Genomic DNA, 57,671 nt, shown 5'->3' on the forward strand with positions numbered 1-57,671 from the left:
ATAAACACAAGGGCCGCCGGAACCACGGCATCGGCGCATTAAAAAAGGCCCGCGTCTGCCGCGGGCCTTCGCACTGCGCATGCCGCTTCAAGCGTGCTTATTTGACCGGATGGATCTGCGTAAAGATCACCTGCCACTGCCCGTTGCGTTTCGCCCACACATCGACGAAGCGTCCGCGGAAAGTGAACTCCTTGCCCTGGCTGCTGCCCTTCGCATCCACCATGCCGGCGAGCACCGCGCCATCGCTCCACACCTTGCTGACCTGATCGTAGAGATTGACCGAGATGGTCTTGTTGCCGGGCGCGGTCTGGTCGGCGATGAACTGCGCCTTGGTCAGGTTCTTTCCGGCGGTGCCGGCCAGCGTGTAATCGTCGGCGAGCACGCGTTCGAGTTCGGCCTTGTCGGCCTTGAACTGCGCGACGTCGTAAGCGGTAGCCGCGGCGGCGAGGTCTTTGGGCAGCTTGCTGTAGTCGCCGATTTCCTTGGCTTGTGCCGCGGTGGCGATCAAGGCGACGCAGATCGATGCGAGTACGAGCGATGTACGCATATCCCCTCCCAAGTGGATGTTCACGAGCACGACGAGCCGGAAAATCGGGAACGGAAATCGGGGGAAGCCAAGGCCGGCATTGGACTACCCGCCCGCCGCCGCTGCCTATGGGCCAGAAGTCAGTGGTGGCAACCGGTTGGCCATATCGCCATCCGGATAAAACGGCGAAGGGCCGGATCCTCCCGCAAGAGAAACCGGCCCTTCCCTGCTTCAGCGTTTATGTCTTTCAGGCAGCGCCGAACAGCGCCATGGCCTGCTCGTTGAAGCCGTTGACGAAGCCATGCTCGTTCGGCCCCACGTTGGCGCGGAACGCCTTGGCGTTCTCCACCAGCACTTCGTCCACATCGGTGCCCAGCACCTCGATGGTCTCGGCGATGAACTCGTCCAGCGGCATCGCCTGCTCCGCCTCCTGGCTGTTGAGCAGCTCGGTGCGCACCCACGGCGGCGCGAGCTCCAGCACGCGCACGCCAGTGTTGCGCAGCATGAAGCGCTGCGACAGCACATAGGAATGCAAGGCCGCCTTGGTCGCCGAATAGACACCCGACACTGCCAGCGGCACGAAGCCCAGCACCGAGCTGGTGTACGCAACCACCGCGTTCTGTTTGGTCTTCAGATGCTCGATCAGTGCGGACGTCATGCGGATCGGACCGAGCACATTGGTGTCGACAGTTGCGGTGAGCATGGCGTCGTCGACCTTGCCGCCCACGCTGTCGATCTGCATCACGCCGGCGTTGTTGATCAGCACGTTCAGATCGGGATGCGTGCGCACCAGCTGCGCGGCGACGCGCTCGATGCTGGCCGGATCGGTGATGTCCAGCTCGACCGCCTCCATGCCAGGGTTGGCCGCGATCACGGCATCGAGATGCCCGCGCCGGCGCCCGGCGATGATTACCTTGTTGCCGCGCCGGTGCAGCGCTTCGGCCAGGCCGCGGCCGATGCCGGAGGCGCCGCCGGTGATGAAGATGGTGTTGCCGCTGAGTTTCATGAGAGGTGTCCTTGCAGGAGGGGATTCACAATGGCGATCACCATTGATGTGGCGTAGAATCCGCTCGCGCCCGGATGATTGTCAATGGCGATCACCATCGTATTTTTTAATCGGTCCGATAGACGGCCACCGGAAAGGAGCGCGCCCATGGGCGTCACCAAGCAGCAAGCCATTGAAAACAAAAAGGCTATTGTCGAAGCTGCGGAGAAGCTTTTCCGCGAACGCGGGGTCGCCGCGGTGGGCCTGGCCGAGCTCACCAAGGCCGCCGGCTTTACCCAGGGCGGCTTCTACAACCACTTCAAATCCAAGGACGCCCTGGTCGCGGCGGTGATCGACAAGGCGATGGAAGACGGCGCCATCCTGTTCAACTGCGGCCTGCAGGCCGCCAAAGCCGCCAAGGCCGCGCCGGTGAAGCGGCACGTGGAGTGGTACCTGTCGAAGGAGCACCTGGCCAATATCGAGCAGGGCTGTCCGCTCACCGCGTATGCCGGCGACGTGCGCCGCCTCGGCGCGGAGGCGCGGCAGTCGTATGCGCACGGCCTGCAATGGAATATCGAGCAGTTGGCAAGCCTGATCGACAACGGCGACCCGCAAGCGAAACGCCAGCTGGCGGTGGCGCTTTTCAGCCAGCTGGTGGGCGCCTTGGTGTTGTCGCGCGCGGTGGCCGAGGCGGACCCGGCGCTGGCCGAGGAGATCCTGGAAGCCGGACGCCAGCAGTTGCTGCTGGCGCTGGAGAAGTAAGCGCGGCGCCCCGCTGCCGTCCGCGCCCCGGCGCTAAGATGCCCCTCTCAAGGGGAGCCGGGGGCAGCGATGTGGAAGCGGGTGGCAGGTTACGGCGCACTGCTGGCGGCGGGAACGCTGGCCCTGCAGTGGCTGGACTACCAGCGCATGGCGCGCCTGCACTCCGGCGACATCTATGTGTTCCTGATCGCCGCGGCCTTCCTGGTGCTCGGCATCGTGCTGGGGGTACGGGTATTCGCCAGGCCCGCCGAAGCCCCCGCCTTCGACGGCAACCCCAAGGCGCAGACGGCGCTGGGCCTCAGCGGCCGTGAGCTGGAAGTGCTGCACGAACTGGCCGCCGGCCACTCCAACAAGGAGATCGCCGCGCACCTGCACGTATCGCCGAACACGGTGAAGACCCACGTGGCGCGGCTGTTCGAAAAACTCGGGGCAAAGCGTCGCACCGACGCCATCCGGCGGGCACGCGAGCTGGGCATCGTGCCCTGAGGCCGCTGCTTTTGAGGTGAAAACACCCGAATCATCCATTCGGGCGATTGCCGCAGGACGCCGGATCGCGGCCAATGGCGCCACCATCCATCGCTGAGGAGCAGCACCGTGTTGCGCACCATCCTGAAGTACGGCCTGATCGCCGGCCTGGTCGTCGGCGGCTTCGAACTCGCCACCTTCGTGCTGTTCTCCGGCATGCCGCCGCTGAAGTACGGCATGGTGGTCGGCTACACCACCATGCTGATCGCCCTGAGCGCGGTGTTCGTCGGCATCAAGCGGCACCGCGACGTGGACCGCGGCGGGGTGATCGGCTTCTGGCCCGCGCTCGGGGTCGGGCTGGGCATCAGCTTCATCGCCGGCATCTTCTACGTGGCCGCGTGGGAAGCGGTGCAGTCGATGATGCATATGGATTTCGCCAGCTCCTACGCGCAGGCCATCATCGCCAGCCAGAAGGCCAAGGGCGCGAGCGCCGAGGCGCTGGCGAAACTGACCACCGAGATGGAGGCGTTCAAGGTCCAGTACGCGAACCCCATGTACCGCCTGCCGATGACCTTCACGGAGATCTTCCCGATCGGGGTGCTGGTGTCGCTGGTCTCGGCGGGGTTGCTGCGCAACAGCCGCTTTCTGGCGGTGCGGCGGGGATAAAGAGCATAAGCTTGAGGTCATGGATCGAAACCTGAAACGGAGAAGAAACGCCATGACCAGGGATGACGCCGAGCGCTTGAACGTGGTGTTCCTGCAGATCGTCGGCCGGCTGGACGAAACCGCGGCTTTTGTGCAGGAAAAAAGCGACAAGACGGAGTGGCACCTTTATCGCCAGGCCGTGGGCAGCGCGATGGCCGGGGTCTTCGAACTCGCGGAGGGGCTATGGGCGCGCTTCCCTGATCTCAGGCCCGAGCAGCTCGGCGGCACTTACCAGGTCGATCTGCTTATCTACGAGCCGCGTTTTTACTGAATTGCGATAAGCAGCGCTTGGAAATGGAACAGGCGCGGTGAAGTATTTTCACCGCGCCCGCTGTTTTCTCCTATTGGAACTCAGAGCCCGATCGCCGAAACCCGCGTCGCCCAATTACCCAGCGCGCCGCGCGTGCCGCCGCACTGGAACAGCGGCGGCGTCAGGTACTGCGCCAGCGTGCAGGTCTGCGCGACGTATTCCGAAGCCAGCCAGATCGTATTGCCGTCGGCCGCGGCCGCGCCGTAATCGCCCCAGCGCGGACGGTTGTCGCCCAGGTAGGGAATGCCGGTAAAGCCATCCCACGGACCCGCGCCCGCCGCGGCGATATGCACGTCGCCGGCGCCGGCCTTCGCATCCAGGCTGGCATAGCCCGCGCTCGGATAATCGTTGGGTCCGACCACGGTGAACGCGATCACGCCCCGCCCGCTCTGTGTCACGGCTGCCGCGCCGTAGGTGAGGTTGGCATCGGGCAAGGCCAGGGTGCCGTTGGCGAAGATGCCGCCGGAATCCGGATTGATCACGAAGTAGTTGATGCCCGAACCATGGCTGCCATCGCCGAGCAGCACGTCGGTATCCAATGTGCCCCACAGCTTGCCGTTGGCATAGCTCACCTGCTGCATGCGCGAGTCGTTCACCGCCAGGTCGCGTGGCGCGGGATAGACGAAGTTCGGATAGCCGAGGTAGGCCGGTGCGCAACCGGTCAGCGCAAAGCAATCGCGCAACGGCGTACTGCCGGGCTTCTGCCTCGCAAGACTGCTCGGCACGGCATACGGTTGCACGGTCAGCGGCGCCACGTTCAGCGACACGGCTGACGGCGTGGTGTCGATCGCCCGCGTATTCGTCACGGTCCACAGCCACAAGGTGTTGGACGTACCCGAGTCGTAGAACACGGCATCGGAACTCAGCAGGTATTCGGTGCCGTTATGGCCGCCGGCGTATTGCCCGCCGGAGGAGATGGCCGGCCATACCGTGAATGCGGGCGCGGGGATATCCGGATCGCCGCCGTTGAACATCGCCACATTCGCCGGCTGGCCCGACGCCAGCGCCTGCTTGGAAAGCACGTAGATCTGCGCGCCATAGAAGCCGTCGGCGAACAGCGCGAACTCATTGGTGGTCAGGAAGATCGCGTTGGCGTCGGCGCCGATATGCGGATAGTCGCCCAGGCAGAAGCCGCCCGCGCAGGCGTGATCGGGCGTGCCCTGCGTGCCGTTGTTCTGCACCGGCAAGCGGTAGATGTTCCAGGCGCCGGTGGGATCGGCGGTCTGGCTGACCGCGATGTCCAGGTGATTGGTGCCGGCGAAGGACGACGTGGTGCCGAAGCGGTCCAGCGTCAGCACGACATGGAACCAGCGCCGCGTGCCCGCATCGTAGTAGCAGCTGGGGTCGGTGATTTCCGGTCCATAGGCCCCCGTGGCGCGATTGATCGCCGCCGGATAGTGATAGAAGGTGTTGAGATCGACCGGCCCGACCAGCTTGTTGCCGGCGCTGCCGTAGATGGCCATCACGTCGTTGACGCTTTCCACGACGAAGCCGTTGCCCGCGCACAGGCCCTGATCCGGCGGCTCGATCGAAAACTGGTTGCCGCCGTTGGCATAGCGCTGGTCGTGGAAATTCAGGCCGTCGAAGCCGCCGAGCAATTCGGGGCTGGATTTGGCCCGCTTCGCATTCGCCTGCCGGTTGCTGCCGGCGTTCCCGTGCGGAAGGCCGCGGTTGATCACCGGTTTCGAGCCGACGTCACCCACGTCGCCCGAATCGGCATCGCCGGCGCTGGTCGCCGGATCCAGTTCCAGGCTGGTGATCGGAGCGCCGCCCAGCGGCGTGGTGACCGGCACCGTGGTACCGCCGCGTTGCAGTTTCAGCGTGGCTGGCGATGCGCCCAGGGCGCACGTGGCGAACGCCATGGAAGCCATGGCGAAAAGCAATCGAGTCTGCATAGCACTGGGTCTCCCGTTCGTATCGATAGGTGACCGCGCCCCCGGTAGAACGCCCAGATCGGCTGCGCCGACCAGCGCTCGCGCAAGTACGCATAGGTTGCATATGCGTGCGGGGACGATAGGCGCATCGGCCGATCGGCGCCATCGTCCATAAGGCCGGGAACAGCGCTTAAAAGACAGCTATGCGTAAGCCTGGCAGCCCTGGCGGATTCGCGCTGGCTTCAGCGCTGCGCTCCGGTCGCCGCCATGTGCACGCGCAGGATCCGCCGCAACTCCAGAATCGCCGCCGGCGTCTCCTGCACGCTATGCCACGAAGGCACTGCCAACTCCGACTCGGCACCTTCCAGGTGCGCGCTCTTGTACGGCACCACGCCGTCGCTGCTGTCAGCCAATGGCCCCGGCGGCGTATAGACACCGACGATGGTGTGGTAGCGCACCGCGGGCGACATCGGCAGATCCGCCGCGGCCATGATGAAAGGATCGGTATCGCTGAGGTTGTCGACGCTGTTGGGAATGCGCACCGGCGTACCGCCCTCGCCGTCCTTCAGCAGGTCGGCCACGCCGGCCACTTCCTTCAGCACATTGGCCGGCAGGCGGATCAGGTTGGCCATCCAGCGCGCCAGCGTGTTCTGCGCATACGGCGTACCGCGCTGCGGCGAGGCCAGGAATACCGCGCGCGTCACCTGCGGCATCGGCGTGAACTGCAGATACGGCGCCAGCCGCTCGCGCAGGCGCGCCTGCTTCGCCTTCGAAAGATTGTCGCGCGCCGGCATCAGGCTCCACAGCTTGTCGCCGCTGGAGGACACCAGCAGGCGCGCGATCACGCCGCCCATGCTGTGGCCGATCAGCACCACGTTATGGGAAGCCCTCGCCTGCCCGCCCGGATCGAAATGCTGGAAGGTGGCGTCGAGCGCCTTGCGGATATTGGCGAGGTTCACCGCGATCGGCGCATTGGTCGGGTAATAGATTTCCCACACCTGGTAATTACTGCGCAGCTCCTCGTCGCCCATCACCTCGTTGGATACGTTGATCCATGCCTCCGGGCTGCTGGCCAGGCCGTGCAGCATGACGACGGTCATGCGGCTGGGATCGTAAGGCTGCATCAGCAGCACGCGCGGCGTCTGGATGCCGCCTTCCCTGCCCAGCAGCGAACGGATCGACTGCGTGGCGAAGCCCGAACGCGCCAGCCACACACCGTAGGCCGCGGTGAAGTTGCCGGCCAGCGGCACCTCGTGCCCGGCCACGGTCATGGTGTCGTCGTGATAGGGATCCTCGACCTGCACCGTCGCCTGCCTGGTGGCGAGCACTTCGTCCAGGTTGGCGCCGTCGAACAGGATGGCGCCGGTCATCGACACATAATCGGGATCGCGCCACGGCACATCCCTGGATGGCGCGTCCGGCGGCGCCACCGCCACGAATTCCGAACCGAAACCGTCGCGCCGGTACACATTGCGCACGCCGTTGAAGCGCAGCGTCGAGGCGGGAATCAGCTCCGCCGGATCGGTAGCCGCACCTGCCCAGCGCACCGCCGGCTCGTTGCCGGTGACATGCCAGCCGGCCAGCTCGGCATGCCTGGCATGCCGCTCCAGCCGTGGCAGCTCCTGGAAGAAGCGCGTCATCGAGCGCTGTACGGCAAAGTTGTAGAAGCCGATCACCCGCACCTGGCGCAATTCGAAGGAGCGCTCGGAGGGTTGGCGCTTCGTATAGAACAGGTAGGCATAGGCGTAGCGCCCCGCCTGCAGGTAGGCATCGAGCGCCTGGTCGCTCATCTGCGTATCGCGCGTGCTGCGGTCGGTGCGGATGGCCAGGCCCAGCCACAGTTCGGACAGCGCGGACAGCCGCTGCTCGTCGTCCAGGCCCGGCGAATGCAGCACGGTGTCCACGCAGGCCGGAAAGGCCCGCTCGCAATCGCGCGCCGCCAGCGCCACCACGTTGAGCGACTGCACGGTCTGGTCGCTCAGGCGCCCGGTGCTGATCACGTCGCCGCGCTGCTCGCTCACCGAATCGTGGGCATTGATGCGGCTGACGCCGACCATGGCGCAGCCATGCAGGCATAGCAGGACCGCCAGCACGACGCAGCGCGCGAGCAAGGCGTGGCTTGGGTGTTTCATGCGTGCACAGGCCCTTGGGTGCTTCGGAATGAAGCACGCGTGGGCGGATTTTGTCACAGGAAGGTTGCCGTTCCGCAGGGCACCCCGTCCCCTGCGTTACGCCTGTTCGGCGCGAATCGCCGCCAGCGAGCGGCGCTGGTTGCCTTGCTCGTCGAAATTGGCAGGCGCCAGCCAGGCGTCGAAAGCCGCCGACAGCGCCGGCCAATCGCGGTCCGTCATGGCGAACCATGCGGTGTCGCGGTTGCGTCCCTTGTAGACGACGGCCTGGCGGAAGGTGCCTTCGTACTGGAAGCCGAGCCGTGCGGCGGCGGCGCGCGAAGGGGCGTTGAGGTCGTCGCATTTCCATTCGTAGCGACGGTAGCCCAGCCCGTCGAATACATAAGTCATCAGCAGGTATTGCGCTTCCGTCGATGCCGGCGTGCGCTTCAGTGCCGGCGAGAACGCCACGAAGCCGACTTCGATCGAGCCGTTGGCCGGGTCGATGCGCAGCAGCGCAAGGGTGCCGACCGCGCGGCCGCTGGCGCGATCGATCACCGCGTAATGCAACGGGTCCGCGCTCGCTTCCACTTTGTGCGCGTGGACCAGGTAACTGGCTTCGTCCTCGAACGGGCCGATGGACATATAGGTCCAGTCGCGTCCGTCGGGGGCCATGGCGTAGGCGGCATACAGCTCGGCCCCGTGGCGTTGCGCATCGAGCGGTTCGAGGCGGCAGTAGCGGCCGTCGAGCGTCACGCGGCCCGGGCGCGGGCGTGGGGCCCAGCCGGGCACGGGCAGTCCGATGGGTTGTCCGTAGGTGTTGGCGGTGTGGGACAAGGCGCGGTCTCGCTGGGTGGAGCCGGCGGCGGGCCGGCGTGTTTGAAGATCGTAGGCAGGCCTAGGTACCATGAAAAGCGCCAGATCACGGCAGTTTTATGGTGCCACACGATGACGCTTCCCCGTGCCCACCGCCCGACCCGGCAGCAGCCATTGGATGCACCGCTATCGCGCGCCCGCAGCGCGCCATCGCTGCAACGCCAATTGCTGCTGCGGCTGCGCGAAGCCGTGCTCGGCGGCACGCTGCCGGCCGGCAGTCCCTTGCCGGGAACACGCGCGCTGGCGGAGGCGCTCGGCATCTCGCGCAACACCGTCATGGCCGTCTACGAGCAACTGCTGGCCGAAGGATTCGTGCAATCCGACCGGCGCGGCACGCGCGTCACCGAGCTGACCCGGCCGGCGCGCACCAGGCAGGCGGCGGCGGCGCCGGTGGTTGCGCGCAGGGTGGCGAACCTGCGTCCACGCGCAGCCACGCCACCCGCGTACGAGGGCGGCCATTTCCGGCCCGGCGTGCCGGCGCTCGCGCAATTCCCCACCGGCACATGGCGGCGCGCACTCGATCGCGCCATGCGCGGCCACGGCCCCGCCGCACTGGGCTATGGCGACCCGGCCGGCGAACCCGCATTGCGCGCGGCGATCGCGCGGCATCTCGCCGTCACCCGCGGCGTGCACTGCGAACCGGCCCAGATCGTGGTGACTGAAGGCGCGCAGGATGCACTGGTCTTGTGCATGCAGTTGCTGACCAATCCGGGCGACGTGGCCTGGACCGAGGAACCCGGCTATCGCGGCGCACGCACGGCCATGCATGCCGGCGACCTGGAGGTGGTGCCGGTGCGCGTCGACGCGCAAGGCATGTGCGTGGAGGCTGCCGCTGCGGGCGCGCCGGCGCCGCGGATCATCTATACGACGCCGTCCAATCAATATCCCACCGGCGCGGTGCTCTCGGTCGCCCGTCGCCTCACGCTGATTGAAACGGCGCGCCGCCATGGCGCCTGGGTGATCGAGGACGATTACGACAGCGAGTTTCGCCACACCGGCGAACCGGTGGGCGCGATGCAAGGCCTCGTGGCCGATGCGCCGGTGCTGTACCTGGGCTCCTTCAGCAAGACCATGTTTCCCGCGCTGCGGATCGGCTTCCTCGTACTGCCACATGGCCTGATGCCCGTAGTCGCCGACGCGCTGCGCGAGCTGCAGCGCGGTGCGCAACGCCATGCGCAACTGGCGCTGGCCGACTTCATCGACAGCGGCGAATACGCGCGCCATCTCGGGCGGATGCGGCGCTTGTACCGCGACCGGCGGCAGGCGCTGCTGCAAGCCCTGGAAGGCGTTTTCTCCATCGAGCATCAGGTCGAGGGCGGCCCCTGCGGCTTGCATCTGACGGTGCGGCTGCCGGCGCGCTATCCGGATCGCGAACTGGTCGGCGCAGCGCAAGCGCACGGTGTAGGTGCGCTCGCGCTGTCCTCGTTCATGGGGAAGCCAGGCCCGGCCGACAATGGCCTGGTGCTGGGGTACGGCAATACGCCCGAGCATCTGTATCGGCCGTTGCTGCGTACGCTTGCGAAGCTGGCTCGCGGCATCGGCGCGCGTTGAGCCCTGGCCATCAATGGAGGGACCGGCCGAACCATCGAGCCACAGCGTTCCCTGCTTCGCCAGCAGGCAGCTCGCCTTCGCTGGCCCAGGCGACGAAGCCGTCGGGGCGAACCAGGAGGGCGCTCATGCCCAGGCTGTTTTTCGCATGGCTTGAGATATAGGCGACCCGATCGCTCCAATGTTCCGCCAGCGACTGCAGCGGCGCGCTTGCATCGAAATCGACGACCAGGCCCTTGCCCGCTTTCAGCCATTCCCCAAGCCTGGTTCCATCGGCCAGCTCGAAATCCGGCGCGCTGTATCCCGCCAGCGGGTGGCTTTCGCCGAGCTCATAGCGAAGCGCCACGCCCCATACGCGCTCGGCGAAATACGTCGCGCCGTCGCGCGTATCGATCAGGTCGCGGATGATCGCCTCCAGCGCACGCGAGCTGGCACTCGGCCGCATCAGCGCCACCTGCGCACGCGACCAGTCCAGCACCTTGGCGCCTATCGGATGGCGTTCGCTGGTGTAGGTATCGAGCAGACCTTCGGGTGCGTGGCCGTGGATGGTGGCGGCGAGTTTCCATCCAAGGTTCATCGCGTCGCCGATACCGAGGTTGAGGCCCTGACCGCCCAGCGGCGAATGGATGTGCGCGGCGTCGCCGGCGAGCAGCACGCGTCCGTTGCGATATGCCGTCGCCTGTCTGGCGCGATCCGTCCAGGTGGTTGCCAGGCGCAGGGCGGTGACGATGACCTCCACGCCGGAGACGCGGCGCAGCACGGCCTGCACGTGTTCGTGCGCGACCGGCTGGGTGCGGTGATAAGCACCGCCGTCGAAGTCGACCATCGCGATCGTTCCGGGTGCCGTGTAGGTGTACATGCCCGTGGCGGTGTAATGGCGCCCGGAGCGGAGCTGGTCCGGATTAGCGAGTTCGACTTCGACCGAGTAACCGGTGAATTCCGGGTCGGTGCCGGCAAACTCGAAGCCGCCCAGCTTGCGTACCTTGCTGCGTCCACCATCGCAGCCGACCAGCCAGCGTCCGTGAAAAGTTTCGCCTCCCGCGCGAATGGCCACGCCGTCATCCGACTGCTCGAAGCCGTCGACGGCAAAGCCACGCCGCACCTCCGCTCCCAACGCGTTCGCACGCGCGGCCAAAGCGGCTTCGAGGGATTCCAGCTCGATCATCATGCTGGTGCCCGCCGGCGTGGGCAGGCGGTACGGCCACTTCGAAGTGTCGACCTGGTCCTGATAGAACTGGATGCCGGCGAAGTGCCCCGCCGGCTGGCGCGGCTGGCCCAGCCAATGCGCCGCTGCCGTGCCGTTGGCGCCATCCTTTGAAAGTTTCGGCACGGGAATCCCGTCCAGCAGACCGCGGCGATAGAACGCTTCGATGGTAGGCGCGGACAGGCCGCGCATGCCGAACGGCAGGCGCTTCAGCGGCGAACGCGGATCCTCGGCCTGCTCCAGCACCAGCACCGAAACATGGGCCAGGCGCAGTTCGCAGGCGAGGAACAGGCCGACCGGGCCGGCTCCGGCGATAACGACGTCGTAGATCAAGGCGATTTCCTTGGGCGGAGGCCGGATTGAAGGGGGTGTCGGATGCCCGGCCAAAATGTTACACTGAGTGTAAGTTTTGCGGGACGAGCATCGACATGTCAAATCCGCCCGGTCTGCGGGACAGCAAGAAGGCAGCCACGCGCCAGATGATTTCGGACGTGGCGACGCTGCTTTTCGTCGAACGCGGCTTCGAGAACGTCTCCGTGGACGAGATCGCACAGGAAGCCGGCGTCTCCCGCAAAACCGTGTTCAATTACTTCCCGCGCAAGGAAGACATGGTGTTCGACCGCGAGGACGAAAGCCGTGAGCTGGTGCGCCAGGCCATCGCCGCCAACGGAGACCAGCCGCCTGTGCTGGTATTCCAGGCCTTGATGCGTGCATTGCTGGATGAGCAGCACCCGATGTTCCGCATCAACAAGCGCCCCATCCAGTTCTGGAGCACCGTCGCCGACAGCCCCGCACTCACCGTGCGTGCGCGCGAGCTGCAGGGCACGCTGGCCGACGATCTGGCGGCGATGCTCGCCGATGCCGTCGGCCGCCCGCACACTGATCCCGAAGCGCGCCTTGCGGCGACCATGCTGGTCGGCACGCTGGTGGTGGCATATGGCGAAGCGCTGTGCGCCTTCCGCGCGAAGCGGAAGGCGCGCGAGGCATTCGCGAGCGTGATGGAACGCGGCTTCGCCGGCGTGAACGCCGCACTCTCAGCCACCCCCTACATCGAAGCCAGCACCCCAAGGTAGGTTGGAGTGAACGCAGCGAACTCCAACAGGAACGCCACGGCCGGGCGCCCGTTGGGGTTCGCCGCAGGCTCACCCCAACCTACACGTCAGAGCTGCGAAAGCGTCGTCGCATTGAACTTCATGCCCAGGTTGCTCTCGAGATTCCCGATCGCAAACTCCAGCACGCTGAAGAGCTTCGCCCGATCCGCGGCATTGCCGATATCCAGGCTCGCCGTGCCGGCCACACCCGCCTGCCCCAGCGCCGCATTGAACGCCGCCTGCGCCTGCGCCGCCGAGATATAGCTGGACGAAGTGCCGGAAGCGTTCGCGTAAGCCAAGGTCTGGAACACGCTGGAGAACACGCTTCCCAGCGTTCCCGCGCTGACATACACGTGATTGGCCGGCGTCACCAGCGTGGTCGCGCTGGTCGTCGGTATCGGCTTGCCGTACAGCTGGTCCAGGTAATAACGCACCTGGTACGGATACTGCCGATACGTATCCTGCACGCCCCAGATCGAGCTGTACGCATCCACGGATGCCACCGTCGCCGGCGTGGCCGTCGCCCCCAGCCGGCTGTAGCTTCCTACCAGGCCGCCGTAATAGCCCTGGTTATAGGCCACGTTCAACAGCACGTCGAAGAAGTTGTTCGGCAGCGTCTTGAAATTGACCAGCGCATTGTTGAAGGCCGGCTGCCATGGCGTGACCCATCCGCCCTCGCCGGTGCCGGTCACGATCAGCGCGACAAAATCGTTGTAGTGGAAATAGGCCGTCAGCATCGGCCCGTAATACTTGTTGTTGAACGAGGCCGGCGTCGGCTTGCTGTACTGCGTGGCGGCGGTGGCCATGGTGTAGCCGATATGCTTCTGGATCGCGATGTAATTGATCAGCGAATGCCCGGCCGGCGCATAGCTGCCGGACACCATGTCCGCGGCGTAGTTGTTGATCTGGTACGGACCGCCCTGCCCCACGCCCATCACCGCCTGCTGGTCGGGCGAGGGATCGATCAGCGGACCGCTGCCGACATAATCCTGCGTGGCGATATTTTCCTGCAGCAGCTGCGCCAGCACCGAGCCGTAGACGTAGTCCTTGTTGAACTGCAGGCCGGGGTAGTACTCCTGCACCAGATGGCCGTACATCACGCCGGCGATCAGGTTGGACACGATCAGGTCGGTGTAGTTGTCGCCGGTGAGAACCAGCTGATCCTGCGCATTGCCCACGCCCAGCAGCAGATGGAAGTTGATCGTGCCGGAAGTGCTGCCAACCGGCGGCGGAGGTGGCGGCGGCGGATTGGTGCCGCCGCCGCAATTGGCGGCCACCGTCCACGGCTGGCCGCTGCCGGAAGCGCCGCTGTGCGTGGCTGGGTCGTCGCCGCGCGTCCACCAGTTGGCGGCGTAATTGACGCCGTTTTCGCTCGCCTGGTCGCCGCCGACGTAAATGGCCGAAGCGTTCCAGGCGGCCGAACAAGCCGGTTGCGATTGCGCATGCGCACCGATGGACCCCACGGTCAAAGTCGCCGTGGCGATCGCGCGCATGCCGAGGGTGGACCACTTCGCCAGATGCTGCTTGCTGGGCATGGACATGTCTCCGAGTGAAGGCTGCTGATAGGCCGCGCTCTCCGCCGGCCGGTATGACAACGATTCCCCTCTTTCCCGTCAGCCGCGCGCAGCCTCACGCATCCCCCCCCCTACCGGGCTGGATGAAAGAAGCCAAAAATGCGAACAGCAGCGCCCGTCGAACGGCGATGACAACGTTGTCTATCGTTGCGCCGTTATCGCGCCAGCGACCGTGATGCGGATCGCAAAGGCGGGGATCGTCGCGCCTGGCCAGCAGACGCGATCGAATGCCTGGCGCAAGCATCAGCCGGAGAAAAGTCCCTCTCCCATGCGGGAGAGGGACTTGGGGCCGTCACCACCGCATGCGGAAGCCCAACGTCCCGTTGAGCGCATGCGAATCCCCGAAGTGCTTCAAGCCGGTCGAAGCCTGCACTTCGCCGTAGACCGAATAGCGTCCGTCCGCCCAGTCCAGCGACGCGCCCAGGCCGAAGCCGCCCCACAGGCGCTCGTTGCGCGAGGTGAAGTCAGTGCCTGCCACGTTCACGCGCGCATCGCCGCCAAAGTTGCGATAGAGGTTGGCAATGGCGTAGACGTGCGTGGCGACCGAGCCGGACTCGCCCTGGCGCGCACTGCGGTAATCGGCCATCACGCCGGCACGTGCGGTGGTCGTGGTGCCCTGCTGCTGCGCCACGTGCGCGCCGAACGCATCGTTGAAGCTGTCGAAGCTGGCCTTGCCGTACGTCAACTGCGCCTGCGGAACCAGCGACCACTGGTCGCCCAGCCGGAAGCGCCGGCCGGCTTCCACGCCCAGCGCGTACGCGCTGCCCTTGTTGCCGTCTTCCAGCAACTGCGCCAGCGTGGTCGAACGCAGATCGGTATCGAGACTGGACCAGCGCGCCTGGCCGTCGACATAGAAACCGTTCTCGCCGTACCAGGTAAGCGTGCCGCCGATGCCGTAGCTGCGCGTCTTCAGGCGGCCCTGGCCGTATACCGACTGCGCATTCGACTGATAGCGGCCGTATTGCAGCGTGGCGCCGCCCACCAGCTTGCCGCCCTCGCCTTCGCTCAGCGTGGTGTCGATGCCGGCCTCGGCTTTCCAGGTCGACAGGTCGTAGCGCGTGGCGCTGGTGCTGGTCTCGGGCTTGAAGCTCTGGTCGCCGCCCTCGACGCGCATCCACAGGCCTTCGCCGGGTTTCATGTTGTCCTCGGCCTGCACGCCGGTCCACAGGCGGTCGCCGGTGCGCTGGAACAGCGTGCCCAGCGTATTGACCTGCTGCAGGATGCCGGCATAGGCCTCGTACAGCGGCACGCCAGGCTGGTACAGCGGCTGCGGATTGCCGGGGTTGCCCGGATCCGTCGGTCCAGTGGAACCATTCACCAGCGCCGAGCGCAGATACCAGTCGCCGTCGTTCGCATTGGCCGTGCCCTGGTACAGCCGATACGCATATGCGCCGGCCACCACCGCCTGCTGGCCCTGGAACACGTAATCGCCCTGCAAGGCGAATGTGCCGCCGGACGTGCCCTGCACATCGATCAGCTTGATGCCCTGCGCGGTCTGCGCACCCGCGCCGCCGACGTTGTTGACGCGCACCGCGGTGTTGCCGGAGGTGTTGCCGGCGACCACCAGCTTGTCGGTGGCGGAACTGTCGTCGCCAAGCACGGTGTTGAACAGCAGCGTGCCGCCCTGTCCGGTGTAATCGCCGCGCACCGTCAGCGTAGCGCCCGGCGCCGCACCGAAGTGCACCGTGCCGGCGTTGCTCAATGCGCCGATGCTTTGCGCGTGGCTGGCGAGATCGAGCGTGGCATTGCCCTGCACGGTGAACGCGGAAGCGGCGTTGAACGCATGGTCCACCGCCGCCGCCAGCGTGCCCGCCGCCACCGTGGTGGCGCCGCCGTAGTTGGACGTGCCGGCCAGCACCAGCGTGCCGTTGCCCACCTTGGTCAGGCTGCCGCTGCCGCCGATGCCGTTGGCCAGCTGCAGCGTGGTGCCGTCGTCGGTGTCGATGGTGGCGGCGCCGCCTACGCCGACCGTGCGGTTGCTGAGGATGTTGCCGGTGGTGTGCAGCGTGCCGTCGTCGATCGACAGGTTGCCGGAGGATTGGCCGAGGCTGCCGTCGTTCGATATCTGCAGCGTGCCGGCGTGCACCGTGGTGCCGCCGGTGTAGGTGTTGACGCCGGTCAGCACCAGGGTGCCGAGATCGTCCTTCACCAGCATGCCGCTGCCGGTCAGCGCCGCATCGATCGTGGCCGTCATGCCGGCACCGGCCGCGGTGCCGTCGCCCACGCGGATGGTGTCGGCGCCGCCGGCCAAGGTGACGGAACCGCCCGTCACGCGATAGCCGTCCACCTGGAACTGCATGCCCGACGCGCTCACCTGCCCGTTGGCGTTGTCCACCGTCACCGTGCCGCCCGCGCCGCCGAACACCGCAAACGTGCCATTGGTGTACGGCGCATTGAGCGCGCCGCTGGCGTCGGTCCAGTAGTCGTTGTCGGCCAGGCGCCAGGTGCCGGTGCCGCCGTTGATGGCGCCGTCGTTGGCGTGGCCCGGGCCGTCCCAGAAGCTCAGCGTCAGCCCGGCGCTGTTCACCAGATTGACCTGGTGGGCGATCGAGGTCTGCACGAAGGCATCGCCGCTCGGCACCGCACCGAGCGCGAGGCCGTTGTCGGTCAGCGCGCCGTCGTAGCTGAAGAGCCGATACACGCCCGCGCCGAAGCTGCCGCCCGCGGTGGCGGTCACGTCGAGCGCGCCGTCCAGCGTGAGGTTGCCATGCACCACGGTGAGGTCGTTGAGCGCGCCACCGGGCGTGCCGGCCTGGCCGAGCTGGTAGGCAAGCTTGCTGTTGGCGCCCAGTGCGAGGTTGCCGTTGATGGTGAGCGTACCCGCCGCGCCGGCATCGCCCGGACTCAGCGTGGCGCCGTCGGCCACCGTTACATTTCCGCCGATGGTGCCCATGCCGCCCAGGGTGGCGCCGCTCTGTACCGCGGTGGCGCCGGTGGCGCCGGACTGGTTGCCGTTCACCAGCAAGCTGCCCGACTGCACCGTGGTCGCGCCGGTATACGTGTTGGCGCCGCTGAGCACGGTGGTGCCACTGCCCTTCTGCACCAGCGCGCCGGTGCCGGAAACCACGCCGCCGAACGCGTAGCTGTCCGAGCGGTTGAATGCCAGCGTGCCGTTGTTCGCCACATCGCCCAGGACCGAGCCGGCCGCGCCGCCCTCGCCCAGCTGCAGCACGCCATCGGTGACGGTGGTGCCGCCGGTGTAGGTGTTGTCGCCCGCCAGCACCAGGCTGCCGAGATCGGACTTGGTCATGCCAGCAGTGCCGCTCAGCACCGAAGCAATGGTCGCCGTCATGGCGGTGCCGGCCGTGGTGCCGTCGCCGACGCGGATAACCGTCGGCGATGCACCGAGCGCGATGCCGTCGCCCTGCACGCGATAGCCGTCCACCGCGAACTGCATGCCGCCGCTGTTCACCGCGCCGAGGCTGCCGTCCACCGTCACCGTGCCGCCGGTGCCGCTGAAGATGGCGAAGGAGTTGTCCTGGTACGGCGCGTTGATGCTGCCGTCGGTCACCGTCCAGTTGTCGTTGCCGGCATTGTTCTGCCACACGCCGTCGCCGCCCTGGATCTGGCCATCGCCGCGCGCGCCGTTGCCGTCCCAGAAGTTGACGTTGAGGCCGGCGGTGTTGACCAGGTTTACCTGGTGCGCGATCGAGGTCTGCAGGAAGTAATCCGGCGACGGCACCGAGCCGATGCTCATGCCGTTGTCGGTAAGCGCGCCGTTGTAGCCGACGATGCGGTAGATACCCGGATCGAAGTTGCCGCCGGAAGACACCGCCACGTTGAGCGTGCCGTCCAGCGCGAGGTCGCCGTTCACCTGCACCAGGTCGTTGAGCGGACCGCCCACCACGTTGGCCTGGCCCAGATTCACGTTGAGATTGCTGGCGTTGCTCATGCCCAGGTTGCCCTTGACGGTGAGCGTGCCCGGCGCGCTGCCCACGTCGCCCGGGCTCAGCGTGGCGCCGTCGGCCAGCGCCACGTCGCCGCCGACGATGCCCTTGCCGCCGAGCGTGCCGCCGGCATCGACCGAAGTGGCGCCGGTCGCCGCACTCTGGTCGCCATTGATGAACAGGCCGCCCGCACGAACGGCGGTGATGCCGCCGTAGCTGTTGTTGCCGCTCAGCACGGTGGTGCCCGCGCCCTGCTGTTCCAGCGAGCCGGTGCCGGAGATCTGGCCGGCGAACGCCAGGGTGTCGGCGCGGTTGAAGACCAGCGTGCCGTTGTTGGCCACCGCACCCAGGAGCGAACCGCTGGCGCCGCCGTTGCCTACCTGCAGCGTGCCGGCCTGGATCAGGGTGCCGCCGGTGTAGCTGTTGTCGGCACCCACGATCAGCGTGCCGCTGCCGTCCTTGTTCAGCGAACCCGCGCCCGCGATGGCGCCGTTGAGCGTCAGGTCGGCATCGTTGAGGAAGCGCCCGCCCGCGCCGTTAAGCGCGACCGCGCGGCCGGAAGTGATGGCGGCGGTGTTCTCCAGCACGCCGTTGTTGAACGTCAACGCGCCGCTCGCATCGCCGAGGTTGGCATCGCTGGACACGATGATGCCGCCCGCGTTGATGGTGGTGCCGCCCGTATAGGTGTTGCTGCCGTCCAGGGTGAGGCTGCCGCTGCCGGTCTTGGTGAGCCCGCCCGCGCCGGTGACGGTGCCGCTCAGCTCCAGGTTCGCCTGCGTCTCGAAGGTGGCGCCGCCCTGGTTGATCGTCACCGCGCGCGCAGTGGAGATCGCCGCGGTATTGCGCAGCGTGCCGCCGTCGAAGGCCAGACCGCCCGCCGCGTTGCCGAGATTGGCATCGCCCGCCACCTGCAGCACGCCACTGTTGACCGTGGTGCCGCCGGCATAGGTGTTGGCGCCGCTCAGCACCAGGGTGCCGAGATCGTCCTTCACCACACCGCCGGTGCCGGCCAGGACCGCGGCGATGGTCGCCGTCATGCCCGCGCCCGCGGCGGTGCCGTCGCCCACGCGGATGATGTTCGGCGCGCCGCTCAGGGTGAGCGCGCCACCAGCGACGGTGTAGCCGTTCACCGCGAACTGCATGCCCGAGCTGGTCACCGCACCCAGGCCGTTGTCCACCGTGACCGTGCCCGGCGCGCCCATGAAGATGCCGAACTCGCCATCGGTATACGGCGCATTGTACTGGCCGGTCTGGTCGGCCCAGTTGGCATTGCCGGCCGAGTTCTGCCAGACGCCGCTGCCGCCGTCGATGGTGCTGTTGGCATTGCCGCTGGGGCCGTCCCAGAAGTTGAGCGTGAGTCCGCCGCTGTTGAGCAGGTTCACCTGGTGCGCCACCGAGGTCTGCACCTGGAAGCTGCCGGACGGCGTGGTGCCCAGTGCAAGGCCGTTGTCGGCAAGCGAACCGTCGTAGCTGATGATGCGGTACAGGCCCGGGCCGAAGCTGCCGCCCGGCGTCGCCGCCACGTTGAGCGTGCCATCCAGGCTCAGGTTGCCGTGCACCACGGTGAGGTCGTTGAGCGCGCCGCCCACCACGTTGGCCTGGCCGAACTGGTAATTCATCGCGGCGCCGGCATTCAAGGCCAGGCTGCCGTTGACGGTGAGCGTGCCCGCCGCGCCGGCATCGCCGGGATTGAGCGCGCCGCCATTGGCCACCGTCACGTCGCCGCCGACGATGCCCTTGCCGCCCAGCGTGCCGCCGTTCTGCACGGTGGTGGCGCCGGTCGCACCGGTCTGGTCGCCATTGACCAGCAGCGTGCCGGCCTGCACGGTCGTCGCGCCCTTATAGGTGTTGGTGCCGGTGAGCACGGTAGTGCCGTTGCCCAGCTGCGTCACGCCGCCTGTGCCGGAGACCAGGCCGCCGAACGTATAGATGTCCGAACGGTTGAAGGCCAGCGTACCGTTGTCCACCACGTCGCCGAGGATGCTGCCGTTGGCGCCGCCATTGCCCAGCTGCAGCGTGCCGGCGGTAATCGTGGTGCCGCCGGTGTAGGTGTTGGCGGCGGTGAGCACGGTGGCGCCGCTGCCTTGCTGCACCACGTTGCCGGCGCCGGAGATGGTGCCGGGCACGGTCGAAGTGTCGGCACGGTCGAACGCCAGCGTGCCCGCCGCGACGATGACGTTGGCGCTGGCGATCGAACCGGTGGTGCCGCCGGCGCCGAGCTGCAGGATGCCGCCGTTGATCACGGTGTTGCCGGTATAGGTATTCGTGCCCGTGAGCGCCCAGGTGCCGGCATCGTTCTTCGCCACCGTGGTGATGCCGCCGGAGGCGTCGATGATGCTGCCGCCCATCACGTTGAGGCCGGTGTTGGTGCCGCCCAGGCCCAGCGTGCGGTTGCCGGCGCCGGCATAAGCCGCCGAACCGGTGTTGGCGAACACGATGGCGCCGGTGCCGGAGGACTCGATCACGCTCGAGCCGGTGGACAACGTGAACAGGCGGTCGGTGGTGTCGCCCGCGCCGGTATAGCGCAGCGTCGCGCCGCTGCCGATCACCAGGTTGGCGGCGGCAGCGGAGGATTGGCCAAGGCTGCTGACCTGGCCGCCATTGGCGAGCTTGTCCACGCCCAGCACGCCACCGATGATCGTGGTGATGCCGGTATAGGTGCTGGCCGGGTTGCGCAGGATCCATGTGCCGGTGCCGGTCTTGCGCACCGAGGTCTTGCCCGTGCCGTTGTCGGACAGCTGCAGGGCCAGGCTGTTGTTGCCGGTGCTGGTGCCGGTGAGCGTGACCGTCTGCGTGGTGTTGGGGCTGCTGAAGGCGAGCGCGCCGGTGTTGGTGAACTGCACGGCGCCAGTACCTGAGGCATCCAGCGCGCTGCTGGCGGATGCGCCAAGCGTCAACAGGCGATTGGTACTGTCGCCGGCGCCCACGTACATCAGCGTGCCGCCATTGAGCACCAGGTTGCCGGCGCCGACGCTGGACGCGCCGATGGAGCTGGCGGTGCCGCCATCGGCGAGCTTGAACACCTGCAAGAAGCCGGCGTTGACCGTATTGGTGCCGGTGTAGGTGCTGGTGCTGCCGGAAAGGTATTCGAAGCCGCCGCCATTCTTGACCAGGCCGCCGGTGCCGGTGATTGCACCGGCGTAATTGGCTGCCGCCTGGCTGCTGGCACCGTTGGTCACCGTGAGCGTGGCGCTGCCCAGGTCGATATTGCCGCCCGTAGTGCCGCCGCCGTAGAAGTAGCTTACGTTGGTGTTGAAGCTATTGAGGTCGACCAGCACGCCAGCGGTGTTGTCCAGCGCCAGATAGCCGGTGCCGAACGCGTTGGCCGCGGCAGCGCGCAGGATACCGCCGCGATTGTAGGTGCCGCCGGTGTAGGTGTCGGCGCCGCTCAGCACCAGGGTGCCCGGGCCCTGCTTCTGGAACTGCCCGCCGCCTTGAATCGGGCCGCTGACGCCGAGCGTGGTGGCCGCATTGCCGATATTGATAGCGCCGTTGCCGCTGAGCAGGATGCCGCGGTCGATCGCCACGCTCGCGCCGGTATAAACCAGCGTGCCGCCGTACAGCGCGAGGTTGGCGGGCGCGCTGCTGGAAGCGCCCACGCCGCTGGGCTGGCCGCCGTTGGCAAGGCAGTCGGTGCTGAGCGTGGAGGAGTTGAGCGTGGTGGCGCCGGTATACGTGTTGCCGCAGCCGCTCATCGTCTGCGTGGCGCCGTTGATCGACACGCCGCCGGTGCCGCTGATGGCGCCGCTGAAGTTGCCGGTGGTGTTGGTCTGCAGCGTGCCGGCGCCGAGCGTGACATTGCCGGCGCCGTACAGGCCGCCCACCCATACGTTGTGGCCGGCAAGATCCGCGGTCGCACCCGCATTGACCGTCAGGCGCCCCGCGCCCGAGCCATTGGCGGCGCCGCCGAACGCCTGGTTGGAACCGGCGCGCAGGATGCCGGCATTGACCGTGTTGCCGCCGTTGTAGGTATTGGTGCCGGACAGCACCAGCACGCCCGCGCCGTCCTTGGTGAGCGAACCCGCGCCAGTCACCGTGCCGCTGTCGGTAAGCGTGGTGGACGCCTGCGCGACGTCGACATGCCCACCACCGGAACCGAGCGTAAAGCCGCGGTCGGTCGATGCGGTGGCGCCGCTGTATTGCAGGCTGCCGCCGGTCTGCAGCACCAGGTTGGCCGGATCGCTGCTGCCGGCGCCGATGCCGCTGGCCGTGCCGCCGTTGGCCAGCGTGCCGACCGACAGCGTGCCGTTGCTCACCGTCAGCACGCCGACGAAATCGTTGGCCGCATTCGCCAGCGTCAGCGTGCCGGTGCCGGTCTTGTTGAAGCCGGCGTCGTCGGGGCTGGTGACCACGCCGCCGAGGGTCACGTTGGCCGTGCCGTCCACCTGGATGGTGCGCGACGGGCCGCCATTGACCAGGGTGAAGCCGCGGTCGCTGCTGGCGGTGGCGCCGATGTAGCGCAGCGTGCCGTTCTCGATGATCAGGTTGGACGACGCATTGCTCGACGCGCCGAGCGCACTCGCCGTGCCGCCGTCGGCGATGCTGTTGATCCTCAGCGTGCCGCCGCTGACCGTGGTCGCACCCGTATACGTGTTGCTGCCGGTGAGCGCCACCGAGCCGGCACCCGAGCCCCCCGAGGCGAAGCTGGTGGCGCCACCGTTATCGACGATGGTGGAGCTGATACTGAATACGCCCCCGCCGTTCTGCAGCACACCCAGCGGACTGCCACCGGCTCCGCCGGTCATACTGCCGCCCTGGAAGACCTGCGACGCGGTACCCGACAACGGCGAGACGATGATGCTGCCATCCACGCTCAGCGTATTGCCGGCGCCGATGGTCACCCCCGAGTTGGACGGCGCGGTGACCTTGAGGCCACCCAGCGCGACACTGCCGTTGACTGTGCCGAAGTACGGCGTGTTGGCATTGCCGCCTTCGTCGCTGACGATGTCGCCGTTGAGCCAGGTGCTGGCGTCGTCCTTGTTGGCATACGCGGTGAAGGCGGTGATCACGCCGCCGGTGACTTGCGCGTAGTCCGTGCCGTTGACCGTGGCCCAGCCGCCGAGCGCGCCGTCGGCATGCGTGGTGGTGATGGTGCCGCCGGTGTTGAAGCCGAAATCGACCAGGCCGCCGCTGCGGTTGATCGCGCCCAGGCCCAGCGTCAGCGTGCCGCCGGTGCCGGCGGTGGCGCTGATGCGGTTGCTGCCGGCGGTGACGTTCAGGCCGTTGAAGCTCTGGCTGTTGGCGCCCGCCTTGCCCTTGATCGAGAGCGTGCCGCCGGCCAGGTTGAGCGACGAGCTGGCGCTGACGATCTGGCTTGCCGGCGCGCCGGCCACGGTGAAGTCCAGCGCCAGCGTACCGCCGCCGATGGAAGTGGCGCCGCTGTAGGTGTTGGCGCCGCTGAGCGTCTGCGTGCCCGCGCCGAGCTTGGTCAGGCCACCGCTGCCGGCTATCGCGCCGCCATAACCGGTGGTGCCGCTGGCGGCGTTGAGCGTGAGCGAGCCGCCGCCGAGCTGCAGCGTGCCACCGGTGCCGGCGAGCGAAGGCGCGGTGATGTCGAAGTTGTTGAAATCCAGCGTGCCGCCGTTGACGACCAGGCCCTTCGAGTTGCCGAACGCATTGGCGCCGCCCGCGGTGAGCGTGCCGGCCTGCACGGTGGTGGTGCCCGCGTAGGTATTGGCGCCACTCAGCAGCCAGCTGCCGCTGCCGTTCACCACCAGGTTGCCGGTGTTGGATATGACGCCGCTTACCGTATTGGCGCCGGCGTAGCTGCCGCCAAGGGTGAGCGTGTCGGTGCCGCCGTTGACGAAGGCGATCTGGCCGGTATAGGAGAGCGCGCCCGTGCCGTCGTTGTAGAAGGCGCTGAGGCCGTCCGAGGTGAGCGTGCGGTTGGTCGAGGTGGCCGCGCCGACATAGCGCAAGGTGGCGCTCTGCAGGTTGAGGTTGCCGACGTTGTTCAGGCCGAACGAACTGGCGGTACCGCCATCGGCCAGCACGGAAGCGACCACCGTGATGGTGTTGATGGTGGAGGGGCCGGTGTAGGTATTGGCGCCGCCGAGGGTGATGGTGCGGCCCGCGCTGCCGGTATACGAGACCGTGCGGTCCGACGTGCTGCTGATCGTGCCCAGCAGTTGCATGTCGCCCGATACCGCCTGGAAGTTCTGGCCGGTCGTCCATGCGCCGGTCAGTCCGATATTGCCGGTCAACGTCAGCGTGCCGGTGCCGATGTTGCGCAGCGCGTTGCCGCCGCTGGAAGTGTTGGCGAAGCGCCAGTCGCGGTTGGACACATTGCCGGCGCCGCCGTAATTGAGCGTACCGCCCAGGCCGCCGCCGGCCTGCACCACGATCAGGCCGTTGGCCGCCGTGGTCGGCGCACCGACCGCGCTCGCCTCGCCAATATTGCCGACGGAGGTGATGCCATAGGTTCCGCCGGTATAGAAGTTGGTCACACCGTCGTAATTGCTGGCGGCATTGCCCATGACCACGCCGCTGCCGGCATTGACGTTGCCGGTGCCGGTGAAACGGGCATAGCCGACACCGTTGCCGGTCAGCACCACGGTGCCGCCGGTCAGCGTGACCACGCGAGTCGAGGCGAGTTGACCGCCGCTGGCGGAAAGCCCCGCGCCATTGGCCATGGTGATGCCATTGCTGGCCGCACCGAGGGCGGCATCGTTGGTGACCGAGATCGAACCACCGGTGATGTTGATGCCGCCACTGAAGGTGTTCGCTCCGTTCAGTGCCAGCGCGCCACTGCCGCTCTTGGCCAGCCCCGCGGTGCCGGCGATCACCGAGTTGATGGTGGCCGAGCCGGACACGCCGGGCGTGGTGCCGGCCAGGGTCAGCGTACCGCCGTTGATGCCGTAGCCGGCCACGTTGAAGGTGAGCGTGTTGACCGTGATCGGCGCCTTGAGCGTGACGATGCCCGCGGTGCCGGCGAAGATCGCGTTGTCGAGCGCGGTGTTGTTCCAGCTGTAGAACGGTCCCGCCACGCCATCGTTGGCGGCATTCCAATACGGTGAGACGAGCTCCCAGTCGCCGGTGCCGCCGCTGCCGTTGGAGCCGCCGTTGACGTCCCAGTAGCGGTCGGCGGCATGTACCTGCGGCACGGCCAGCGCAGCGAGCACCGCCAGGCGCAGCGTCCATGCGCCAAGGTTCGAGCGCGCCGGCGCTGCGCGCTCGTCCGCACCCGCAACGCCGCAGCGGCCACGCCCCTTGCCATGCTTCCCGGTGAGTTCGGAGGCAACGACCCAGGCGTTCAAGGCCCGCGACCACACGATGCGGAATACACGATTCATAGGTTTTCCCCTGTAAGGAGCAGCAAGCGTCCGCACGGCGGCGCACGGCCACCGACGATGGAAACAAAATGGAGTGCGCGGCGTGCCGCGCCTGGCGATAGCCGGAGCGGCCGGCTCAGCAGCGCGGCGGCGGCCGCGCCTGGTCGACGCGGCTCAGCGCCATGGGCGCGAAGCGGCGCTGCGGATTCGCACAGCTGCCCGCGAAGCAGATCGCTCGCGCTGCGTGCGTCATGGGTTGCCTGAACACATCGGCCCTGCCAGTTGAAGAACTCACGATCCCCCTCCGGCGCTGCTCCATGCGAGCGCCAGTGTCTTCAAACACGTCGGACGGCGGCCGGCAGATGCCGGTGTCGGTAGCCAGCAAGGCGAGACACCCCTGTCCCTTGTCGGACCATCATACGAAAAATATTACCCGCGTAAGGTGTGCGTAAGGTCACTGCTTTACGCATCCGCTTATTCACGTTGATTTCGCGGGCAGTACGCCTGGCGCCGTATGCAAAGCATGGCGAACGCGACGAAGTGAGCGCCCATGTCCCAGCCAGTGAGTGCACTTGCGGTTGGCGGCAAGCGATCGGGACCGGTGCGGCGCGCTGATGAGGTCGGGTCCGGATTCCCGCGTTTCACACCGATCTTTTGCATAGGCAGAGCAATCGCACGCCATGCATGACGCAAAATCACGGCCGGCGTGACGAAGCCCGCCGGCGCGGCGGCGTTTCAGGCCGGACGCTCCGGCTCGCCCGTGCTCAGTTCGACCCAGTCGAGCTCGGCCTCGACCTGCCGGAACGCATCGTCGCCGATCGCACCGGACAGGCGCAGGTCCTGCACCGCATGCCGCGACTTCGCCACCAGGCAGCGGCGCAGCACATTATCTTCATGGCCGCCGGGAGCGCGGCCGCGTTCGACGTTCTCCAGCGCTGCGGCAAGTTCGGCGCGCACGCGCATCGATGCCGGTGTCGGGTCCGCGGGCAGCTCGTCCATCGCGGCGCGGATCGCGGTGGCTCGCGCCAATTGCAGTTCGCGCTGCACGGTGCCGTCCGACGGCAGGCGCACCAGCTTCAGCAGCGGACCCAGCGTCAGGCCCTGGATCACCAGCGTACCCAGCACCACCACGAAGGCGGTCAGCTGGATGAAGTCGCGATACGGAAACCCCACCGGCAGCGCCATCGCCGCGGCGAGCGTGACGATGCCGCGCATGCCCGACCAGCCGATCACGGCCGCGCCCTTCAAGGTGGCCGGCGGCCCGGGCTTGCCGGACTGGCTGCGGCGCAGGCTGTTGAAGCGCACCAGCAGGTGGTGCACGAACACCCACGCCAGGCGCACCCCGATCACTACCGCCAGGATCACCATGGCCATGCCCAGCGAGTGCAGCCGCTCGCCTGCGCTCGACCTCTCCAGGATCGGACCCAGCTGCAGGCCGACCAGGGTGAACGCCAGCACGTTGAGCACCACGGTCGCCGTTTCCCAGATCGGGAACGACGCGGTGCGGATATGCGTCTGCATCGGCCGCGTGCTCAGCCGCGACATGGTCAGCGCGAAGGTCACCACGGCCACGATCGGCGACAGCCGCAGGCGCTCGCTGAGCAGCCAGATGCCGAAGGTCAGGCCGAACTGGAAGATCACCGCGCTGGGCGCTTCCTCGAAATGCCGCATGAAGCGGGTGATCGGCCAGGTCAGCGCCAGGCCGAACAGCACGCTGCCGAACACCACCAGGACGAACATCGGCAAGGCATCCGCCGCGTGAAAGCCACCCGCCGCCACCGCACTCACGGCAAGGCGATAGATCAGCAGCGCCGACGCGTCGTTCAGCAGGCTCTCGCCTTCCAGCACCATGCGCATGCGCAGCGGCACCGGCAGCCGGCGCAGGATCGCGGTGGCGGCCACCGCGTCCGGCGGCGCCAGCAGCGCACCCAGCGCGATGGCGGCCGCCCACGGCATATCCGGAAACAGCCAGCGGGCCGCCAGCGCCACCGCCACCGTGGTGAGCACCACCGCCACCAGCACCAGCGACAGCACCGGCAGCCACATCGCACGCAGGTCGCGCAGCGAGGTGTCGAAGGCGGCGTCCATCAGCACCGGTGCGACGAACAGCACCAGCACCAGATCGGGCGGGAATTCCAGCTTCGGCGGATCCGGCAGGCAGGCCAGCAAGGCGCCGCCCACCGCCAGCAGCACCGGATAGGGAATATTGATGCGCTTGGCGAACGAGGAGACGACCGCCGCGCCGAGCAGAAGCACCAGGATGGTTTCGAAGACCTGCATGGGCCGGGACTCTACATCACCAGCCACCGCACCCGCCGCCTTACGCTCCGGCCTTGCGCGCCTTGCCGCGGCTGCGCCGCACATTGGCCAGGGAGTCGCCGATCATGGCGTGCACGGCCGCGTGCGCCAGCGTGGGCTGCTTGCGGCGGATCGCCTCCAGCACCTTCTGGTGGTGCGGCAGCGAATAGCGGAAATCGGTGGCGTTGCGCGCGGACAGCACGAAGAAGGTGCCCAGCGCAGTATCGATCACCGCGAACAGCGAGGACAGCAACTCGTTGCCGGTGGCCTGCAGCACGGCTTCGTGGAAGCGCAGGTCGGCTTCGGCCCAGGCCTCCAGTGTCTGCGCCGCGTCCATCGCCTCGTAGGCGGACTGGATCTCGGCCAGCTGCGCATCGGTGCGGCGGCGCGCCGCGGCGGCCGCAGCCGCCGGCTCGATGACTTCGCGCATTTCCACCAGCTTGTCGATGAAATCGTCGGTGGGCATGGAAGCGCAGCGCCAGGCCAGCACGTCGGCGTCGAGCTGGTTCCAGTGGCGCGGCTCCTGCACGCGCGCGCCGACGCCGGCGCGCGATTCGATCAGGCCCTTGGCCGACAGCACCTTCATCGCCTCGCGCAAGGCGGTGCGGCTGACCTTGAGGCTTTCGGCCAGGGTCTCCTCGCGCGGCAGCACCTCGCCCGGCTTGACCTGGCCGCTGACGATGCGCTGGCCGATCTCCTGCATCACGTGTCCGTACAGGTTGCGAACGGGGTTCGGCTTCCTCATGGAGGGCGCGTCCTTGGCGGGGTGGCAATGGTGTATGGCGGCGCGATCTTGCCAACTTTTTGCGGCACCCGCGACCGGCGTAGGTTGGGGTGAGCGCAGCGAACCCCAACATGGCGCCTGCCAGGACGTGGCCGTTGGGGTTCGCTGCGCTCACCCCAACCTACGCCAACGTCGGCGCCGGATGGCCGGCTTACATCGCCGAGATCCGGTACATCACCGTCGCATGCGGCTCCAGCTTCACCTTGATCGAGCCGTCGCCCTGCGCATCGGCGTGCTTCCACAGATCGCGCATGCGGTACTTGCCGGCCTTCAGCCCCACTTCCCGGGCCGTCACCGCCACGTCCTGCGCGGCATCGCCTTCGTTGAACACCGCCACCGCGCTGCTGCCATCCTTCAGCGGCTTGACGATCACATGGATGCCCTTGGCGTCGCGCACCTGCTTGCCCTGCTTGCCCAGCGGGTCCTGGTCCACCGCGATCACGTCCTTGTTCAAGAGGATTTCCAGCGCGGACGGGCTGATCTTGCGAAGGTCCGTGCCGATCAGCAGCGGCGCGGCCATGATCGACCACAGGCTGAAGTGCGAGCGGTACTCCACGTCGGTCATGCCGCCGTTGCCCACTTCCAGCATGTCAGGGTCGTTCCAGTGGCCGGGGCCGGCATAGGCGTCGAGAACCACGTTCTCCTTGAAGATCTTCAGCATCGAGTCGTACTTGTCGCTGATGTCGCCGGTGGTGCGCCACGACGAGGCGCCGACAGCCGGGTCGGTGCCCCACAGCCAGGCCTTGTTCTCGCCCCACTCGCACAGGCTGTAGAAGATCGGCCGGCCGGTGGCGCGCAGCGCTTCGCCCATGGCGGCGTAGCGCTCCTTGGCGGGCTTCTTCTCGTTATTGCAGTTGTCGTACTTCAGATAGTCCGCGCCCACGGAGGCGAAGAACGCCGCGTCCTGCTTCTCGTGGCCCAGGCCGCCAGGGAAGCCGCGGTTGGCCTGGTGCGGTTCGCAGGTGTTGGTGCCGGCGCTGGAATACAGGCCGAAGGCGAAACCCTTGGAGTGCACGTAATCGGCCAGCGCCTTGATGCCGTGCGGAAAGCGCTTGAGGTTCGGCTGCAGGTTGCCCTGCTTGTCGCGCTGCCAGTCGGCCCAGCAGTCGTCGAGGTTGATATGGCGATAGCCGGCGTCGCGCAGGCCGCTGCTGATCATCTTGTCCGCCACGCCGCGGATCATGTCTTCGTTGAATTCGTCGCGGCAGTGGGTGGAATTCCAGTTATTGAAGCCCATCTGCGGCACGGCGGCGCTGGACCATTCCGGCTTGACGTCCTCGGCCGACGCCGCCGTGGCGAAGCTCACGGCGACACAGATGGCGAGGCGGGTCATCGTTGCGGAAAACACTTTCATCGACTCTCTCCAGGCGGCATTCGAAAAAAACGACGGGCGGCGCGCAGAAACCAGGGGGAGGCGCGCCGCCCGTCCGGGGAAACTCGCTGCGAAGCTAGGATGGTGCTGGGCGGGTGTTGGAACCGTGCTGCTCCGTCGCGCATCGAGCGCGACGGGCTCAAGTCGTTGTACTCCCCTGACATCCCCAGATAGTCAGTTAATCATACAAATATGAGCGAGGCCCGAATCATTGGTTGGGCATGCCCATGAGATCAAGCTGCGATGCAACATCCGCATGCAATGGCTTGTGTTCGCGGCAGGTATCGCTGGTCGGATCACGTGCAGTCGATGAAAATTAGACGTCCAAATCGACGGGCATGGGGCAGGATTGGATCGCGTATCGACGATGGAGCGCTGCATGACTTTGCCATTTTTCACGATTGGCCATTCCAACCGGAGTCTTGCGGACTTCATCGCGCTGCTGCACGAAAACGAGGTGGGCCTGGTGGCGGATGTCAGGGCGTTTCCGCGCTCGCGCACCAACCCATCATTCAATGAAGACGTGCTGCCGGCGTCCCTGGCGGCCGAAGGCATCGCCTATCGGCACCTGGCCGAACTCGGCGGTCGGCGGCGCAAATCCGAAACGGTGCCGGTCGAGACGAATGGCTACTGGACACACCAGAGCTTTCACAACTACGCCGACTATGCCTTGACCCATGTCTTCCAGGTCGGGCTGGAAACGCTGATCGGCCTGGGCCGCGAGCAGCGCTGCGCCGCGATGTGTTCGGAAGCGGTGTGGTGGCGCTGCCATCGGCGCATCGTCACCGATTACCTGCTGGCGCGCGGCGAAACGGTGTTGCATATCCTGGGGCCGGGGCATGTGGAAGCTGCCGAGCTTACCGAGCGTGCGAGACCGCATGCGGACGGCACCGTGACGTATCCGCCGGCGGGTGATTTGTTTGCTTAGCGCTGTGGCGAAGAGGGCTTGTTGCGAGCCTCAGCTCAACGCTCCGCCCGCCCCCTCACCCCGACCCTCTCCCCGGAGGGGAGAGGGAGATGCAAGGCAGCGCGAAAATCGTACGAAGAGCTCGCGGCGCAGCCGCGGCGTTCCGCTGGTGCGCTTTTGCTCCGGCTCTTGATCCACCGGGTCCCCTTGGCGCCGGCGGTGAGGGCTGGACGAAAAGGCCCCGCAGGGGGCGGGGACACGATGTCCCCGCCTTTTTGATCAGGGCATGGATGCCCTGTCAAAAAGCCCGGCCAGCCCTCACGGACCCTCAGCAGCTGCGCTGCTGAGGGCGCCAAGCAGGGTGCCCTTTCTTCTTGGTTACTTCTTCTTTGGGCACGCAAAGAAGAAGTAACTCGCCCCGCGGCAGCGGGGCGAAACCCTCGCCAACGGCGAGACCCACAAACGTCACCACGACAACCAAGCCATACAGTGACTGGATTCCGGCCTACGCCGGAATGACGAGCGAGGAGCGGGAAATTTGCGGGCTGCGAAAAAAGACGCCCAGGCGCGAGCGGAGAAAACAGGGACGGACGTCTCCCCCACCATGCCCCCTCGCGGAGGCACGGCGCCCGGGCATCAAGCTCGCTCAGTAATAGCCGACCACGTTGAGGAACACGCCCTTGTAGCGGTAGCCCAGCTTGGTCATGTCATCGTTGAAATCAGTGAAGTTGTAACCCAGCCCCATGCGGAAATGCTTGCTGACGTCGTAGTCCACACTGGCCAGCCAGCCCTTGCGGGTACCGCCTTCCGAAGCACGCAGCACGCGGTACTCGCCCATCACGCTGAACCCGCCCATCACGTAGCGGCGCGCCTGCCCCGCCAGCATCGTCGCCCGGTTGTCGTACCACGCCCCGGTGCCGCGGCCCTCGCGAGCCTCGCCTTCGCGGGTGGCCAGCTTCGCCGCGAACTCCCACTGCGTATCCAGCCGGTACACACCTTCCAGCGAGAACACGCTCGAACGCTGGTCGTAGTAGCTGTCGGACTCGGTCTGGCCCGGCGAGGACAGGTCGTACAGGTAGGTGTACTTGCCCAGCACCGTCCAGCGCACGCTGTTCCACGGACGCCAGGCGAAACCGACATTGGTCTCGTTGAAGCGCGCGTTGTTGCTCGGGTCCACCTTGTCGCTGGTGCGCGACCAGTTGATGCGGCCGGCCACCTGCCACGACTCGTTGATCTTGTAGCTGAGCCGGTGCGTGGTGACCCACTGGTCGCGCTGCTCGGCGCCGCGGTCGCGGCGGTATTCCAGCTTGCTGGCCCAGCTGGTGGAGGCGTCGGTCAGGCCGGCGTTGAGGCTGCCCGCATGGCGGTTGACGCGCCCTGCCCCGCTGGCCGCGTCGAGCTGGCCGTCCTGCAAGGTGAAGCCCAGCGTCCAGCCCAGGCTCGGATAGAAATCCATGCCGAAGGTATGGCCGATGCCGGTGTCCGGGCCGGATTTCAGCCACTGGCTCTCGTTATAGAGGTTGGTCTTGTCCGTCACGCGCCAGCGCTGGCCCAGGGTCAGGCCATCCGGTGCCTGCGACAGCAGGCTGGAATCGTTGTACAGCGCGGTGCTGTCCACCGAATAGGTGTACGCGCCATACAGCGAGTGATCCGGATTGAGGCGGTACTCGCCGTTGACCTGCGCCGCATTGCCGCGCGAACCGCGCGTGACTTCCGCCCCCGCATTGGACAGGTCGCCGAACTGGTACTTCGCACCCACGGTCACCGCATCGTTGGTCGGATACGCGCCGTTGTCGTTGTTCAACGTCACCTGCCCCGTGGCATACACATCGAGCGAGCTGCCGATGCGCTGCGTATAACCGAGGGCCGCCAAGGTGCCGGTGCCGCTGCGCAACTGGTAGGTCTCGGTGACGCGGCGGATCTCCGCGATCAGGTCCGACTTCTCCGCCAGCTGCCAATCCAGCTGCACCTGTCCCTGCTCCAGCGCATCGTTGCCGCGCTTGGCATAGCTGTAGCGCCCGGACAGGCGCAGGCCGTCCTGGATCTGCCCGGCGAACTCCGCGCCGTATTCCTTGACGGCCAGGCCCTGGTCGGCACGCGCCACCGAATAGCCGGCATCGACGTCGCGCCACCACGCACCCACCGTCCACTCGCGCGCGCTCCAGCCCAGTTCGCGCAGGTCGGCGTGCGCATCCACCGCCGTGGCATTGCCGCCGCGGCTGCCCGATGTCACGGGATTGGTGCGGATAAAGCTCAGGCCGCCGTTGTCCGAGTAGTAGATCGGCGCCACCGCGGCATCGCTGTGCGAGCGCTCCACTTTCAGATAGGTGCCGCGCCCCGCCTGCAGCGTGACGTCCGCGCCCTTCAGCGAGTAGTCGTCACTCGAACGGCCTTCGTCGACATAAGTGCCGCCCACCGCCACGTGCTCGCCGAACCAGTGCTTGGCGCGGATGCCCGCGGTGACGTCGTTGCTGTCGAAACCGCTGGGCACGTACTCGTAGTCGGCCAGCAGGTGATTCTCGTAGCCGCCCTGCGGGCGATCGCGGAACAAGGTGCTGACATTGGCCTGGGCGATCTGCGCCAGCGGCCGGGTCAGCAGCAGGCGTCCCTGCATCTCGTTGATGTCGTAGTCGACGCCGCGCACCAGGGTGACGCGCGACACCACGCTGCCGGTGGCCGGATCGCGCACTTCCAGCACCACCTGGTCCGAACCCGGCAGGATGTCGGTGTTGCGCAGGTAGTACAGGCTGCCGCCGGTGCCGAGGAACTCGGTATGGCCCAGCACCGTCTGCGCCTGCGACGCGAACGCCTTCAGCAGCGTGTTCGGATCGCCCAACGACGTGGCCTCGCGGCTGCGCCAGTCGATCGCCGCACCGTACAGGCTGCGCACGTACTGCGCGTACTGCGTGCCGGTGAAGCCGGTCTGGTAGTTGCCCCACAGCGCCTGGCTCTTGTCCCAGTCCAGGCGCAGGTACAGCTTGCCCTGGGTGTCGATGTCGCGGTACGTGGTCGAGTCGTCGCCGTACACCGGGTAGTACATGTTCGGATCGAGGCGGCGGAACACGTCCTTCGGATCGGCCTTGAAGAAGCCGTTGAACAGGCTGCCCGTGTTGCGTTCCGTGGTGTCGGCCTGGGCGGTGAACAGATAGCGCCCTTCCAGCTTGCCCTTCATATAGAAGGCCAGGCGCCCTTCGTCGAGGAAGCCGTCGCGGTAGCGCGGGTCCACCGTCAAGGCGGAAGCACCCGTGCCGCTGACCGAACTCTTCGACGCGGTGAGGTCGGCAATCGCCACCGCGAACAGATAGTTGTCGCGCACATTCACCGCCAGCGGATAATGGCTGGCAGCACCGCCCGCGCCGCGCAGGGCGACGTCGAGCGTGTGCGGCCCCGTGGGCAGCAGATACTCGGCGACGAACTTGCGCTGCTGGTCCACCGGCACGCTCTGCCCGGCGATGGTCACGGCGTACTGGTCCGGCACGTTCTGCCCGTAGACCCGCACGCGCGAACCGCGGATGGCGATGTTCTGCCGCCGCAGCGCATTGCCGCCGAAGGTGCTGTCGAGCAGCTCGCGGTCCTCCAGCTGGCTCGCGCTCATCGAGCGCAACTCACCGGTGGCGCCCTGCCGGCGCTGTTCCAGCGAGCGCTGCCGGTCTTCCGGCCGCACCAGCTGCAAGCTGCGCGGATAGGTTTCATCCACGCTGCCGTCCTCGCCCCAGGCGCGCAGCACGTAGCTGAGCTGCTGGCCCGCCTGCAGGGAGATGCCGGCCGGCAGCTTGCCGTCCCAGCTCGCCTGCACCACCGCACCGGGAGCGACGTCCACCGTTGCCAGCGGTGCGGTCAGGTTGGTGTCGTCGCTCCGGTAGATGCTGATCTGCATCTTGCGGATGAACGCGTCGTAGTTGCTGTACACCTGGAAGCGCACGGGCTCGGTGACCTGGCCGTGCTCGAACGCGGCCACCGCGCTGCCCTGCACATTGAGCAGGGGCGAGGTCAGCGCCGGATCCTCGGTGGCCCAGATCAGGCCGCCGTTGGGCAGATCCAGGCTGTAGCGGCCGCGCGCCGCCGGTGCGCTTTGCGTGGCGGTGGTGGTGGTGGCAATGGCAGCGGCGTTAGCCGACTGCGCCTGGGCGGGCGTCCAGGCGCCCGCGATGAGCACGCCGAGAATGGCGGCGTCCAGCGTCCTGATCTGCATGGTCCGGTTGGCCTTGGTCGGAGAGTGAGAGCGGCGGGCGTTCATGGCTGCCCTCCCGTCTGCTGGTCGCCACGCGTGGCGGCGCGCTCCGGTGGTCCACCCGGCTGCTCGTTCTGCGGCGCCGGCAAGGTCTGCACCGGCAGCTTCACGCCGAAGTCGAAGCGCGCCGGAATACCCTGGGTAATGCGCTTCACCTGCGGGTTCGGCGTGGTGAACTCGCTGTCCGGCGGCAGCGTGGCCGCGTCGACCTTCATGATGAAGTTGCGGCCGCGCGCCATGTTCGGCACGTCGATGCCTTCCAGGTGGAAGCGGCCATAGGCGTCGGTCTCGATCAGGTTGCCTTCCACCGTGCCGATGCGCACGCCGGGAATGCCGCGCTCGTCGACGCCGCGGTTGACGATCACGTAGTCCACGCGCAGGTTGCCGTCCGCTTCGGTGCTGACGCGGCGTTCCACCGTCAGCTTCTCCGCGGAATGGCCCGAAGCCGCATCGCCGCTCAGCGCCGTATCGCTCTGGCCGCCGCTGCGCAGGCGCACCGTGGTGCCTTCCGCGCTGGTCAGCTGGAAATCGCCGGTGAACTCGGCACGGCGCAGGCGCTGCGAGATCACGATGCGGCGCAGGTCTTCCGGCTGCGCCACCGTATCGCGTCCACGCAGCGAACCCAGGGCGATGCCATGCAGCAGCGGCGCGCTCGCATCCGCCTCCGGCTGCGGGCCGTGCCCGCGGTCCACCGTGGTGGAACCGGCGATGTACGCGCCCGGGGCGAAGCCGCCCTGCACGCGCAGGCCGTCGGCGGTGGCGCTGGCCTGCCAGCCGTCGCCGTTGCGGTCGTCGAACACGGTGCCGAAGGCGCGGCTGTCCTCGAACAGCGGATCGGCATCGCGCTGCACCTTGGCCTGCGCCACGTTGCTGGTGAGCACGCCGTTGAGCAGCATCTGCGCGGTGTTGACGTACTCGCCGCGGGCCGACGCGCCGGGACCGACGCGCATCAGGTACACCACCGTGATGCTCTTGCCGGCGCCGACGTCGATGCCTTCGACGCGGATCGGACTGCTGCCGGCCAGGCGCCCGCCGGAGTTGCCGACGTTGAGCGAATCGGCCACCAGGGTGAAGCCCACCGGCGGGGTATCGGCCAGCACCGCCTGGTGCACGTCGGCCTTGCCGGTGTTCTGGATGGTCAGCGTGTAGCGCACCACGTCGCCCACCTTCACCGTCTGCGGCGTGGCCTGCTTGCTCACGTGCAGCAGCGCATCGTCGCTCACCGCCAGGGTGATCGAGGCCGTGCTGCAGTTGGTGCGCAGCAGCGTGTCGCAGATGCGGTAGCTCAGCGTGTAGGTGCCGCGCGCGGTGCCCGCCGGCACGATCACGCTGCCGTCCGGGCCGATCGAAGCGCCCTTCAGGCCGCCGTTGTCCACCAGGGTGGTGATCACGCGGCCGGGATCGCCGATGACCGCGCCGCCCTGGGTGTCGTTGCCCAGCACCTTGCCGGGCGTGCCGCCGGTGGCGCCGTTGACCGGCGTGGTGCGGTAGTCGTCGTTCACCGCCTGCAGCGGCAGCGAGACCACCGCCACCGTGGCAACGGCGCTCTTGCAGTTGGCCGGATTGAGCTTCTCGCAGATCCGATAGGTGATGGAGTACGTGCCGGCCGGCGTGCCCGGAGCGACCGAGACCTGGCCGGTGGCGGGATCCAGCTGCACGTTCGGGTTGCTCGCCGGCGTGGTCACCGTGAGGTTGACGTTGGCCGGCGTGGCCTTGGCGCCATCGAGCGTGTCGTTGTCCAGCACATTGCCCGCGTTCGGCTTGCCGGCGCCGCCGTCGATGCCGGTGTAGCTGTCGTCGGTGGCGGCGATCTTGCCGGCGGCGACCGTGACGCTGGCCGTGGCGGAAGTGCAGTTGCCGGGATTGAGCTTTTCGCAGATCTGGTAGGTGATGGTGTACGTGCCGGCCGGCGTGCCCGGGGCCACCGAGACATTGCCCGTCGCCGGGTCCAGTTTGACGTTGGGGTTGCCCGGCGGCGTGGTGACCGACACCGTCACCGTCGACGGCGTGACCTTCGTGCCGTTGAGCGTGTCGTTGTCCAGCACGTTGCCGACCGACGGATTGCCGTTGCCGCCATCGATGCCGGTGTAGTTGTCACCCGTGGCGACGATCTTGCCGGCGATCACGGTGACGTTCGCCGTAGCGGTGGCGCAGTTGGCCGGATTGAGCTTCTCGCAGATCTGGTAGCCGATGCTGTACGTGCCGGCCGGCGTGCCCGGTGCGACCGAGACCTGGCCGGTGGCCGGATCGAGTTTCACGTTCGGGTTGCTGGCCGGCGCCGTCACCGTCAGGTTGACGGTGGACGGAGCGGCCTTCACGCCGTCGAGCGTGTCGTTGTCCAGCACGTTGCCGGCGTTCGGCTGGCCCACGCCGCCGTCGATGCCGGTGTAGGCGTCATTGGTGGCGACGATCTTGCCGGCGGCGACGATCACGCTGATCGTGGCGCTGGCGCAGCTGGCGGGGTTGATCTTGTCGCAGATCTGGTAGCCGATGGTGTACGTGCCGGCCGGCGTGCCCGGCGCCACCGAGACATTGCCGGTAGCCGGATCCAGCTTCACGTTCGGGTTGCTGGCCGGCGTGGTCACCGTCACGTTGACGGTGGACGGCGTGGCCTTGGCGCCGTTGAGCGTGTCGTTGTCCAGCGCATTGCCCACCGACGGGTTGCCCGCGCCGGAAACGCCGGAGTAATTGTCGCTGCCCGCGGTGATCGGGCCGGCCACCACCGTGGCGGTCGCGGTGGCGGTGGCGCAGTTGCTCGGGTTGAGCTTTTCGCAGATCTGGTAGCCGATGGTGTACGTGCCAGCGGGCGTGCCCGGAGCGACCGACACTTCACCGGTCGCCGGATCGAGCTTCACGTTCGGGTTGCTGGCCGGCGAGGTGACGCTCAGCGTGACCGTCGAGACCGCCGCCGCGCTGCCGTTGAGCGTGTCGTTGCCCAGCACGTTGCCGACGTTTGCATTGCCGAGGCTGCTGTTGATGCCCGTGTAGCTGTCGTTGGCCGCGGCGATCTTGCCGGCGGCGACGGTGACGCTGGCCGTGGTGCTGGCGCAGTTGCTCGGGTTGAGCTTCTCGCAGATCTGGTAGGTGATGGTGTAGGTGCCAGCGGGCGTACCCGGGGCGACCGACACTTCGCCCGTCGCCGGGTCGAGCTTCACGTTCGGGTTGCTGGCCGGCGTGGTCACCGTCAGGTTGACGGTGGACGGGGTGGTCTTCACCCCATTGAGCGTGTCGTTATCCAGCACGTTGCCGGCATTGGCCTGCCCCACGCCGCCGTCGATGCCGGTATAGCTGTCGGGCGTGGCGGCGATCGCTGCCGCGCCCACCGTCACATCCGCTTCGGCGGTCGAACAATTGGAGGCCTGCGCGGCATCGCAGATGGTGTACGGAATCTTGTAGGTGCCGGCCGGCGTGCCGGGCTTCACCGTGATGGTGCCGTCGCCATTGAGGGTGAAGCCGCCAGTGGCCGGCGGATTGCCGACACTGCCCCAGCTCAGCGTCACCTGCCCCTTGGCGGTGCCGATGGCCGGACCGGCGGTGGTGCCGAACTGGTCGTTGCCGACCACGTTGCCGGTGCTGCCGCCATTGGCGCCGTTCGGCACGTTGTAGCTGTCGTTCTTCGCGGTGATCTGCACGTCGCCGACCGGCGTATCGGTGGTGCCGGTGGACGTCACCGGCGAACCGCCGCCCGGCGGCGTGCCGGTGACGGTGGCGACGTTGTGCAGCGCCACGCCGGCATCCACGTCGGCCTGCTTCACCGTATAGACGAAACTGCCGCAGCTGGCGCTCTTGCCCGGATCGATCGAGGCCGGCGAGCACGCCAGCGCGGTGCCGCCGGCCATCGGGTCGGATACGGTCAGGCCATTGAGCGTGAGATTGCCGCTGTTGGTGGCGGTGATGGCGTAGCTGATGGTTTCGCCGACGTCCGCCTTGCCGTTGCCGTTGCTGTCGTTGAGCGTGGCGGTCTTGCTCACCTGCAGCGCGGGCGTGCCCTGCACCGTGGTGGTGGCGGTCGACGTGTTGTCGCCGGTGTCGGCGCTGGGCTCGCCCACCGTGGTATCGGTGGAAGCCAGCTTGACGTTGGCGGTATTGCTCAGCGTGCCGATCAGGCTGACCGGCGCGGTGGCATTGATGGTCACCACCACGCTGCTGTTGGCGGGCAGGCTCTGTACCGCCCCGGTGACCGTGTAGCCGGCGGCATCGCTGCCGGTGACATTCACGCCGAGCGCGCCGCACACCGCGCCGTTGGTGGCGCTGCCGCAGCTCACGCCGCCGGCGCTGACGCCGGTGATGCCCACCGGCAGGGCGTCGGTGAACACCGCGCCAGTGGCCGTGTGCGTGCCGTTGTTGCTGATCGCCAGCATGTAGCTCAGCGGCTGGCCAGCCTGCACGGTGGCGGGCGCGGTCTTTACCAGCTTGAGGTCCGCGATGCGCGGGATATTGGTGAGCGTGCAATCCACCCGGTCGCCCAGCTGTTGCAGGTCGACCTTGGGCGGGTTGGCGGGATCGAACGTGCCGGTGGGCAACACCGTTGCCGAACCCGGGTTGCCATTGGTGCAGACAATGTTGCGGTCGTACTGGTCCAGCGTGGACTTGCTGCCCGGCGCCATCTCCTCCTTCAGCGTGATCACGTTGCCCGGCATGGTCGCCTGGCCGCTGATGTAGGCGTAGTTGCCGGTGGCCGCGCCGGTGGTGGAGGTATTGATGATCTCCTGGCCCTTCACGTTGATCACGCGATAGGTGAACTGGTCGCTGGCGTCCAGGCGGCCATTCGGCAGCGCCTTGCGCAGGCGCACGCCGCCCCAGCGCACGCCGAAGGCGAAGCCCTGCAGGCTGCTGGCGTTGGTGTGCACCTGGCCCATCACGGTGAACGGCGAGCCGGTGCGCGTGGTCGAGAACACCACGGCGTTGGCGGTGCCGCTCTTGCCGACCATGCGGATGCAATCGATCATGCCGGCGCAGGCCGAGGCCGGCGTGTTCGGCACGCCCGCGCTGCCCGGCGCGCCATAGGTGAGGTTGTTGGCCGCGGATGCGCCCAGCCATTCCACCAGGTTGAACGTGCTGCCGCCGGAGACCACGCCGAAGTCGAGATACTCGTTGCTGTTGGTGCTTTCGCCGTCGGCGACCACCATCTCGAACGCGTTGGTGCTCTCCACCCCGCTGGGGCCGAACAGATGGATGTCGCGCAAGGCCACCGTAGTGTCGTTGGCGACAGTGCCGGTGTTGGTGTACAGCGCAGCGGTATTGGGCTTGTAGATGGTGTAGTAGCCGGTGCTGCCGCTGAACTGCGAGCCGGTCCAGCTCGGCGCCTGCACGCCCTTGAGGCCCGCGCTCGAACCCACGTTGCTGACGTCGACCGTAAAGGTCATGGTCGAGCCGTCGGGCAGGTTGAACGTCAGCGGCGTCGAGCCATTGGCATTCAAGGTGACGCCGTCGAGCTGCAGCCAGCAGATCTCGTCGACGTGCGCGCCCTTGGAGTTGGGATCGGCCATGCGGCATTCGTTTGCCTGCGCCACTTTCGGCATGGCCATGCCCAGCAGCAGCAGCGCCAGCAAGGCGAAGAGCTTCTGGTACAGCGTCGCCCTGGCGCGTGTCCCTGTCCCGCGATAACTACCCGGCAAAGCGGACATATCCGTTCACTCTCATGCTCGTGGCGTCCCGCGCGGCGGAACGGCCTGGTCGGAAAGTGGCGCAGCCGTACCCGCTCCTCCGGTGCGCGGAGAAGTGCATGCAGACGGCGAAAAGCCCCTGGCCGCCGCTGCTGAAAAGCAGGACGGTTGCGCCCTTGTGGCGGCTAGAGATGGGGTGAGGAGGTGTCGGCGGCAGTCCCTGCAGCTGCCGTCACGACCTCAGCGCGAAAGCCTTGCTGACGACACCGGTTACCCCCTTTGGCGGCGGCTCCGCGACGCTACGCGGCAGCCAGGCCAATGTCGGCATTTCCCATCGATGCCGAATCGGTGTCGTCAGCGGCGCGGATCGTAAGCTTGCCGCGGGAAGGCGTGGAAGGTGGTGCTGCGGGAACTTGCGTATTGCACGGCGGGACGTGCCGCCGCCGCGCCAAAACTTTGGCGTGCGGCAGTTGGCATGGGAGGGATGGGGAAAAGGGCTTTTTCAGCGGGAAAACCGGCGTCGCTGCAGTTGGCGACGATTTTGCCGAAGCGGCTGCGCCGGGTTGGCGTGGCATGCGGCAAAGCTTGCGGACGGCGCAGGAAAGCGGCGTGCGTCGTACTGAAGCGCATTTGGGCAGCCGCTTCAATCGCGTGGCGAGCAAACTGTGAACCAGCTCGCGCAGATGCTTGCGCGAAGCTGGCGCGCGCTATTCGCTGGTCGCCAGCTCGTCGCTGTGCGAGGCCTTGCGGAACTGGTTGGGCGTCACGCCCATGCGTTCGCGAAACGCCGTGATGAAGTTGCAGGAACTGCGGAAGCCCACGCTCTCGGCGATGTCCTGCAGGCCCAGCGAGGTTTCGGTCAGCAGCTCGCGGCCTTTGCGCAGGCGCTCCTCGCGGATCCAGGCGAACACGGTGGTGCCCATGTGCTGGCGGAAGATCGCCGAGAGGCGCTTGTCGTGCGTGCCCACCTTGCGCGCGATCTCTTCCAGCGGCGGCAAGGCCGCCAGCTGCTCGCGGATCAGCCGCACGGCGGCGCGCAGGGTGATCTCGTCGTGCGACAGGAAACTCTCGGCATCCGCCGGCGCCGCCGCATGCGCGCGCGGCCCCAGCCGCAGGTGGATGCGCACGCGGGCCAGCACCTCGTCGGGGTGGCTGGGCTTGAGCACGTAGTCGACGCCGCCGTGGGTCAGGCCTTCGAGGCGTTCTTCCAGCGCGCCGGCGGAGCTCAGGAAGATCACCGGCACGTGCTGCGTGCGCGGGGCTTCTTTCAGCAGGCGGCAGGTGGCGAAACCGTCGAGCACCGGCATGCGTACGTCGAGCAGGATCAGGTCCGGCTGCAGCGCCATGGCGCGCTGGAAGCCCTGGCGTCCGTCGGTGGCCAGCGTCACGCGATAGCCCTCGCCCCGCAGCAACTGCTGCAGGTGGCGAAGTTCTTCCGGCGAATCGTCGATCACCAGGATGTGCGGTGACGCCTGCGCTGGCATGTTTCCCCCTGTGGGCGGCCGAGGCCGCTGCCAACCGCCCGTGGCCATCCGGCCGCACGAGCGGAACGAGTATATAGCGGCTTTCGTTTCATCGTCCCCCCAGGCAAAACGGCGGTCCCCCCGGGCAAAGTCCACCCCGCCGGCGCGGACCTAAGCTCCTCTGCGTCGCCGCTCCGGCGCTGGCCTGGCCGCATCCGCACCATGCTCCTGACCGACAACCTCAACGACCTCTACCTGCTGACCCGCGTGATCGAGGCCGGCGGTTTCGCCGCCGCGGCCCGGCAGACCGGCATGACGCGTTCGCTGCTCAGCCGCCGCATCGTCGGGCTGGAGCAGCGGCTCGGCGCGCAGCTGCTGTTGCGCAACGCGCGCCACTTCGCCGTGACGCCGCTGGGCAACGAGGTATACCGCCACGCCCTGCTGATGTGCGAGTCGGCGGAAGCGGCCATCCATGCGGTGCAGGACGCGGCCGGCAATCCCGGCGGCCGCGTGCGCATCGACGTGCCGGACCTGGCCGGCGACCTGCTGTCGCAGGCGCTGGTGGCAGTGTCCGCGCAGCATGAGCGCCTGCATCTTGCGCTGAGCATGAACGGCGGCGTCGAGGCCTTGCTGGCGCAGCGCGTGGACTTGGCCCTGCATATGGACGACAAGATGCCGGACCGCGGCGACATCGTGGCGCACAAGCTCTGCCACGTGCGCATGGTGACGGTGGGCAGCCCGCGCCTGTTCCGCCGCCTGGGTTCGCCGACGCATCCGGACCAGCTGGAAGACCGGCATTGCCTGGGTTATCCGAGCGCCGGCGGCTCGCGCCACTGGACCTTGCGCGGCGCGCGCGTGCGCAAGCCGGCGGGGCCGCTGAGCACGGGGCATCTGTCCACGCTGCTGGTGGCGGCGCGCGAAGGGGCCGGAGTGGCGCAGCTGCCGCTCTACGCCTGCGCGGATGACTTGAAGGCGAGCCGGCTGCAGCGGGTGTTCGAGGAGTTCGAGCCGGAGCCGACGCCGGTGCATCTGCTGAGCCTGTCGGGGATGGCGTTGACGGCGGCGACGCGCGGGGTGGTGCAGAGCTTGCGCAAGCAGTTGGCGTTGGCGCGGTTGCCGGGTGTCACGACAGGCGAGCATTAGCTCTGCTCCCTCTCCCCTCCGGGGAGAGGGCTGGGGTGAGGGGCCGGGCGGAGCGGTGAGCTGAGGGTCGCTACAAGCTCAAAAAGCTCTTCTTTTCTTCGTAGAAGCGTTGCCGCGAGCACCCGCCCCTCATCTGCCTGCCGGCATCTTCCTCGCTCCTCAAAGCCGCGCACATCCATGTGCGCTCCCCGCGTGCTCCCCGGAGGGGAGAAGAGTTGCGGATTCATGTTTCGCTGCTTACGCCCGACAGCAGGCGATCGATATGCTCCAGCAACTGCTTCCCGCTGGCCGGCTTGAGCAACGCATCGTCGAACGCCACGCCATCCTCCGCACGCCGCGGCGGCAATGACGAATAGAGCAGGACCGGCACCGCCGCATATTCGCTGCGCAAGGCGCGCAACAACGCCCATCCATCCATTCCCGGCATGAACTGATCGGTCACCACCAGATCGATGGCCTGCTTCTGCAAGGCCGACAGCGCCTCTTCGCCCGACCCCGCCGGCACGCTCTCGAAGCCGAACCCGTCCAGCAGATCGCACAGCATGTCGCGGCTCTGCGGATGATCGTCCACCACCAGGATGCGCCGCCCCGCGCCGTCGATCTCGCCGCCGCCCTCGGCCGACAGCTCCTGATCCAGCTCGGCCTCTTCCGCCAGCGCCACGTCCAGCACGAAACCGAAGCGGCTGCCGCCGCCGGGCGCGGCGTCGATATTCAGCCGGCTGCCCATGCGCCCCAGGAGCTGCGTGACGATCGCCAGCCCCAGGCCGTAACCGTCGTAATGCGCGGCATTGCCGCCGCGGGCGAACGGCTGCGCCAGGCGCTCGCGTTCGGAGGGCTCGATGCCGATGCCACTGTCTTCCACCGCCACCTGCAATTGCACCCGGCCCGGCACGCTTGGCGCGGCGGTGACGGTGAGCTGGATATAGCCGTCGTCGGTGAACTTGGCGGCATTGCCGATCAGGTTGGCCAGCACCTGGCGCAGGCGGCGGAAATCCAGCCGGACCAGGGCGGGCAGATCCTCCGCATAGCGGGTGACGAAGCGGTTGCCGCGCCGCTCCGCCGGCAGCGCCGCCTGCTCGGCCACGCTTTGCAGGAAGGCGTGCAGATAGCCGGGCGCCTCCACCAGTTCCAGGTCGGTGAGCTCGTCGCGCGAGAATTCCAGCAGCTCGTCGATCAGGTCCAGCTGCTGCCGCGCGCTGCCTTCGATCAGCGCCGGATAGTCGCGCCGCCGGCTGCCCTGCCGCCATTGCCGCACGCTTTCGATGATGCCCGCCAGCGGCGAGCGCAGGTCGTGGCTGATGCGCGCCAGCAGCATGCCGCGCGCGCGCATGGCGCTCTGCAGCTGCTCGGTGCGCACCGCCACCGCCTGCTCCAGCCGCTGCGCATGCTTGACCAGCACGCGCACGCGCCAGCGCCAGGCCAGCGCGAATGCGGCCAGCAGCAGCAAGACCGCCGCGGCGAAGGCCGGCGTGCTGCGCCACCACGGCGGATTCAAGGTAAAGCCCAGGCTGATCGGCGCGGACAGGCGCCGCTGGTTTTCGTCGACCGCCTGCAGTTCGAAACGATAGGTGCCGGGTGGCAACGCGGCGTAGCGCACTTCGCGCGTCGATGCCTCCACCCAGTCGTTGTCGATATCGGACAGGCGGTAGCGGAAACGCACCGGGCTGCCCGAGCTGTTGCCCAGCACCGCGAAGCGCAACACCAGGGCGCCGCCGACGCCGAAGTCGGCTTCCGCCTGCTTACCCGCCAGCTCGTGCCCGTTGTAGAACGCCGAGACCAGCCAGGGATGCAGCTCGCGCGGCGCCAGCAGCTCTTCCGGTTTCAGCAGATGGGACAGGCCGATCGGCGTGCCGACCCAGACCGAGCCGTCCTCGTCGGCATGGAAGGCGCCATGATTGGTTTCGTCCCACAGCAGGCCGTCGCGCGAGGTCAGGCGCGTCCAGCGCTGCGCATTCAATACGTCCACGCCGTTGTTGCCGCCCACCCACAGGCGGCCGCGGCGATCGGCGCGCAGGAAGTACACGCGCGAATCGGCCAGCAGCGGATCGTCCACCGGCGTGAGCGTCACGCTGTCCGCATCGCCGGCCGCGCCGCCGAGCAGGCCGGGCTGCAAGGAGCTGAGCCAGAGCCGGCCGTCCGGCGTGACGGCCACGTTCTCGTAGCCGCCGAGCGCTTCTTCCGGCGCCACCCTGACATGCGTCCAGCGGCCGTCGGCGAAACGGAACAGGCCGGCGCGGCAGGCTGCCCACAGGCGTCCCGCGCGATCTTCCGCCAGATCCGAGCACATCGAGGTGGGAATCAGATCCGGCGCCGCGCGCTCCATCCGGCCGGTCGCGCCGTCGAGCGCATAAAGGCCGCCGAGCGTGTAGGCCCAGAAGCGCCCGTGGCTGTCCTGGAACGCGCCGCGCACCAGGAACGGCAAGGTGGCGACCACCGTGGTCTTGCGGCTGTCCGGTTCGTAGCGCAGCACGCGGCCGTCGAACAGGAAGTACCAGACCGAGCCGTCCGCGGCCGACAGCACGGTGCGCGTCTGGTGCGGCGGCGCCACCGCCAGCGGCCAGGGCTCGGCATGGTCCTGCCCCGCGCCGATCACGCTGCCGCCCCAGTCGTCGGCCACCCACACCGCGCCGGAAGGCGCGCGGTCGATCGACCAGATCAGCGAACCGCTCAGCCCCTGCGCGGACGTCCAGTTTTCCACCGCGTCGCGGCCGCTCCAGTGCAGCAGGCCGCGGCCGTAGGTGCCGATCCACAAGGTGCCGTCCTGGTCGACGCTCAGCGCCGACACGCCCACCTTGGGCAGGCCGTCGTCGGTGCCGAACAGCTCCCAGCGCTGGCCGTCCCAGCGCGCCAGGCCAGTGGAGCTTCGCGTCAGCACGCGGCCTTCGTGGTCCTGCGCGATATCGATGCTCGATGCCGCCACGTCCGCGCTGTTGCCCGGCATGTCGCGCGCGACGAACTGGTCGCTGCCGGGTGCGAGCATCCGCACCGTGTGGATGCCGCGCACCCACAGGCTGCCGTCGCGCGCGGCGAGGAAGCCCAGCCATTTGTCGGCCGGCACGCCGGCATCGGCGCCGTAGCGGCGCAGTTGTCCACCGCGCAAGCTGCACAGCTCGTCGCCGCAGCCGAACCAGGTGCTGCCGTTGGCATGGAAGACTGCGCTGACCTTGTCGAGTCCGGCAAAGGCCTGCCGCTGCGCGTCGCTGAAAGGCGCCGTCACGTTCCAGTGGCTGGCGCCATCGGGGCTGAGCAGCAGCAGGCGGTTGGCGCTCACCAGCCACATGCCGCCGGCATCGTCGGCCGCCAAGGTCTGCCCGCGATCGGCCAGCAGCGGCTTGCCTTCGGGACGCACCCAGCCGAAGCGGCCGTTCTCGCGCAGCTGCAGGCCCGCGCGCGACCCGACCCACAGGCGTCCGCGCACGTCCTCGTCGAAGCTGATCACCTCCGAAACCTGGAAGCCCTGCTCCGCGCCGACCTGGCTGAAGGCCATGCCGTCGAAGCGGTACAGGCCTTTCTCCGTACCCACCCATACGAAGCCTTCGCGGTCCTGGTAGATGCGCACCACCGAGAGGCTGGTCAGGCCGCTGCCCTGGTCGTACAGGGTGAGCGGGAGCTGCGCGGCCTGCGCCGCCAGTTGCCATGCCAGCAGGCAGGCGGCGAACACGAGCAGGCAGGCGCGCCGGACGGCGCATCGATGCGGGATCAGCGACTCGCCCCTGGTAAGAGTCACGGATAAAGCCTTTGGCGGGTGATGCGGTGAGCGGAGATGGCGCCCGGAACGAAAACCCTCGCTCCGTGGCCGGCGGAGTATAGGGGGTCGCACTTCCGGCGTGCCATGAAGATACGACGGCGCGCAACCAGCTCGTCATCCCGGCGCAGGCCGGGATCCAGTAGCGATAGCCTTTATCGAGTTATAGCGTTCGAGCGACGAGCTTTAGTGACTTCATGGCATGACCATGCCATGTCGCTGCTGGATGATTCGCTTCGCTCACCCCTTAGGGGCCGCCCTACGGGCGTTCTTCGCGCTACGCGCTCGTCCGGCCTGCGCCGGGATGACGAGCAAAAATCAGTAGTCGTAGCTCACGCTCACGCGCACATAGCGCGGCTCTTCCCGATACAGAGCCGTGCCGAACAGCGGGTTGGGCGAATACGGCGCCTGCTCGGAATTGGGCTGCAGGAAGGTCGGCCGCTGCTCGTTGAGCACATTGAACACGTTGGCATTGAACGCCAGCCGCTTGGCCGCGAACAGCGGGCGGTACGTCACGCCCAGATCCAGCTGATGCAGCCACGGCAGGCGGCCATGGCTGCCGGGCGGCGACGGCTGGCCATCGCAATAGTGGTAGGCATTGCCGTAACCCACGGGGTCGGTGTGATCCGGCCCGTAATAGCCCAGGCAGATGCGCGGATTGCCCGACTGCACGCTGAGGTTGGCGGACAACTGCCACTCCTGCGTCAGCTGGTAATAGCCGTAGAGCTTCAGCACGTGTGTGTGGTCGTTGTTCTGCGGCCCGTTGGTGTGCTCCATGATGGCGTAGTTGTCCCAGTCCTCGCTGGCCGAGGCGCCGCCTTGCAGCAGGTCCGAGCGCACCTGGCCTTCGGTATTGCCGTAGCTGCGCGAGAACACGTAGTCGAGCTTGCCGTACCAGGTGCCGTCGAACGGGTGCTCCAGGAAGGTTTCCAGGCTGTAGTAGCGGCGCTTCAGGCGATCGAAGCCCAGCTCCGCATTGCTCATGGGCACGCCGACCAGCTGCCCGCCGGTGGTGACCAGGTTGAAGGTGTTGGCGCGGCCCGGATTGATCAGGTAGCAGCTGTTGCTGGAGGCGATGTCGTAGCCCAGCGCCTGCGCCTTGTCCAACACCCGGTTGACGTCGCAGAAGTCGTCGATGGCATTGCGCAGGATGCGCTGGGTCAGCTTGGCGCCGTAGACCCAGGTGGAACCGGCCGCCTTGGTAAAGCCGAGGATGAATTCGTCCTGGTTTTCCGCCTTGATGCCCTGCGCGGTCACCGTGCGCGGGTCGGGCGGTATGCCGAAGGAGTTGTTCGCCGACACCGGGTTGGACATCACCGTCAGCCCGGTGGGCGTGCCATCGGCGGCGATGCCGCCATAGGTGTAGTACTGCTGCGTGCTGACGTAGCCGGCCGCCGCGCCGGTGGCGGGATTGAGCGGCATGCTGAGGTAATAGCGGCCGACATTGCCGTAGACCTTGAAGCTGGCATCGCCATTGACGTCCCAGCTGAAGCCCAGGCGCGGCGCCCACTGCGGCTTGGTCTGGGTGATGAAGGCCGCGCCGCTGGGGTTGTAGTCGGTGAACTGGTCGTTGCGCAGGCCCAGCGACAGCAGCCAGCGGTCGCTGACCTGCCACTTGTCTTCCACGTATTGCGCGCGCTGCATGGAACGCACGCTCACCGCATTGTTGGCGACGTTCTTCTGCACGTAGTAGCCACCCTGCCCGTTCGGGAAATCCGCCGGCGCCGGCACGCCCAGTCCGGAAACCAGCGGCAGGTTCGGCGTATTGGTGTGGCCGTATTGCCAGGTGTAGCCGGGGCCGGAATTGCGGTTGCCCTGGTTCAGCGCTTCCGAACGCTGGTTGTCGATGCCGATGCTGAGCGTGTGGTCGCCCAGGTGATAGCTGAGGTCCAGACGCGTATTGGTGGTCTTGTTGCCGCGCGCCGGATCGTAGAGCGTGGAGACGGTCTGGTTGTTGCCGCGCGGCACGCCGCCGTTCAAGGCCGGATTCTGGTTGGTGATGCCGCTGACGTACGTAAGGTCGCCGTCGTAGCTGCCCGGCACGTCGTAGTCGCGTGTTTTCATCTCGCCGTACATCGCGCTCAGCGTGAGGTTGTCGGTGAGATAGCCGGTGTATTTGGCGACGTAGAGGTCGCCGCCGACCTTGGTGTTGTCGTCGGCGTTGATCAGCGCCCCTTGGCGGCGCGCGGTGTAGTCGTAGTCGTAGACGGCGCCGCTGCCCTTGCGCTTGTCCGAGGCGCCGGTCAGCTCGAGGATATGGCTGTCGCTGATGTTCCAGTCCAGCTTGCCGTACCAGCGCGGGCTGTCGTACCGGTAGGTCTGGTAGGGCTTGCTGTTGTCCACCGCATTGACGTTGGCGCCCTGCTGCCGCTCGAACTCGCCGGCAAGGAAGAAGAACAGCCGGTCCTTGACCAGCGGACCGCCGGCATAGGCGCTGACCGTGGTGGTCCACAGCTTGTTGCCGCTCTTGGGATCGTACAGGCGCCCCGCCACCGGCGAGGCCGGCGTGCCGTTGGCATAGTAGAGATCGGTGTAGTCGCTGCGCGTGTACGAGGGTTCCCACAGCACCTGGGCGCCGAAGTGCCAGGCATTGCTGCCGCGCTTGCCCACCTGGTTGATCACGCCGCCGTCGGAGCGGCCGTACTGGGCGCTGTAGCCGCCGGTGTAGACCTCCTGCTGGTCGATCGCGCCGTACGGCAGCGTGATGCCGCCGTGCCCGTTGAGCGGGTCGGTGGTGTTGAATCCGTTGATGTAATACGCGTTCTCGGTGGCCGCCGAACCGCCGAAGCTCACCAGCGGCTTGCCGGTGGCGGTGGTGAAGTTGGCGCTGTTGCGGTTGACGCCCGGAGCCAGCAGCGCGGCGGCTTCGGCCGAACGCACCAGCGGCAGCCTGGCCAGCTGTTCGGCGGTGATCACCGTGCGCGAATCGACGCTGGTGACGTCGATGGCCGGCAGCGCATTGCCCACCACGGTGACGGCGCCGAGATTGGTGGCCTGCTTGTCCGTGGCGGCAGCCATGAAGGACACGTCGGTACCCGCACCCACCTGCAGCGCCACCTGGTTGCGCGAGTCCACGGTCTGTCCGTTGCGCCGCAACGACACCGTATACGTGCCCAGCGGCAGCTGCGCGGCGACGTAGCGGCCGCGCGCATCGACGCCCACCTCGCGACGGAAGCCATTGGCATTCTCGATCAGCACCGTCTCGCCGCCGCTGGCCGCGACCTGGCCGAAGATCGTTCCGGTGGTCGACTGGGCCTGCGCCCCGCCGGAAGCCATCGCGGCGATGGCCAATGCCACGGCCAGGGCATGCCTGGAAAAAGCAGACCTGGAAAGAGCGGTCGCGGACGGCAGGCGCTGTGTCGCTTCGATCATCGTCATCCCCATCGCTGGCTTGAGCCCATGGACGAGATGAACGTGCCGCATGGCGACACGAAGGCAAGCGAGTGCGCGTAGGAAAGCGATGCGCCTGTAGCCCAGGACCGGCCCGGCAATCCCTTACATGGATCGATCCAAATCTCGCCCCCTATAAAACCCGAAGGAGTGGGTCCGTTCGGGTTCGCGGCAAACTTGCATCGCTGCCATTCGATTGTCAACCGTTTCCTGTGCAAGCGATCGGATGTTTAGACGTCCAAATGATGCGGATGAGTGGTATGCACTTTTTCTTCACAGCGATGCGTGTGCACCAATGCCAAACACCACACCCTCGCGCAACCCGCCCCCTCTCCCCTCCGGGGAGAGGGTTGGGGTGAGGGGCCGGTCGGAGCGGTGAGCGGAGGGTCGAAAAAAAACCTAAGAGCCTTTTTCTTCTCTCCGTAGAAGCGCCCCCTCAAGAGCCGCCCCTCATCCGGCTGCCGCCACCTTCTCCCCGGAGGGGAGAAGGGATCCACTCGCAACACCTTACGATCTCCCCACCCACTAGTGCATCATGACCGCCTCAACCAGGGGGAAGCTCAACGTGGAATCCAATCATCAGCTGCCCGTGCGGGAGCATCACGTGCACCAGCGTCATTTCGACCGCCTGGTGATGCTGTCCGACGGCGTGTTCGCGATCGCGCTCACCTTGTCGGCGGTGGAACTGAAACCGGAGGAAGCCGCCGCCGCCCACGGCCTGATCGCCCAGTGGGCCACTCCGCTGCTGATCTATTTCCTCAGCTTCTTCATCGTCGGCGGCGTCTGGATGCAGCACCGCCGCGTGCTCACCCACCTGCGCCACGTCGACACGCCAATGACCCTGCTCACTCTCGCGGTGCTGAGCATGGTGTCGCTGATGCCGGTGGTGATCCGCGTGGTGCTGACCGCCGCCAACGGCGAATCCGGTGAAGGCATGCTGATCTATGCGCTGGCGCTGATGGCCAATTACCTGTGCCTGGCCGCGTCCTGGGGCTATGCCTCGTTTATCGGCAAGCTGGCGCCGGACGTGCCCGCGCCGCGCGCCTGGAGCTGGCTGTTGCGCGACCTGTTCGTGGCGGTGCTGTTCGGTGCGGTGGCGCTGTTCAGCGCGCATATGAAGCTGGCGGCGGTGCTGCTGTGCGTGGCCGGCGTCGGCGTGCGCTTCGTCTCCGGCAAGCTGGCGCGCCGCGCCGATGCGGTAGCGTAGCGTCGGCGTAGGTTGGGGTGAAAACCCCAACAATCATGCGGCAGGCTCCATCCGATGCGATGTTGGGGTTCGCCTTCGGCTCACCCCAACCTGCGTTACTTCAGGCTCTGCAGCGTGGTCGGCAGCAGCTCGGCCACGGTCGGATGGATATGCACCGCTTCCGACACCGTCGTATACGGCGCCTTGGCGTACATCGTATCCAGCAGGCCATGGATGGCCTCGTCGCCGTTGATGCCGAAGATCGCCGCGCCCAGCAGCTGCCTGCTGGCGCCTTCGACCACCACCTTCATGAAACCGGTGGTCTCGCCGCGCTCGACCGCGCGCCCGACCCGCGCCATCGGCCGCGTGCCCACCTGCACCTCGCGGCCCGACTTGCGTGCCTCCTGCTCGCTCATGCCGATCCGCGCCAGCGGCGGATCGGTGAACAGGCTATAGGCCTGGATGCGGTCGGAAATGCGCCGCCTGCCCTGCCCCAGCACGGCATCGGCGACGATCTCGTAGTCGTTGTACGAGGTATGGGTGAACGCACCTTGGCCGTTGCAATCGCCCATCGCCCAGATATGCGGCACGCTGCTGCGGCCGTGGTCGTCGACTTTGATATGGCCGCGCTCGTCCATGGCGACGCCGGCCCGCTCCAGGCCCAGGTCGTCCGTGTTCGGCCGGCGCCCGACCGCCAGCAGCAGATGCGTGCCCACCGCCTGTTCGCATAGCTGGTTGCCGCGCGCCTTGATGCGTATGGCGCCGGCCTTGCCTTCCAGCGCGATGCATTCGGCACCCAGGTGCACGGTGATGCCTTCGCCGCGCAGCATCGCCAGCACCGCATCGGCCACGTCGGCGTCCTCGCGCGGCAGGAAGCGCTCCGAGCGCTCGACGATGGTCACCTTCGAACCGAAGCGGCGGAACATCTGCCCGAACTCCAGGCCGATATAACTGCCGCCGACGATCATCAGATGTTCCGGCAATTCACGCAGTGCCATCATGCCGGTGTTGGTGAGGAAGGGAACGTCGTGGATGCCGGGAAAATCCGGCACCGCGGCGCGGCCGCCGACATTGATGAAGAACGATTCCGCCTCGATCAGCTCCTCGCCCACGCGCAGGCTGTGCGGCGATTCGAAACGTGCATGCCCGCGCAGCAAGCTGACCTGGGGCATGCCACTCAACCATTGCTCCACACCGTTGCGCGACTTGCCCGAAATACCCTGGGTGCGTTCCCACACGCGCTGCATGTCGACCTGCGCGGCCGCCTCGGCACGCACGCCATACTCATACGCCCGTGCTGCCATATGCGCCACATAAGCGCTCGCTACCATCGCCTTGGTGGGGATGCAGCCCGTATTGACGCAGGTGCCGCCGACCAGCTTGCGCTCGATCACCGCCACCCGCCGGCCCGCCTTGCCCAGTTGTTCGGCCAGCGGCGGGCCGGCCTGGCCGGCGCCGATTACGACGGCATCGAAGCGCTGATTCATGGCAACTTCCTCATGGACAAGGCGGCAGGCGCGGATCATCGCCCGCCGGCGTTCAAGGATCGGTGTACGTCTGTGCTAAGTAAGCACGTAGTCTTCCGGCTGCAGCGGCGGCGGCAGTTCGGTCTCGCCCAGCAGGCTGCGCAGGTTGATCTCCACCGTGCGGCTGAGCGCATCCAGCGGCAGGTCGTTCGGCAGCAGGTCGAACGGGTCCTCGATCTGCTCGCCGATGGCATCCAGGCCGAAGAAGGTATACGCCAGCACGCCCACCGCCACCGGCGTGAGCCAGCCGAAGGGATGGATCAGGCAGAACGGCAGCATGAAGCAGTACACGTGCACCGTGCGATGCAGCAGCAGGATGTAGGCAAACGGAATCGGCGTGCCCTTGATCCGTTCGCAACCGCCGAGCACGTGCGAAAGCGTGTTGAGTTCCTTGTCCATCGACGCGAGCAGCATGCCGTCGACGCCCGCTGCGCGCGCTTCTTTGGCATAGGCCTCGCCAAGCATGCCGAGAATCGCGTTGGGCCGGTTGGGCGCGGCGATGGCGACGGCGCAGATATCGGCCGGAAGCCAGCGGCGCAGGTCCGCCTCCGGATCGGTGCCGCGCAGGTGATGGCGCAATGCATGCGTATAGCCGATCAGCGCGTGCACCAGCTGCCGGCGCTTTTGCAGCGGCGCATCCGCCAGGAAGGACAGCGTCTGCCGCGTCAGGTTGCGCGTCGCGATCACCAGCTCGCCCCACAGCGAGCGGCCTTCCCACCAGCGCTGGTAGGCCACGGTGTTGCGAAAGCCCAGGAAGATCGCCAGGGTCAGCCCCAGCAAGGTAAGCGGCGCCGCGTCCAGCCGGAAATGCAGGGCCACGCCTTTCCAGTCGGCCAGCACCACCGCCAGCGACAGCAGCACGGTATAAAGCACGCGCGGCCAGATGATGGGGATGATCGAACCCTTCAGCGCAAACAGCAGCGTGCGCACCGAATGGCTGTGGGTGGGGCGGATGATCACGGCGCTTGCGCCATGTCGCTGAGGCGTTGCGGATGGCTGTAGACCACGTGGCGCCCGGGCCGCACGAAGCCGGTGAGCGTCAGATGGCAGGACTGCGCCAGCGTCACCGCCAGCGCCGTCGGCGCGGAAATCGCGGCGAGCACGCCGACGCCCAGACTGGCCGCCTTGGTGACCATCTCGTAGCTGGCGCGGCTGGTGACCAGCACGAAGCCGCCGCGCAGATCGGTGCCGGCGCGCGTCAGGGCGCCGAGCAGCTTGTCCAGCGCGTTGTGGCGGCCGACGTCCTCGCGCACCAGCAGGATCTCGCCGGCCGGCGATGCCCATGCCGCGGCGTGCACCGCGCCGGTCTGGCTGTTGAGCTGCTGGTGCGGCGCGAGACCCTCCAGCGCTCGCTCCAGCGCATGCGGCTCCAGCAGCGGGCCGTCCGGCACGCGTGCCAGCGGACGCAGCACGTCTTCCAGATGGCGGCTGCCGCACAGGCCGCAACCGCTGCGTCCCGGCAGCAGGCGGGCGGAGTCCTCATCCACGCCTTCCACTTCGCCCGCGTCGACGTCCACCACATAGCCTTCGAGCTGCTCGTGGATGGCGACGCCGCGGATATCGTGCGCACGCGCCACGCGCCCTTCGGTCAGCGAGAAACCATAGGCAAAGTCTTCCAGGTCCGCCGGCGTGGCCATCATCACCGCGAAGGATTCGCCGTTGTAGCGCAGCTCCACCGGCGCTTCCTCGGCCAGCCAGTCCTCGCCCTGGCGCAGGTCGTTGCCCTGGCGGACGGTGACATGGCGGCGCGCGAGTCCGGAGCGCGGCATGGCGGTCAGGCCTCCGCCGGTTCGCGCGATGCGGACAACCGCACCGGGATCGACTTGTAGCCCGGCGTGCCGGAACGCGCATCGTGTTCGTCCAGCGCCAGCAGGCCGTTGCCTTCGGGGAAGTACATCGCCACCGAGCCGCGCGCGATGCCGAACGGCACCGCCACGAAACCGCGCACCGCGCGCCCGTTCGGCGTGCCGTCCGCGGCGCTGGCTTCCACGTCGATGCGGTCGCCTTCGCGCAGGCCGCGCTCGGCCAGGTCGTCCGGGTTGACGAAGACCACGTCGCGCCGGCCGGTGATGCCGCGGTAGCGGTCGTTGTAGCCGTAGATGGTGGTGTTGTACTGGTCGTGCGAGCGGATGGTGGCCAGCCGCAGCACATCGGCGGGTGCCGGCGCGTCCTCGTCCAGCCCCTTGGCCAGCAGGAAGCGCGCCTTGCCGGAAGGCGTGTTCCAGCGCCGCAACGCGGCGGCGTTCTCCAGGTGAAAGCCGCCCGGCTGGCGCACGCGTTCGTTGTAGTTGGCGAAGATCGGGAATACCGCCTCGATGCCGTCGCGGATGCGGTCGTAGTCCGCCACCATGCCTTCCCAGTCCACCTTCGACTGCGGCAGCGTGGCGCGCGCGAGCAGCGCGACGATCGCCGGCTCCGAACGCAGATGCTCCGACGCCGGCCGCAGCCGGCCCTGCGAGGCATGCACCATCGACATGGAGTCTTCCACCGTCACCGACTGCGGGCCGGCGGCCTGCAGGTCGATCTCGGTGCGGCCCAGGCAAGGCAGCAGGAACGCCTCGCGCGCCGGGATCAGATGCGAGCGATTGAGTTTGGTGGCGACGTGCACCACCAGGTCGAGCTTGCGCATCGCCGGGAAGGTTGCCTGCGGGTCCGACATCGCCACCGCCAGGTTGCCGCCCAGGCACAGCAGCGCCTTGGAGCGGCCTTCGCCGATCGCCCGCACCGCGGCCACCGCATCGTGGCCATGCGCGGTCGGCGGCTCGAAGCCGTAGACGCGGCGGATGCCGTCGAGCAAGGCGGCGCTGGGTTTTTCGGTAATGCCCACCGTGCGGTCGCCCTGCACGTTGGAATGGCCGCGCAGCGGGCAGATGCCGGCGCCGGGCTTGCCCAGGTTGCCGCGCAGCAGCAGTACGTTGAGCAACTGCTGCACGTTCTGCACGCCGTGGCGATGCTGGGTGATGCCCATGCCATAGCAGAAGATCACCTTTTCGGCGGCGGCGTAGATGCCGGCCGCCACTTCGATCTCGGCGTGGCTCAGGCCCGAGGCGCGCTCAATGCTGTCCCACGAGGTGGCGAGCACGTCGTCGCGCAGCGCTTCGAAGCCGGTGGTGTGTTCGGCGATGAAGCCGCGATCCAGCACGCCCTTGCCGCCGCCGGCCAGATCCGCCGCGTCGGCTTCGAACAGCCACTTCATGATGCCCTTCATGGTGGCGATGTCGCCGCCGATCTTCGGCTTGAAATACGTGGTGGCGATCGGCACCGAACGGCCGGTCAGCATCTCGGCCGGGTCCTGCGGCGAGGTGAAGCGTTCCAGGCCGCGCTCGGGCATCGGGTTCAGCACCACGATCGGCACGCCGCGCAGCGATACCTCGCGCAAAGTGCCGAGCATGCGCGGATGGTTGGTGCCGGGATTGTGGCCGATGCAGAACACCGCATCCGCATGCTCGAAGTCTTCCAGCTGCACCGTGCCCTTGCCCACGCCGATCGATTCGGGCAGGCCGACGCTGGAGGCCTCGTGGCACATGTTCGAGCAATCGGGGAAGTTGTTGCAGCCGTATTCGCGCGCGAACAGCTGGTACAGGAAGGCGGCCTCGTTGGAGGCGCGGCCGGAGGCGTAGAACTCCGCCATGGTCGGATCGGGCAGCGCGCGCAACGCGGCGCCGATGCGCGCGGCGGCTTCGTCCCAGGAAACCGGCACGTATTTGTCCTGCGCCGCGTCGTACGCCATCGGGTGGGTCAGGCGGCCCTGGTCTTCCAGCGCGTGGTCGGTCCACTCCCACAGTTCGGACAGCGTGTGCTGCGCGAAGAACTCCGGCGTGGTGCGCTTGGACGTCGCTTCCCAGGTGATCGCCTTGGCGCCGTTCTCGCAGAACTCGAACGAGGAGGTGTGGCGCGGATCGGGCCAGGCGCAACCGGGGCAATCGAAACCCAGCGGCTTGTTGGCGCGCTGCAGCGCCTCCACCGAGCGCGCCACCGCCATCTGGTCGCGGATCGCCTTGGCCACGGCGCGCAGCGCACCCCAGCCGCCGGCGGGGCCGTCGTAGGGCTGGATGCTTTTGTCGAGGTCGAGATTTTTTGGAGGCGTGCTCATGCGGCCATCGGAACGTCGGTGTTCGAATGCCGATCATAGGGCCCCATGCGGCTTCCCGACAGTGATCTACCGGAGCAGGTCCAGTTTCCTACTGATAGGACAAGGTAAAAGTGGCTTTTCCCATAAGGCTGCCAGGATTCACCATGCCGGTACGAATATATGCCGCCTTGAATGGCACCTGCATCAAGCCACCTACCGAGGCTCCAATCTGGAACTGATGGGTGTTGCCCGCCACCGACGAGTCCGGACCATAGCTCACCACCGTTCCGTCGCCACGCGAAATCTGAAATGCCACACCCCTGGCGGTGGAATTGGAGGCCGGCGTCAACTTATCTCCCGTATTGCCAGGAGCCGTGCTGTCGGTCAATGTCATATAAAGCATGGCGCCCTCGCTGCATTGAAGCCCGATGGTGAACGCCGTGACGCCCGCTACCGAACCAACGCTTGCCATGCTGCTGCTTGCCATGGTCGGCATTGCCACTTCGTTATCGTGCGACGACACGGTGCAGGTGGTGAGCGCTGGATTGCTGATTTCCGATGCCACCCGCCAGTCGCTGGCAGTGCTGTTGTTGTTTCCCCAGGCTTGACCACAAGCGCCCGGCACGAATTTAACGGTCTGCGAGCCTTTGCTCATAGTGCTGCCGATCTTGACCAGCTCGAATGCACCATCAAACGAGAACGTGGTGCTGGCATTGGTTCCTGTGCCGATCAGAAAGGCCTGGGCGTGAGTGCAGCTATCCG

31 protein-coding genes (1 of these 31 only partly in view) are annotated in these 57,671 nt (G+C 67.4%); 10 read left to right on the forward strand and 21 right to left on the reverse strand.

Going from position 1 to position 57,671, the window contains the following annotated elements; translation table 11 throughout:
- Positions 1-97: 97 nt before the first annotated feature.
- Both FHW84_RS12975 and FHW84_RS12980 read right to left on the reverse strand, forming a co-directional pair.
- Positions 98-547, reverse strand: a complete 450-nt coding sequence (locus FHW84_RS12975) for a nuclear transport factor 2 family protein (RefSeq protein WP_167256138.1) — start codon at positions 545-547, stop codon at positions 98-100.
- Positions 548-773: 226 nt separating this feature from the next.
- On the reverse strand, positions 774-1,532 hold the full coding sequence (locus FHW84_RS12980) for an SDR family NAD(P)-dependent oxidoreductase (RefSeq protein WP_167256140.1): 759 nt from the start codon (positions 1,530-1,532) through the stop codon (positions 774-776).
- 147 nt (positions 1,533-1,679) lie between these two features.
- Here FHW84_RS12980 and FHW84_RS12985 point away from each other — a divergent pair, with 147 nt between their 5' ends.
- The 4 genes from FHW84_RS12985 to FHW84_RS13000 all read left to right on the forward strand — a co-directional run bounded on the left by FHW84_RS12985 (position 1,680) and on the right by FHW84_RS13000 (position 3,714).
- A complete protein-coding gene (locus FHW84_RS12985; protein WP_167256142.1) occupies positions 1,680-2,273 on the forward strand; it encodes a TetR/AcrR family transcriptional regulator in 594 nt (197 codons plus the stop codon).
- Between the two features lie 81 nt (positions 2,274-2,354).
- Positions 2,355-2,759, forward strand: a complete 405-nt coding sequence (locus FHW84_RS23395) for a helix-turn-helix transcriptional regulator (RefSeq protein ID WP_343203601.1) — start codon at positions 2,355-2,357, stop codon at positions 2,757-2,759.
- 108 nt (positions 2,760-2,867) lie between these two features.
- Positions 2,868-3,404 carry a DUF4199 domain-containing protein gene (locus FHW84_RS12995; protein WP_167256145.1) on the forward strand — a complete coding sequence of 179 codons (537 nt, stop codon included), beginning with the start codon at positions 2,868-2,870 and terminating at the stop codon, positions 3,402-3,404.
- Between the two features lie 52 nt (positions 3,405-3,456).
- A complete protein-coding gene (locus tag FHW84_RS13000; protein ID WP_167256147.1) occupies positions 3,457-3,714 on the forward strand; it encodes a hypothetical protein in 258 nt (85 codons plus the stop codon).
- 80 nt (positions 3,715-3,794) lie between these two features.
- On the opposite strand, the gene FHW84_RS13005 is transcribed toward FHW84_RS13000, so the two are convergent.
- The 3 genes from FHW84_RS13005 to FHW84_RS13015 all read right to left on the reverse strand — a co-directional run bounded on the left by FHW84_RS13005 (position 3,795) and on the right by FHW84_RS13015 (position 8,572).
- Entirely contained in the window at positions 3,795-5,615 is a 1,821-nt protein-coding gene (locus tag FHW84_RS13005; protein ID WP_243868096.1) for a hypothetical protein, read from the reverse strand.
- Positions 5,616-5,869: 254 nt separating this feature from the next.
- The gene (locus tag FHW84_RS13010; protein ID WP_167256151.1) at positions 5,870-7,759 is read right to left on the reverse strand and encodes an alpha/beta fold hydrolase; all 1,890 of its coding nucleotides are present in this window, start codon (positions 7,757-7,759) and stop codon (positions 5,870-5,872) included.
- 96 nt (positions 7,760-7,855) lie between these two features.
- Positions 7,856-8,572, reverse strand: a complete 717-nt coding sequence (locus FHW84_RS13015; protein WP_208399776.1) for a GNAT family protein — start codon at positions 8,570-8,572, stop codon at positions 7,856-7,858.
- A gap of 42 nt (positions 8,573-8,614) precedes the next feature.
- On the opposite strand from FHW84_RS13015, the gene FHW84_RS13020 reads away from it, so the two are divergent.
- Entirely contained in the window at positions 8,615-10,162 is a 1,548-nt protein-coding gene (locus FHW84_RS13020; protein WP_208399777.1) for a PLP-dependent aminotransferase family protein, read from the forward strand.
- Positions 10,163-10,172: 10 nt separating this feature from the next.
- On the opposite strand, the gene FHW84_RS13025 is transcribed toward FHW84_RS13020, so the two are convergent.
- Complete coding sequence (locus tag FHW84_RS13025; RefSeq protein ID WP_167256155.1) at positions 10,173-11,696, reverse strand: FAD-dependent monooxygenase; 1,524 nt, start codon at positions 11,694-11,696, stop codon at positions 10,173-10,175.
- 95 nt (positions 11,697-11,791) lie between these two features.
- On the opposite strand from FHW84_RS13025, the gene FHW84_RS13030 reads away from it, so the two are divergent.
- Positions 11,792-12,436, forward strand: a complete 645-nt coding sequence (locus FHW84_RS13030) for a TetR family transcriptional regulator (RefSeq protein ID WP_167256157.1) — start codon at positions 11,792-11,794, stop codon at positions 12,434-12,436.
- Between the two features lie 86 nt (positions 12,437-12,522).
- Here the strand turns inward: FHW84_RS13030 and FHW84_RS13035 are convergent, their stop codons facing one another.
- The 5 genes from FHW84_RS13035 to FHW84_RS13055 all read right to left on the reverse strand — a co-directional run bounded on the left by FHW84_RS13035 (position 12,523) and on the right by FHW84_RS13055 (position 29,622).
- Positions 12,523-13,989 carry a carbohydrate-binding protein gene (locus FHW84_RS13035; RefSeq protein ID WP_208399778.1) on the reverse strand — a complete coding sequence of 489 codons (1,467 nt, stop codon included), beginning with the start codon at positions 13,987-13,989 and terminating at the stop codon, positions 12,523-12,525.
- 331 nt (positions 13,990-14,320) lie between these two features.
- Positions 14,321-25,207 carry an autotransporter-associated beta strand repeat-containing protein gene (locus FHW84_RS13040; protein WP_167256158.1) on the reverse strand — a complete coding sequence of 3,629 codons (10,887 nt, stop codon included), beginning with the start codon at positions 25,205-25,207 and terminating at the stop codon, positions 14,321-14,323.
- 714 nt (positions 25,208-25,921) lie between these two features.
- Complete coding sequence (locus FHW84_RS13045; RefSeq protein WP_167256160.1) at positions 25,922-27,466, reverse strand: sodium:proton antiporter; 1,545 nt, start codon at positions 27,464-27,466, stop codon at positions 25,922-25,924.
- A 40-nt stretch (positions 27,467-27,506) separates the two neighbouring features.
- On the reverse strand, positions 27,507-28,229 hold the full coding sequence (locus tag FHW84_RS13050; RefSeq protein WP_167256162.1) for a FadR/GntR family transcriptional regulator: 723 nt from the start codon (positions 28,227-28,229) through the stop codon (positions 27,507-27,509).
- A 190-nt stretch (positions 28,230-28,419) separates the two neighbouring features.
- The gene (locus FHW84_RS13055; RefSeq protein ID WP_208399779.1) at positions 28,420-29,622 is read right to left on the reverse strand and encodes a glycoside hydrolase family 27 protein; all 1,203 of its coding nucleotides are present in this window, start codon (positions 29,620-29,622) and stop codon (positions 28,420-28,422) included.
- Between the two features lie 397 nt (positions 29,623-30,019).
- On the opposite strand from FHW84_RS13055, the gene FHW84_RS13060 reads away from it, so the two are divergent.
- Positions 30,020-30,568, forward strand: coding sequence for a DUF488 domain-containing protein (locus FHW84_RS13060; RefSeq protein ID WP_167256164.1), 549 nt, complete (start codon positions 30,020-30,022; stop codon positions 30,566-30,568).
- Between the two features lie 625 nt (positions 30,569-31,193).
- On the opposite strand, the gene FHW84_RS13065 is transcribed toward FHW84_RS13060, so the two are convergent.
- Positions 31,194-34,784, reverse strand: a complete 3,591-nt coding sequence (locus FHW84_RS13065) for a hypothetical protein (protein ID WP_167256166.1) — start codon at positions 34,782-34,784, stop codon at positions 31,194-31,196.
- Positions 34,781-40,405 carry a DUF11 domain-containing protein gene (locus tag FHW84_RS13070; RefSeq protein WP_167256168.1) on the reverse strand — a complete coding sequence of 1,875 codons (5,625 nt, stop codon included), beginning with the start codon at positions 40,403-40,405 and terminating at the stop codon, positions 34,781-34,783. The genes FHW84_RS13065 and FHW84_RS13070 overlap by 4 nt, the downstream gene beginning before the upstream one ends.
- A gap of 297 nt (positions 40,406-40,702) precedes the next feature.
- Here FHW84_RS13070 and FHW84_RS13075 point away from each other — a divergent pair, with 297 nt between their 5' ends.
- Positions 40,703-41,053, forward strand: a complete 351-nt coding sequence (locus FHW84_RS13075; protein ID WP_167256170.1) for a hypothetical protein — start codon at positions 40,703-40,705, stop codon at positions 41,051-41,053.
- Positions 41,054-41,091: 38 nt separating this feature from the next.
- On the opposite strand, the gene FHW84_RS13080 is transcribed toward FHW84_RS13075, so the two are convergent.
- Positions 41,092-41,868 (reverse strand): response regulator, encoded by a 777-nt coding sequence (locus FHW84_RS13080; protein WP_167256172.1) that lies wholly within the window; start codon positions 41,866-41,868, stop codon positions 41,092-41,094.
- A gap of 201 nt (positions 41,869-42,069) precedes the next feature.
- On the opposite strand from FHW84_RS13080, the gene FHW84_RS13085 reads away from it, so the two are divergent.
- Positions 42,070-42,990, forward strand: coding sequence for a LysR family transcriptional regulator (locus FHW84_RS13085; RefSeq protein WP_167256174.1), 921 nt, complete (start codon positions 42,070-42,072; stop codon positions 42,988-42,990).
- A gap of 223 nt (positions 42,991-43,213) precedes the next feature.
- Here FHW84_RS13085 and FHW84_RS13090 read toward each other — a convergent pair whose 3' ends face one another.
- Both FHW84_RS13090 and FHW84_RS13095 read right to left on the reverse strand, forming a co-directional pair.
- Positions 43,214-46,717, reverse strand: coding sequence for a two-component regulator propeller domain-containing protein (locus tag FHW84_RS13090; RefSeq protein WP_167256176.1), 3,504 nt, complete (start codon positions 46,715-46,717; stop codon positions 43,214-43,216).
- Positions 46,718-47,053: 336 nt separating this feature from the next.
- Positions 47,054-50,011 carry a TonB-dependent receptor plug domain-containing protein gene (locus FHW84_RS13095; protein WP_243868107.1) on the reverse strand — a complete coding sequence of 986 codons (2,958 nt, stop codon included), beginning with the start codon at positions 50,009-50,011 and terminating at the stop codon, positions 47,054-47,056.
- A gap of 679 nt (positions 50,012-50,690) precedes the next feature.
- On the opposite strand from FHW84_RS13095, the gene FHW84_RS13100 reads away from it, so the two are divergent.
- Positions 50,691-51,332: a TMEM175 family protein gene (locus FHW84_RS13100; RefSeq protein WP_167256180.1), complete on the forward strand. Its 642-nt coding sequence runs from the start codon at positions 50,691-50,693 to the stop codon at positions 51,330-51,332.
- 95 nt (positions 51,333-51,427) lie between these two features.
- On the opposite strand, the gene FHW84_RS13105 is transcribed toward FHW84_RS13100, so the two are convergent.
- The 5 genes from FHW84_RS13105 to FHW84_RS13125 form a co-directional block, all read right to left on the reverse strand.
- Positions 51,428-52,798: an FAD-containing oxidoreductase gene (locus FHW84_RS13105; protein WP_167256182.1), complete on the reverse strand. Its 1,371-nt coding sequence runs from the start codon at positions 52,796-52,798 to the stop codon at positions 51,428-51,430.
- Positions 52,799-52,873: 75 nt separating this feature from the next.
- Entirely contained in the window at positions 52,874-53,797 is a 924-nt protein-coding gene (locus tag FHW84_RS13110; RefSeq protein WP_167256184.1) for a bestrophin family protein, read from the reverse strand.
- The gene (gene fdhD, locus FHW84_RS13115) at positions 53,794-54,606 is read right to left on the reverse strand and encodes a formate dehydrogenase accessory sulfurtransferase FdhD (protein WP_167256186.1); all 813 of its coding nucleotides are present in this window, start codon (positions 54,604-54,606) and stop codon (positions 53,794-53,796) included. The genes FHW84_RS13110 and fdhD overlap by 4 nt, the downstream gene beginning before the upstream one ends.
- A 5-nt stretch (positions 54,607-54,611) precedes the next feature.
- A complete protein-coding gene (locus FHW84_RS13120; protein ID WP_167256187.1) occupies positions 54,612-56,930 on the reverse strand; it encodes an FdhF/YdeP family oxidoreductase in 2,319 nt (772 codons plus the stop codon).
- 88 nt (positions 56,931-57,018) lie between these two features.
- A protein-coding gene (locus tag FHW84_RS13125) for a type 1 fimbrial protein (RefSeq protein WP_167256188.1) crosses the window boundary here: on the reverse strand, positions 57,019-57,671 show its 3' portion. It continues 415 nt past the right edge of the window; the window shows 653 of its 1,068 coding nt (coding positions 416-1,068); its start codon lies beyond the right edge, outside the window; its stop codon occupies positions 57,019-57,021.

Origin of the sequence: Dyella sp. SG562 (assembly GCF_011759495.1) — a bacterium.
Taxonomy (GTDB): Bacteria; Pseudomonadota; Gammaproteobacteria; order Xanthomonadales; family Rhodanobacteraceae; genus Dyella_D; species Dyella_D marensis.

Excerpts from the sequence above, each read along its gene's own strand:
- FHW84_RS12975 (WP_167256138.1), bottom strand. The coding sequence starts at position 547 with ATGCGTACATCGCTCGTACTCGCATCGATCTGCGTCGCCTTGATCGCC.
- FHW84_RS12980 (WP_167256140.1), bottom strand. The coding sequence starts at position 1,532 with ATGAAACTCAGCGGCAACACCATCTTCATCACCGGCGGCGCCTCCGGC.
- FHW84_RS12985 (WP_167256142.1), top strand. The coding sequence starts at position 1,680 with ATGGGCGTCACCAAGCAGCAAGCCATTGAAAACAAAAAGGCTATTGTC.
- FHW84_RS13000 (WP_167256147.1), top strand. The coding sequence starts at position 3,457 with ATGACCAGGGATGACGCCGAGCGCTTGAACGTGGTGTTCCTGCAGATC.
- FHW84_RS13005 (WP_243868096.1), bottom strand. The coding sequence starts at position 5,615 with ATGGCGTTCGCCACGTGCGCCCTGGGCGCATCGCCAGCCACGCTGAAA.
- FHW84_RS13010 (WP_167256151.1), bottom strand. The coding sequence starts at position 7,759 with ATGAAACACCCAAGCCACGCCTTGCTCGCGCGCTGCGTCGTGCTGGCG.
- FHW84_RS13030 (WP_167256157.1), top strand. The coding sequence starts at position 11,792 with ATGTCAAATCCGCCCGGTCTGCGGGACAGCAAGAAGGCAGCCACGCGC.
- FHW84_RS13035 (WP_208399778.1), bottom strand. The coding sequence starts at position 13,989 with ATGCCCAGCAAGCAGCATCTGGCGAAGTGGTCCACCCTCGGCATGCGC.
- FHW84_RS13040 (WP_167256158.1), bottom strand. The coding sequence starts at position 25,207 with ATGAATCGTGTATTCCGCATCGTGTGGTCGCGGGCCTTGAACGCCTGG.
- FHW84_RS13045 (WP_167256160.1), bottom strand. The coding sequence starts at position 27,466 with ATGCAGGTCTTCGAAACCATCCTGGTGCTTCTGCTCGGCGCGGCGGTC.
- FHW84_RS13050 (WP_167256162.1), bottom strand. The coding sequence starts at position 28,229 with ATGAGGAAGCCGAACCCCGTTCGCAACCTGTACGGACACGTGATGCAG.
- FHW84_RS13055 (WP_208399779.1), bottom strand. The coding sequence starts at position 29,622 with ATGAAAGTGTTTTCCGCAACGATGACCCGCCTCGCCATCTGTGTCGCC.
- FHW84_RS13060 (WP_167256164.1), top strand. The coding sequence starts at position 30,020 with ATGACTTTGCCATTTTTCACGATTGGCCATTCCAACCGGAGTCTTGCG.
- FHW84_RS13065 (WP_167256166.1), bottom strand. The coding sequence starts at position 34,784 with ATGAACGCCCGCCGCTCTCACTCTCCGACCAAGGCCAACCGGACCATG.
- FHW84_RS13070 (WP_167256168.1), bottom strand. The coding sequence starts at position 40,405 with ATGTCCGCTTTGCCGGGTAGTTATCGCGGGACAGGGACACGCGCCAGG.
- FHW84_RS13075 (WP_167256170.1), top strand. The coding sequence starts at position 40,703 with ATGTCGGCATTTCCCATCGATGCCGAATCGGTGTCGTCAGCGGCGCGG.
- FHW84_RS13080 (WP_167256172.1), bottom strand. The coding sequence starts at position 41,868 with ATGCCAGCGCAGGCGTCACCGCACATCCTGGTGATCGACGATTCGCCG.
- FHW84_RS13085 (WP_167256174.1), top strand. The coding sequence starts at position 42,070 with ATGCTCCTGACCGACAACCTCAACGACCTCTACCTGCTGACCCGCGTG.
- FHW84_RS13095 (WP_243868107.1), bottom strand. The coding sequence starts at position 50,011 with ATGGCTTCCGGCGGGGCGCAGGCCCAGTCGACCACCGGAACGATCTTC.
- FHW84_RS13105 (WP_167256182.1), bottom strand. The coding sequence starts at position 52,798 with ATGAATCAGCGCTTCGATGCCGTCGTAATCGGCGCCGGCCAGGCCGGC.
- fdhD (WP_167256186.1), bottom strand. The coding sequence starts at position 54,606 with ATGCCGCGCTCCGGACTCGCGCGCCGCCATGTCACCGTCCGCCAGGGC.
- FHW84_RS13120 (WP_167256187.1), bottom strand. The coding sequence starts at position 56,930 with ATGAGCACGCCTCCAAAAAATCTCGACCTCGACAAAAGCATCCAGCCC.